We start from the raw sequence: 57671 nt of genomic DNA on the forward strand, positions 1-57671 counted from the left end.
ACATAAAATTAAGGGGTAACTGGTAATTTGCCGCGCAATTAAATTAGAGTCAGACACACTGCCAATTCTAATTGCTAAATCAACCCCCTCTTCTAGCAAATCAATTGTTTTGTCTGAAAGCACTAGATCAATACTTAAATCAGGATAACGGCTCAGTAACTCAGGCATTAACGGCGCAAGGTTTGATTCACCAAACGAAACCGGCGCACTCACCCTAAGCTTGCCGCTAGCAAGCGCTGTTTGACCCGATAAGTTATCGAGCATTTCGCTGTAGCTTTCAATTACAGGCACTACGCTTGCGTAATAACTTTGCCCCGCTTCGGTAATCGAAATTCTGCGCGTGGAGCGGTTAAATAATCTAACTCCTAAGTCTTGCTCTACAATGCCCACGTACTTACTAACCAGTGCCTTTGAGAGCCCTAGTCTATCGCCTGCGGCTGTAAAAGAGCCTGTTTCAACAACCGCTATGATTGTTTTAATGCCAATAATAGTATCCATGATTGTCAATATAGCATTGACATTTATTCCTTACTAGCTCGGTTTTTCAAAACGGATAATAGTGAAAGAATAGCGTTATTAAAAACCACTATTCAAATTAAAAAACAGGACAACCCATGAGCAACCTAACGCTATACCGTTTTACTTTATCTGGTCATTCTCATCGTGCAGAGCTATTTACATCGCTTTTAAAGCTTGATGTAAATATGGTTGATGTTGCACTGCAAGACGGCGCACAAAAACAAACTGACTTTCTAAAAATGAATATTTTTGGACAAGTACCGGTACTTAAAAACAACGACGACATTATTAACGATTCAAACGCTATTTTAGTGTACTTAGCACAAAAATTTGATGCTAACAGAACCTGGTACCCTGAAGATGTTACTGTTCAAGCGCACATTCAGCGCTGGTTGAGTGTTGCTGCAGGACTTGTGGCTTCAGGTCCGTGTTCGGCGCGTTTAGTCACTGTATTTGGCGCAGAGCTTGATCATCAAAACGCGATAAACATTGCCCATACATTATTTAAAACAATGGATGCGTACTTGCAAAACCGCGAATACTTAGTAGGTACTCAGCCAACCATTGCCGACATTGCCAACTTTTCGTACATAGCACACGCACCAGAGGGCGGCGTATCACTTGAGCAATACCCAAATATTTTAAGATGGTTAAGCAACATTCGCAAACTTGATGGTTTTATAGCAATGCCTGAAACAAAAGCGGGTTTGCTCGCTTAGTGTTTTAAGTTTTTAATACTATTTTTTAAGAGGCTATTAAGCCTCTTTTTTGTGTGTTTGTTTAAGTGAGATTAGAAGTTTAGTGAATAATATTTATAATTGGCAATAGGTTACGCTATTTGCTATTTGTAGAATTTCATAGGGTATATGGATTTTTCCATTAGAAAGTAAAGAAAATGTCCTCTAATAAAATAGGTATATGCTAGAGGAAGATCTGAATTGAATTTATTCGAGAAAGAATACCGAGATACTCCTATGGGAACATAAGTGACGTGAAACGCTTTTCCGATTTTATTAGAGTTCTAATTAACAAAGGGAAACTAAATCTATATAATTAGAAAGATAAAAACTTTTAAAAATACTTCTGTTCACCATTGTTCCATTTAAGTACGTCGATCATTACAACCCATTTTTTAGCCCGTTTAAGCAGACGTTATATGTTTCTCTAAGGAAGTAGATGAACTTACTCTTTATATGTAGTCAAAATAAACTAAGAAGCCCAACTGCAGAATCCATATTCTCAGATTTACCAAATGTTAATGTTCGCTCTGCAGGATTAAATAATAATGCAGAAATACCTTTAGGCGTTGACGATGTTGTTTGGGCCCATTATATTTTTGTCATGGAGCAAGCACAGATAAAGAAGCTGCGTACATATTTTAAAAAGCATTTAAAAGAACAACGTGTCATATGTTTAAGCATTCCAGATGATTATGAATATATGGAACCAGCTCTAATCAAACTATTTAAACAAAAAGTACCTCAATATATTAATGCTTAAATACATAACAAGTGACTATAAAACTATTTTAAAGCCGATAATTATTACGAGACTTCATACTGCGATAAATAATTTATAGGTATTTTCAATTTTTGATTATATTAAGTAGGTTGTAACAAGCTGGACTCCTCAGAACTTTAATTCTCAAGTTTAGTTACTGTATTTAGAGCTGCATTTCAAAACACTACAGCTCTAAATCAAGTTCATCAACGCCTTTAGCCGGTACGGCGCAGCAAATCAGCGCCAGCTCCGGCTCTATCGGGTAACTTACGTTATCTCGATAAACCACAGCGCCTGCATTTATTTTTACAGCGCAACTGCCGCAGCTGCCGTTTCGACAACCAAACTCAGGTTCTAAACCATGAGCTTCGGCTACATTAAGTATAGTGTTGTCGCCTTTATTCCAGCGCTGTTCAAAGCCCGATTTACTAAACTTAATTACAGTGTTGTCAGCCTCTTCAACGCTAACCTCGTTGCTTTTATTAGGCGCTTCACTTGTGTTAAGTACTTTGCGCTTAATACTGGAGGGTCCAAATGCTTCAGCAAATATGTTTTTGTCCTGCACACCGAGTAATAACAGCTCGTTATATACGTGCTGCATAAACGCTTGCGGTCCGCATAAAAAGAACTCGTAATCATCAAGTGGTAAATAATACCTAAACACATCCGCATTTATGCGCCCTTTTAAATCAAAGCCCTCGTCTTTTAAATTAAAGCTCTCATCTTTTAAATCAAAGCCATCGTCTTGTTTTTCATCAAGCTCAGGCTGCGATAAAAGTGAGTAGTAATCAATTGCGCCGCCACTCGTATCTGCAAGCGTTTTTAGCTCGTTATAAAACGCACGCTGCTGTTTATTTTTAGCACTATGAAAAATATGCAACGGGCGAGTATAGCGGGTTCTTAACCCTTCATGGGTAATGTGTTTAGCCATTGAGATCATCGGTGTAATACCTATTCCGCCACCAATTAATACCGCAGGTTTAGCGCTTGCTGGGTCAATAAAAAACTGCCCTTGTGGGTATTTAGCTAAAATAACGTCGCCTACTTTTACGTTATTATGAAAGTAGTTAGACACCTCGCCACTGAGCTCTTTTTTAATCGATAACCGATAAAATAGTTCATGAGGGCTCGATGACACGGTGTAGGTTCTAATAACAGGTTTACTATTACTGTTATTGCTACTATTTTTACTTGGTATTTGTACGGTTAAGTGCTGCCCAGCTTTAAACGGTAACAAGGTTGTATTGTTATGCCCTTCTAAATAAAAGGAGGTAATTACATCACTTTCTTTAATTATTTTAGTTACTTTTAAAGGGTGCCAAGTATGTTTTAGTTTTTCGGCTTGTTTGTTTTTATCAGCTTCAAGCCATGTGCCTGTCATTTTAGTGTTAGGTGAGTAAGCATCAAATTTAGCACTAAACGGGAGTAAGTTTTTAAGCCACATCCCTTTAGTGAGGGTAAATTTCCAGCCTCGGTCTGCGCCAATAAAGCCTTCAAGCTCTGGGTGCCCGTCCCATAAAATTTCAACGCTGCCGGTAAGCATTAATACATTACCTGTGTCAAAATCAGGAAATAACAAACCTGCTTTTGGGTTTAATAAAAAGTTACCCAAGGTATTAAAAAAATTGTTACCTGCGTAATCAGGAATCGTTAATGTGTTGCCTTCGCGCTTTATAAAGCCCGGCAACCCACCACGGTGAGAAACATCAACACCTTCAATTTTTGGGTTGTTTTTAGCGGTTATAAAACTCGATACAAAAAATGTATCGGTGGTGTCAATTAACACACCAGTTGCGTTATCAAGTGTATTAAATTCAACTTTTTGCAGTGCATTACTTTTAAGTAAAGGGTCTGTGTTGAACACTAAGTCGCGCGTTTGAATATACTGCGGGCAATTTCCAAAGGATTGATCAACACTAAAACTCACCTGATAATCACTAATTACCTCACCTACGCGCACATTTAAACGGTTACGTCTACGCGTGCTTAGCTCAATGCCTAATAAACCAATTGGCGAGCCGGCAATATTTAACGTGTTATGTAAGGGGTCGTTTTTATCAACCGCGTGGGTCATTAATAACGACGAGGGTGTGGGTGAGCTTAAAAAGCCTGACTGCCCTGAAACAATAGATACCCACGGATTAGCGTTTTCATCAACACTGCCTGCAACCACAAATGGTAACTGCTCAAAAAAGGCTTGATGCTGCTCTGGCATAAATGAGCGCACAGCACGTTTGCCAAATGTTGCCATTATTTCTCGTTTACCGAGTTTGTCTTGTATTGCCAGCTCGCCTTCATGAAAAGGTGAAGCATCTATTGAGTTTGTGTTTATCATTTTGCTCGTAATTCGTGTGCATATTTCATGGGTTAAATTTAACGCAATACACAATGAATGATAATGGGTGTTTTATTGACTGATAATGCACAAAACAATGACAATACTTGCACCCTCTTAGTGCCAGACGCGCACCAACATATAACAAAATAGGTTTTATCTTCACTCTAAAAACACATTAAATACTATTTAAACAATAACTTAAAAAACTGGCTGTATTTTTGCAAACATTCTATTAACAAGCCCGTTTTACTTACGGCAAAAATTTAGGTTGTGAGCACAATAGCTATTAGCAACCATCGGCAAAGAAGCCCGCACACAGTTATGCATAATGCGTATTTGTGGCGGGCTTTTTTGTTATTTGTATTTAAACCGTCACTTTAAGGAATGCCCTATGCAAACCTCGCAAAAAATACTCATTATTGGTAATGGTATGGTCGGACACCACTTTGTTGAGCAAATGCGCCAAAGCGATGCCAACGCAGACATTACTGTACTTTGCGGAGAAGCAAATCTTGCATACGATCGCGTGTACTTATCAAGTGTATTTGATGGCAAAACCGCCGCCGATTTAGCACTTACCACTCACGACAACTACAAACAGCTTAATATTAATGTGCATACTAGCCAGTGGGTTGAAGGCATTGATAGAACAGCAAAAATAGTGACCACATTAACAGGTGAGCAATACCCGTACGACAAACTTATATTGGCAACAGGTTCATTTCCGTTTGTGCCGCCTATAAAAGGTAACGACCAACTTCATTGTTTGGTGTATCGCACATTAGAAGATTTAGAACAAATAAAAGCCAGTGCGGCTGTAAGTAAAAGCGGTGTTGTTATTGGCGGTGGTTTGTTGGGGCTTGAAGCTGCAAATGCCATTAAGCAACTGGGGCTTGATACCCACGTAGTTGAATTTGCACCACAACTTATGGCTGTTCAACTCGACGGGCAAGGCGGTACGCTACTAAAAAATAAAATAGAAAAACTTGGCGTAACGGTACATACATCAAAGGCAACCAGCGAAATAGTAAAAGGCGAAACGAGTCGCTTTAGATTAAATTTTTCGGACGAAACATTTTTAGAAACAGACCTAATTTTATTCTCTGCCGGTATTCGCCCGTATGATCAGCTAGCTAAAATTGCTAATTTAGAGCTTGGTGAACGCGGCGGTATTATTATTAATAACCAATGCCAAACGTCAGATCCTGATATTTTAGCCATTGGTGAATGTGCCCTGTGGGACAAAAAACTATTTGGTTTAGTTGCACCGGGTTACAACATGGCGCGCGTTGCAGCGAGCCAGTTAAGTGGTGGCGAGCTTGAGTTTTTAGGTGCTGATATGAGCACAAAGCTTAAGTTGTTAGGCGTAGAAGTAGGCTCAATTGGCGACGCTCACGCAAAGACGCCAGACTGTAAAGAACTTATATATCAAGATGCTATTCGCGGCTGTTATAAAAAAATAATACTAAGTGAAAAAGGCGATAAATTACTGGGCGCTGTACTTGTTGGCGATACCAGCGATTACGATACTTTATTACAGTACATGCTTAACGACATGGACTTACCAGAAAACCCTGAGTGTTTAATTTTACCAGACAGCGGCGGCGCGCCGTCGTTATCGGGCAGTGCCCTACCCGACACCGCCACTATTTGTTCGTGTCACAATGTGAGTAAAGGCGACATTGTAGGTGCAATTGATGGCGGCTCGTGCGATTTAGCCTCAGTAAAATCATGCACTAAAGCAGCTAGCGGCTGTGGCGGTTGTGCTGCGTTATTAAAATCTGTTGTTGATAACGAATTAGCAAGTCGTGGTGTTGAAGTAAACAACCATGTATGTGAGCACTTTGCGTATTCACGCCAAGAACTACTGCACATAGTAAAAGTAGAAAGCATTAAAAGCTTTGATGACTTACTAACTAAACACGGTAGCGGTCATGGCTGTGAAATATGTAAACCTGCCATTGCCTCTATTTTAGCTTCAACATGGAACGACTTCATTTTAGAGCCCGCTCATGTTGGCTTACAAGACACTAACGATACGTACCTAGCAAATATGCAAAAAGATGGCTCGTACTCTGTGGTACCGCGTATTGCGGGTGGCGAAATAACGCCCGACAAACTCATTGTAATTGGACAAGTAGCAAAAGATTTTAACCTGTACTGCAAAGTCACTGGCGGTCAGCGTATTGATTTATTTGGTGCACGCTTAGAAGAGCTTCCTGTTATTTGGGAGCGACTTATAGAAGCCGGATTTGAGACCGGTCATGCCTATGGTAAGTCACTCAGAACCGTTAAATCGTGTGTAGGTAGTACGTGGTGTCGTTATGGTGTGCAAGACAGCGTTGGACACGCAATTGAAATTGAAAACCGCTACAAAGGGTTACGTGCACCGCATAAATTTAAAATGGCGGTATCGGGTTGTACCCGCGAATGCGCCGAAGCACAAAGTAAAGATATTGGCATTATAGCCACCGAAAACGGCTGGAACTTATACGTGTGTGGTAATGGCGGTATGCGCCCTCGCCATGCTGATTTATTTGCGACCGATTTAGACACACCAACACTGATTAAATACATTGACCGCGTAATTATGTTTTACATTAAAACGGCTGACAAATTACAGCGTACATCGGTATGGATGGAAAATCTTGAAGGCGGTTTAGACTACCTTAAAAGCGTAGTTATTGACGACAGCTTAGGTATTTGCGACGAGTTAGAAGCGCAAATGGAATTAATTACACAAACCTATGCGTGTGAGTGGAAAAAAGCAATTGAAAACCCAGATGCTGCCAAACGATTCCGCCAGTTTGTTAATAGCCCCGAAACCGACGACAACATTCTATTTGTGCAAGAGCGTAACCAAATTCGCCCTGCTACAGAAGCCGAAAAACGTGAGCAACGTAATACACAAAACCGTATTCCAGTAATGGAAGTTGAAGAGGAGCAAGATGATGTCTTGGCATAATATTGGAACAATCGACAACCTAGTGGCTAATAGCGGCGTATGTGCATTAGTTAATAATCAGCAAGTGGCTATTTTTTACATTCCACAAAATCCAACGGCTGTGTTTGCTATTAGTAACTACGACCCAATTGGCAAAGCTAATGTATTATCACGTGGCATTATTGGCTCAATCGACAATAAATTAGTTGTCGCATCGCCTTTATATAAGCAACACTTTTGCCTAGAAACAGGCGAATGTTTAGAAGCAGAAGCAATACACTTACCGGTTTTTAATGCAAAAATTGAAGATGGAAGTGTATTTATAAGCTCTGAACCAAAAGTTACAACAGCTGTGGCTTAGGGGAAAATAGTATGAGTGTATTGTCTTATTTTTCGGGTATTGAAAACGTGTGGCTAAATAAGCTTGTTGCTAAGTTAACGAGCTCAAATAGTCGCAGTGCTAAAAGCGGCAATGTTTATATAATTGGTGCGGGTCCAGGAGACGCTGAGCTAATTACGGTAAAAGCGCAGCGATTAATTAATACCGCCGATGTTGTTTTATACGATTGGTTAGTAAGCGATGATTTATTAAAAACGCTTCCTAAAAAAGCACAGCGAGTATTTGTAGGTAAACGTGCTGGTAAGCATTCGATGACCCAAGCTAACATTTGCGAACTACTGGTTAAATACGCACAACAAGGCTTAAACGTAGTGCGTTTAAAAGGCGGCGATCCGAGTATATTTGCACGTATTAACGAAGAAGCCGATGCGCTAACTAAGCATAATATTAATTTTGCGATTGTTCCGGGTGTAACAACGGCTTGTGCTACTTCTGCTTATACAGGTATTCCGCTAACAGCACGCGATGTAGCGCGTAGTGTTACATTTTTAACGGCGCAGTTTGCCGATCCTAACAAGCAACCTCATTGGCAAAATTACGCGTTTATGCCAGGAAACAACAACCCTACTTTAGTGGTTTATATGGGGCTTTCGCGCTTACAATCGCTAAGCAACGGTTTGCAATCAGTGTGCTGGCCAAGTAATACACCCATTGCACTAATAGAAAATGCCACTACCACTAAGCAAAAAGTAATTACCAGTACGCTTGAGCATGTTGTAAATGAACATGCTAAACACAACCTTCAAGGCCCTACCCTAATTATGATTGGCGAAGTAATAAATCATAAAATGGCTATCAGCCCAGAGTTACTAAACAGTATTAATGTTAACGCATGATAGATAATGAATAATGCACTTTTCGCGCTTACTACCTCCCCAGGAGTAGGCGCTTTTTTTGTTTTTAATTTGGGTTCAAGTTGTGTGCAATAACATGTTTAAATGCACCAAATAAGTTAAAAGTAATGGCAATTTAAATTATAGAAATACAGTGATAAACAAAAATTATACTTTAAGCAATTGTATTAGCTTGATTTTAAATTCAATGATGAAATTTATTAATGATTGGAACAGTGGTTGCACTTTAAAAACAAAAAAGTGTGGAATAATACCAATGGCGACAAGCAATCCTCTCACAAAACAGTTTTTATTAGCGGCTAAATATCAAGAAATACATGCCCTAAAGCAATTACAAAACAGTTGTGCCTCGCTTACTAAATTAGGCGATTTTGTACACCAGTTACAAAAAGAGCGCGCGATGAGTAATATATTTTTGGCCTCAAATCGCGAGCGATTCAAAAGCCAATTACAAGAGCAGATCCCTTTAAGCAACAGCGCACAAACTGATTTTTATGATTCACTTAAGCAAACATTTATAAACGACAACGCCGATACTGGCCATACTCGGTTATTTAATTTAATTACGTATAGCTTGCAAGCACTCGACGCATTACCCGTCTTGCGAAACCAAATAGCACAACAAAATATTAGTGCAGTGCATGCTACTCAGTCATTCACTCAGTTAATTGCTAGTTTACTCAATATTATTTTAGAGGCAGCCGATGGCGCAAGCGATCCCAAAATAACGCGCTTATTAGTCGCATTTTTTAATTTTATGCAAGGTAAAGAATACGCAGGACAAGAGCGAGCATGTGGTGCTCAAGCATTTGCAGCGAGTAAATTTACCACAGAGCAAAAACAACAACTCGCGCATTTTGTACAAGAGCAAAACCACAGTTTTGACTTTTTTAATGAATACGCCGATGCGCACCTTTTAAAATGTTTTGACACACTAACAACACATCAGGTTAATAATCAGGTAGAGCAACTGAGAAGTTTACTGCAAAAGCTCGATGATGAGAACGCTCAACCGCTCTCACAACTGAGCGAAGTATGGTACGAGGTAACCACTACGCGCATAGATATAATGCATAAAATTGAACAAAATATAGCAGATCAGTTAATTGATACCGCAGCAATGCAAATAGCCTGTGCTCAACGTAGCTTAAATACAAATAAACAGGTACTTAACAATATGGCAGAGCAACACATAGCCCCTACTTTTGGGCAATTAGCTATTAAGCAACCAGAGCCAGAAGTAAGCCAAAACATTGCGGCCGATAAGCTCAATAGTAATAAAAGTATGTACGATTTAATTATCGAGCAAAGCCAACATATTAAACAAATAAACCAAGCGTTACTTGATGCCAAAAAAGTTATTAGTGAGCAAAAAGTTATTCATCAAGCCAAGTACATACTTATTGAGCAATTAAAACTCACTGAAGAGCAAGCCCATAAACAGCTACAAAAACAAGCGATGGATACGCATAAAACCTTATTTAGCGTAGCGCAAAAAATTATACAAATGAGCGATTAAATATGCTCTTTTTATTAGGGCGTGTTGGTGTTTAGTAAGAACACTACCCTACATAATACTTATTTGTCCAGTTACAGACTCCACGCCCAGACTGAATTTTACCTTATTTAAATATAGATTTATAACCTACTAACTATAATAAGGTAAGGCTCTAATTTGGCGTTAATTTTTAAAGTATAATTATTCAACACATTCAAAATAATCAACTACAATAAGTTAATCATTTGTTGCATCTCATTTTAATGAGGCATATTTATTTAATACTGTTGTAGGAGTTTGAATGCCCAATGTAGAGAGTTATATAGAAGGTGTATCATTAATAGATGAGCAGCAATTAACTACCTCTCTTGATAATGACATTCAAACAAGCTTAGAATGCATTGCTGAGCTTGTTTTAAACATTTTTGATACTACCGCACTCTCTATTGTTGCTAACCTGCCTCAACGTATCATTGAGCTATATAAATTCGGTTCAAAAATAACAGTAGCTAAAGAACAACTACCTAATGACGTTTTTAGTGAATCGATTATCGAGTCTAATCCTAAAATATTCAGAGTTATATCGCCTATCATTTTGCCCTCAGGCCTTAAGTTTGGATGGTTTATATTTGACCGAGCAAGTGATTCACTACTTACAGAAAAAGAGCAATCAATCTTAAATAGTTTACAAAAAAACTTTGTAAACCAGTTAATCCAACGTAAAAAACAATTAGAAAAAATAAACAGTTCTAAGTTTCACTCAACAATTTTTGAGCAAAACAAAGAAGACGAAATTGAAAAAGATCGCCTACTCAAAAAATTACAAAAAGTGAGTGATGAACTTGATGAATTTACCAGTATTGCTTCTCACGATCTAAAGTCACCATTAAATGCTATAAAGCGTTTATTAGAGTGGATTTATGATGACTGTAAAGATTTACTCCCTCAAGAGCACCTCGAAAACTTTCAGCTTGTGCTCAGCCGGGCTAATAGAATGCAAGTACTACTAGAGGATTTACTAAGCTACTCAAGAATAAATAGCTGTGATTCAACGCGTGCAAACATATCTTTAGAAAGTATTTACCAAGATGTAGAACAAATTTTAGAAGTTCCACAGACTGTCACTGTTGATATACATGCCAACAACGAAGTACTCGATATACCGCTAATCCCTTTTAAAACTGTTTTTCAAAATCTTATTAGTAATGCAATAAAGCATAACAATAAAGAGCACCCGGTTATCGATATTTCACTTATCCCCTCTAATCAATATTACATTATTGAAATAAAAGATAATGGCCCTGGAATTGACCCTAAATATTTTTCACTCATATTTAAGTTATTTCAAACATTACAATCTCGAGATGACGTTGAAGGTAGCGGCATTGGACTCTGCATTGCCAATAAGCTCATTATTAATTACAGGGGAAAAATTGAAGTAGCCTCCGATGGAAAGCTTGGCAGTACATTCACTATTTATTGGCCAAAATTTTAACTATGAAATTATCAATTATACACGAGCATCATGTTGATGTTGCTCTTAGAAGGAACGTATGAATATTTTAATTGTTGATGATGACTTAGTTGATCGCAAATTAATTAAAAAAATGCTTATTTCAGACGACTCTCAACTTCATAACATCACTGAAGTAACATGCGTTTGCGAAGGGTTAAAAGTAATTGAAAACAACCATTTTGATATAATACTACTTGATTATAATATGCCCAAAGAAGACGGTATTGAAATGCTAATTGAAATGCGCAAAAAACCTAAACTCGGTAATACCGCAATTATTATGATCAGCTCTTCAGAAAATTCAACCTTGGCAATTGAGTGTATAGAAGCCGGTGCTCAAGACTTTTTACCTAAAGGAGATATAACAGGAAGCAGTTTAAATAAGGCTCTTATATATGCAAAAAAACGTTTTGAAGCAGAGCAACGTATGCATAACAGTTATCTTGCTGTTAAGCATATGGCTGAGAGGGATCAGCTTACTGGTTTGTCCAATCGATATCATTTTGAAGAAATACTAAAAGTAATGATAGCCAATAATAAACGTGCTAAAAACTGCGTGGCGTTACTTGCTTTAGATTTAGATAACTTCAAAAATATTAATGATACGCTTGGGCATAGTGTCGGCGACGAAATTTTAATACAAACCGTGCACAGAATTAATAGTTGCCTAAGACAAAACGAAGGATTTGCTCGATTAGGTGGTGATGAATTTGCAGTTATAATAGGTGGGATTTGCAATATTAATCAAATAGGTATGATAGCAAATAGAATTTTAGCTGAAGTGTCAAAACCCTTTTTACATGAAGGTAGAACTTTAAATTGCAGTGTTAGTATAGGAAGTGCTTTATACCCAAACGATGCGACTGAATCGCATGAACTGCTAAAATGCGCTGACATTGCAATGTATCGCTCAAAGCAAAGTGGTAAAAGTAGAATCAGCTTCTACAAAGAGCAATATCAATACGAATTTAGTCGCCGGGTAGATATTCAAAATAGTATAAAAGAGCATATAGAGGAAAAAAACTTTAGGCTTTTTTATCAACCAGTTTACTGTTCAAAAACACAAATAATGACAGGTGTTGAAGCACTGATCCGTTGGCCCGATTCAACCGTTAGTTATACTCCTGATGAGTTTATCCCTATTGCTGAAGAATGTCGCTTAATAGAACCCCTAGGAAAATGGATAATCGCGAGTGCTTTAGAGCAGTTATCTTTGTGGCAGAAAGACTACCAAACGCCGTTAACTCTATCTATCAACATTTCACCTATACAGCTACAAAGAGAGTTTTTACAAACGTATCTATTAAATACAGTCGAAAAATATAATTTAAAAACCAGTAGTATTATTCTTGAAATAACAGAAACAGCTTTTATGGAAAACAGTAAAGAAGTGATTGAGATATTAACTTCTTTATCTGACAAAGGATTTAGGATTGCTTTGGACGATTTTGGTATGGGTTACTCATCCATATCTCACCTTATTTCCTACCCTATTGATATAGTAAAATTAGACAAAAGCATGCAATCGTTAGGCGGGGAAAATAATAAGCGATTAAAAATAATCGAGAGCTTATCTTTAATGCTGAAAAAACTAGATTTTTCTGTAGTAGCTGAGGGTATCGAAACTGAAGCCCAGCATCAGCTATGTAAAAAATTGAATATAGACTACTTGCAAGGTTTTCTATTTTCAAAGCCTATGCCTGCAAACGAAATTAACTTGCTACTAAATAACTATAAAAAACAATTAAGTTAGTAAATGTAACAGTAATATATCGACGACACACAGGCTCAGAAAGCAATAAAAGTTTAGAGTTTTTTAGACCTAATAATCAGCTGTGTTTGTCCAAGTGTTGGCCGATGACAGCCAAGACTTTTTCTTTTAATTCTGCTGCCTGAAAGCTTCCTTTTACAAGGTAACCTTTTACAAAATCGTGTGACATTATAATCTTTTTTTCTTCTTCTCTTTCAGATGAGCTAAACATCATAACAACACACGAGCTTATCTCTATCATCTTTCTTAGTTTAGAAAATTCTTCTAAAAATTGAATACCATTGACTTTTGGCATATTGATGTCCAAAAATATGAGTATTGGAGGAAATCCATCCGGATACTTTATTCTATTAGATTCATAATTTTCTAGAAATTCTAATGCTTCTTGACCATCTTTCTTTTCAAAAATCGTCAGCTCTAATTTAGCCTCTTTAATTAGTCTTTTAAGAATGTACCGGTCAACTTCATTGTCATCGACAATTAATATAGGAGGTTTTATTTTTGTCATGTTAGCTTATCCATTGGTATTATTATTTTAAACGTCGTACCTTCATCAGAGCTTTGCAGTGATACTTCACCATTTAAATACTCAATATGTTTTTTAACCAGCGCCATCCCTAAACCAGAACCCGTACTTGTCTCTGCATGAAATCGCTTAAACATATCAAACACTTCACTTTGATGCTTTTGTGGTATTCCCAATCCGTTATCTGTAACAGTAATAAAAAACGTCTCTTGTTCATTAAAAATATCACAGCGAACATAAGGTGAGTCTTTGTTTCTATCGTAATACTTCAACCCGTTTGAAATTAAGTTTTCAATAATTTGGGCAAAACGTGCTTTTTCTGATTTTATAGGTACTGATAAGTTAATTGTTGTTTCTAGCGTACAAGGATTATCTTTCATGAGCCAAGACAGTCGTTCTTTCATATCAATAATTAACTGATTAAAGTCAATTACATCTCTATCTTCACTACCAATTTCAGCTTTCGCTAACAATAAAATATCAACAACAAGTGTTTCTAATTTTTCCATTTGCTGATAGATAACCAATGCATTTCGGCTTGCCTCCTCTGTGTCTCCCTCTTTTATATCTTCAATAACAAAATGCGCTAGGGATTTAGCCCCTGACAGCGGTGATTTTAGGTCATGGGAAGCCCGATAAGCAAACTGGGCAAGTTCATCATTTGCTTGCTGCAGGGACGCCGTTTGGCTGTTTATAATCTGTTTAAGTTCAATACTGTTTTCAATATTTAAAAGATCATTTTTAACCCGCTGCCTGGCCGCAATAACGAGTGCTTTTAATTCACCCGACGTTTTTATATCAAGTTCATCGTCTAGATTAATATTGCTTTCGGGCTTACTTGATAAAAGTAGAGTTAGATTTCGAATTGAGCTGGATATAGTTCGGGAAAGATAACTTATAAAAAGAATATTAAAAAAAGATATAATTATAACAAGTGGAATTAACGTCATTAGTATAAACGATACTGTTTTTCTAATTGGTTCCTCAAACAGCTCAGTGTTTTTATTAAAGCCACTTAGCGAAGTATTAAGATTTAGTAAAAAAGCGTCTCTACTAAGCTCCCCCTTTTTATACTGTGCAACCGATAATAAGGCTTTATTAGCAATTTCAATATCGTTTTCACAGATTGTTAATGTATGCTCTGTATTAATAACTTTCATAACAGCATAATTTAACGGATTTATTTGTTCAACACACTCAATTGGCTGTTGCCTAATTAACAATATATCCGACTCAATAGTATTTATATCAATGGGGATATTGTTTTCTATTTTTTTAACTGATTTGGTAAGTTGATGAACATATTTTAAATGAAGAAAGTTAAGTTGGTGAAACTTAGCCCCTTTAGCTATTTCAAAGGCAGAATAAACAGTAATGCTTATCTCTGCTGCAGTTAATATTACAATAAGCATCAGTTTTCTTGAAATATTCATATACGACACCTATTTTAGCTACTAACCCAACAATTTTTAAATAACACTATAATAATTATAGTATTTATAACTTTAGGTATAGCAGACTTTATCTTTTTTACTAGGTGATCTATAAATAACAATTTATGATTAGCTTTGTTCGCTTTTTATAGCAAGCTTCTTTGTTAGCTTTTCTTGCCACTCTACAGCAAGCTCTGGCAAAGCTAATGCTTCTAAAAGTATGTCTTCGTAACCTACGTATTTTTTATCAAAAAATGCCTGAAACAGTTTTTTAACTGATATGTCGTGCGAGGCTTTCTTCTCGATAACAACACTATCACCCGTTTTTGCAACGCCTTGCTCTAGTACTCTAAAATACACACCAGTGCAGTAATGCTGCGTAAACAGTTTAAGGCTGTTTGTATTATTAAGCGCGATAGCTAATTTAAAACAGGGTACACGAGGCTGGCTTACTTCAAGCAGTGCAGTACCAATTCGAATATGGTCACCTATGTGTATATTCGCTTCATCTAGGTCAGAAATCGTGAAGTTTTCGCCAAAGGCACCTACTGCCAAATTATCATTCTCGAGGGTTTGTTTCCAATACTCATAATGATTGTGCGAAAAAGCATATACCGCTTTATCTACCCCGCCGTGATTAACTAAATCAGCTTGCTCGTCACCTATAATGTTTAGCTTTTCAATCACTACAGGTTCGTTAGTTGGGGTTTTAAATATTCCTGTTTTCACCTCTTTACCATTATGAATAAGAGTTTTAATTTTGGAAATATTAGTCGAGATGATTTTCATTGCGATACCAACGGATGAGGAAGTAAAAATTAATTATGCAGGTTTTAAAATTATTATAAATAAATTTAAGCAAAAAAATGACCGCTTAAGACTAAGCAGTCATTTCACAATATACAGTTTTTATTATTCTGCTTGTTTTAAAAAATACGTTTCGGCCAGTCCGTTATGTATTCCAGCTAAGTCTATTTGTATTTCATCGATAAAGTCATGCAACAGACCGTTTTTAAGTACTCGTACGTCTTTACTTTCTAACTCAACAATTGCATCATCAATTGATTTAATGATTTCTGTTGAGTTTGGCAAAGGTAAAACCAATGCTTTTAATTCATTCATACAAAATAAAATAGATCGTGGGAATACTTTGCTGTGCATTACAAATTCTATTACATCTGCACGCTGTACTCTAACGCCCATTTCTTGGCGATACATTTGATAAGCACTTAATGAGCGCAATAAACTGATCCACTGAATATTATCAAACGGTTTTACTTCTTCTTCGCTGGTGATTAACGTAGCAGAGCGAATATCTAAAATTCGCGATGTCATATCTGCGCGCTCTATAATCGAACCAAAACGGATAAAAACATAGCCCTGATCATGATTAATTGTGGCATCTAACGCCCCAAATATTTGATGGGCTGAATCTATAATCTTTTTTAAATACTCAAAACGCCCACGCTTTGTTATCCCTTCTTTTTGATTGTCTTTTACATAATAATACAGAGAGTTTATTTCTTCCCATACGTCTCGCGGTATTACATCACGAATTGTACGCGCGCTTTCTCTGGCAGAAGTGATAGAGTTTAAAATTGACGAGCTATTATCACTACCAACAAGTAAATACCTTAATGCTTTTTGCTCAGAAAAATCAGTATGGTTTTCTGAATACGCTTTGCGTACACCAATAATATCAATTAATGGCTCCCAGCCGGTACATACGCCTTTGGGTAAGTCCATCATCAGTAAATTGTTAACGTTGATTAAACGAGCTACATTTTCCGCACGTTCAATGTATCGAGATACCCAATATAAAGTTTCGCCTACTCTTGATAACATATTATTTAGCCTCTTCGTCAACAATCCAAGTATCTTTACTGCCACCACCTTGTGATGAATTAACCACCAAAGAGCCTTTAACCATAGCAACACGCGTTAATCCACCAGTGGTAACTTGCGTATCTTTACCTGATGATAAAATAAACGGTCTTAAATCGGTATGTCGGCCATCTGGTTTATTGCCATCAAATGTTGGTACTGTTGATAAATCTAATGTTGGTTGAGCTACCCAGTTTCGTGGGTCCGCTTTAATTTGAGCAATACACGCTTCTTGTTCTTTTTTGGTTGATTTAGGGCCAATTAATAGCCCGTAGCCACCAGACTCATTTGCTGGTTTAACAACAAGCTTATCAATGTTTTTAATAACATGGTCGCATTCTTTCGGGTCCAAACATTTGAACGTTGGGACATTAGCAAGTTTAGCTTCCTCGCCTAAGTAGTACTTAATCATCTCAGGTACATAGGCGTAAACTACTTTGTCATCAGCAACGCCTGCACCTGGTGCATTAACCAAAGCGACATTACCTTTAGACCAAGCGCGCATTAAACCTGGAACGCCCAGTTGAGAGTCAGGTAAAAAGACTTCTGGGTCTAAAAATAAATCATCAATACGGCGATAAATAACATCAACTCGTTGTAGCCCTGTGATTGTTCTCATGTATACACAATCATCTTTTTCAACAACTAAGTCCCGTCCTTCTACCAGTTCGCAACCCATTTCTTGGGCAAGATAACAATGTTCAAAATAAGCGGAGTTAAATACCCCTGGCGTAAGTACCACAACTTCTGGTTTATCTTGTGGACGAGGCGACATTGCCGCTAGCATATCAAATAATTGTGAGGGGTAATCATCAACAGGTAAAATCGACACTTGCTCAAATAATTCAGGGAATACACGCTTCATTACAGAGCGATTTTCAAGCATATAAGATACACCAGAAGGAACACGCAGGTTATCCTCAAGCACATACATAGTACCACTACCATCGCGTACTAAATCTGAGCCACAAATATGCGCCCATATCTTATTTGGCGGGTTTATACCCACGCATTGCTGACGAAAGTTAACTGATTTTTCTAGCAACCCTTTTGGAAAAACACCATCTTTTATTATTTTTTGGTCGTGGTATAAATCATCTATAAAAAGGTTAAGCGCTTCAACACGTTGCTTTAAACCAACCTCTACGCTTTGCCATTCTTTTTTACCAATAGTTCGCGGAATAATATCAAATGGCCAGGCTCTATCAATCATATTACCTTCGTTGTAAACCGTGAAGGTAATACCCATTTCTTTAATTGCTAAATCAGCAACCGCTCTGGCCTTTACTAATTCTTCTGCTGATAAATTAGCAAAAAATTGTGCTAATTGTTTACCATGCGATCTAACGTTTCCTTGTGCATCAATTAATTCATCAAAGAAACCATTTGTTTGGTACGCTTTCCAATCAATTTTCATACACTCTTTCACCTTATCCATCATAATATATGACGTAGTTAAACTGCCTATTCCATTCGAATCATATCAACCGCTACATCCAGCAATTGACTACCGCCACCAAATACCACTCCTTTTAAAGGAGTTACGTCAGAAAAGTCTCGCCCTACGGCTAGAGTAATATGCTGATCGCGTGGTAAAACATTATTTGTAGGATCAAAATCAACCCAACCAAAGTTTGGCACAAATACCGCAAACCATGCATGAGTTGCATCAGCACCTTCTAGCTTTTCTTCGCCTTCTGGCGGCATGGTTTCTATGTACCCACTAACGTATCGACCCGCTAATCCCACACTGCGTATGCATGCAAGCGCAAAGTGTGCAAAGTCTTGGCAAACGCCCCTTTTTTGTGCAAAAACAGTACTTAGAGGCGTACTAATCGTTGTAAAACCAGGATCATAATGAAATTCATGAAAAATTCGTGCCATTAAATCTTTGCATGCAGAAATTATATTTTTGTGTGCATCAAACGAAATCAATGCGTATTCCTTAATCCCTATATCTATTGGAATAAGCTGTGAAGGTAGTACAAATTCAGACGTTTTTAATAATTCCGCTGTATTTGGTTTAACCAATAAATCACGTACTTTTCGCCAAGCAATATCAACGCTCTCTAAATTGCTATTAGCGCCGACTAACAGTTCTACCTCGCTGATCATCGTAACTTTAAGTTTTTTATGCTGTATTGCTATTTCAAACGCTGTTACTTGATTATTAAAATAATCAGTAAATGTTTGTAAGTAAGTCGGTGTAGGTTCTATTTCTACACGACTACTGTGGCATATTTGCCCACGATTTGTTTTTGGCGTTAATCGCGCTTGGTTTTGACACAAACTCACAAAGTCAGAATAGTTGTAAGTAGTTGAATGCTTAATTTTATATTTCACGATTGAGCTTGCTCAATATTAGTCCAGTTCAATTTATTTGCCGTTTGGGTATGAGAAAAATACTGTAGTAATAATACATCACAAAATGTATCTAAGTTCATACGCGTATTATGGTTAAATTCGATTAACTGGTTACGTTGTCCATTTTCACTTTTTTGTAGGTAATCTTTTTCGGTTACATAACAACTTGTTTTAGATAGTAAAATTGCTTTTTCGTGTGCCGCAATTACACCTTGTCTACGCTTTGTGGGTAAATGCTTACACAACTTATTAATTTCCTCTAACTGAAATAATAAAGAACGTGGGTATTCTGCATCTAAAAGTAATAACTCAAGCCCTGTACCAATGGTTTGATACATTCTGTATCGGCGCTTATGGGTAACTAAACTAACTTGGCAGCTAAGCACAGCCTCAAGTAAGCCTAGCTCTTCGGGCTCGTCTAACTCTTTGGTTAATAAAGCAGTACTTAGTGATGTAATTTGTAAGCTACGCTCTACTCGTCTACCCATTTCGAGTAAAAACCAGCCGTTACTATTTGGCATACAATCTGTGATTGAGCCATTAAAAGCCATAATAGAGCCTATAACTCTATCTAGGCTGCTTTGCATTGCACGCGTTGGAATATTAATATTTACATTTTTAAATATCTTAATTTGCTCACTAATATCATCAATTATTCGGCGACTATCATGGGACAGTAATTCTTGAATTTGCACCGACGCATTCGCAATATATTTTAATGTATTAATAATACTGCCAGCGCATTGCTCGTCTGCAAGCAGTTGAAAAGCGGTTTCTTTCGACAGATTTACATCAATGCCATCTAGTTTTAAATCAGGTTCTACATATGGATAAACAATATATTGCGACTTAATAGCATTTGAAAGCCGTGCAACTATACTTTTTCGTATTGAATCTGGGTAAACAGAAAACTCGGTGTACTTGTCTATAAAAATACGCAAAATACGGATGGTGTTTTCGCAGCGCTCTAAGTATCGACCTAACCAAAAAAGATGCTCAGCCGTGCGGCTCGAAATAACCCCTTCGAGTAGCGTTACATCCATTCTTTTTCTAATGGGTACCGGTGGATTATGCTCGCCTAAATCAACTCTATCGGCTGTATTTATCCATGTATCTTTGATCCAACCAGATACTCTTGGGTTGTTACTTTTTTCGTTTGAAAAGCACAGTGCTGAAGGAAGTACTTCTACACCATTTTCTGTGGTTAATGCATAACACCTAAACACCACTGGCTTGGAGATTAATTGCCCGTCATGCCAAAATGGTGCACTGCTAAAAGAAGGCTTTTCTTGGAAAAAGTAATTATCGGGTTCTTTGCTAATAAGTAGCTTTATTTCTTGCTCGTCCAACACTCCATCTAACTTGAGTGTAGGGTCTATAGCTGATAGTAGTTCGAGGTTATTCCAATCAACGGCTTGCGCTTCTTTTACATTTAAGTAATTTGGCTCACCCAACAACAGCGGCTGTTTTAAAATCTGCTGCGATAACTTTTCTAAGTTGCACTTTATTGAAGGTGACGAGAGCACACCACTACCAAACGGGTTCAAAACCTTAACCGACCCTTGTCGTACCGATTGTAATAAGCCCGGAATACCATGAAGTGAATATTCAGTTTGCTCTAAAGAATCAATACAACGATCAGAAACCCAGCGTAAAATGACATTAATCTTACCCAAACCTTGTAACGATTTTAAACAAACGTCACCACCACGCACGGTTAAGTCAGCGCTTTGTACTAATGTATAACCAAAGTAGGTAGATAGAAATGCATGCTCGTTGTAGTTAGGGTCATCAATTCCTTGGGTTAAAATTACAATTCGTGGGTCATCCATATAGTGGGTATATTCATTAATACCCTCTTGGAATAGATTTAGAAATTCTTTAATTTGCTGAACATTACATTCTGCAAATTCTTCAGCCATTACACGCCTTGCAATAATACGGCTTTTAATTAATAGCCCTAAGCCTAACGGGCACTGACAATGATCGCTTAATACTTTAAATTCGCCTGTAGGCGTGCGGTAAACATCTAATGCAGTAAAAAAAAGTGTTAATTCGTTACTAGGTAAACTAAAACCTTCGCGTAAGTAATTAGGGTCTTGAAAAAGCTGCTTTGCAGGAATGTGACCATCAACTAAAAGAGTTTGATCACCGTAAATATCTTGCTGAATTTTATTTAATAAAAGGGTTCTTTGTTTTATTCCCTCTTCAAGCAACGTCCAATCAGCTTTTGATAACATAAACGGCAACGGGTCGAAGTGCCATTGCTTATTGCTTTCATTTTTAATATTGCCATTTTGTAGTAATTGGCTAATTTCTGTAGCGCGGCTACTAACATCATCTGCTGTTAGGCTAGCTAAACGCTTAAATAAAGTATCCCAATGTTCTGGGTTTAAACCACTGTGGTTTGCTAATTCATCATGTCCATGTGATTTATCAAGGTATAAAGACAACCACTCAGGCAATTCCGGCATCGCGTTATTGTTAATATACAAGCTGAAAGTGCTCCAATTTATAGTAAATAGCCGTGTTCATAATGATGCTTTAAAAATATTTAGTCATTCCACTTTAAATAATTTCAAAGTGGAATGACACAACTATCAATTATTATTTAAAGTTAGGCTGCCTGCGTAAATCCAAGGTATTTGGATAATCAGGGTTACTACTTTCTTCATCAGGTACTACGTATTCACTTGCGCTTTGCGCCGACTGAAAACTATGCGTAACCGCCGATGGGCTCCAGCTTGGTTCTGCTGATGCAAGTAAAGACGGTGTATGCCCATGCTCCCAAAATCTTGCGACTCTGCGCCCTTCTGCTTCAAATGCATTAACCGGTAGCGTTTCAGGATTACGCCCACCGGCATGGCTCACATGATATACAAAGCCTCCAACTGAACGTCCTTCCCACGTATCGATTAAATCAAAAACTAATGGTGCATGTACGCCAATAGTTGGGTGAAGCGCTGTAGGTGGTTGCCAAGCTCGGTATCGTATACCCGCGACCATTTCATCCTTTGCTTTACCTTTAACCGATTTAAGCGGCACTCTTCGACCATTACACGTTACAACATAGCGGTCGCTCATTGTTCCTTGTACTTTTATCTGTACTCTTTCTAATGACGAATCTACATAGCGCGCCGTACCCGACGCACTTGCCTCTTCGCCTAGTACATGCCAAGGCTCGATTGCGGTTCTAAGCTCAAGTGTAACGTTATCAAGTTCTCGCGTACCACACACCGGAAATCTAAATTCAAAAAATGGATTTAACCAACTTAACTGAAATTGAAAGCCTGCCTGTTGTAAATCGCGGCTTACTTCAGCTAAATCGTTTTCTACATATTGTGGCAATAAAAACTTATCGTGTAACTCTGTACCCCAACGTATTAATGGCTTGTGGTAAGGTTTTTTCCAAAACCAAGCAAGTAAAGTACGCAACAGCAGCATTTGCACTAAGCTCATTTGTGAATGCGGAGGCATTTCAAAGCCTCTAAATTCTACAATCCCTAAACGACCTGTGGCTGAGTCGGGTGAATAAAGCTTATCTATACAAAACTCTGCTCTGTGCGTATTACCCGTTAAATCCACTAATAAATTACGAAGTAGCCTATCAACTAACCAAGGTTCAGGCACCTCACCTTCGGGCATATGCGAAAAGGCAATTTCTAGCTCGTATAAAACTTCATCACGGGCTTCATCCACTCGCGGTGCTTGGCTTGTAGGACCAATAAAAAGCCCCGAAAATAAATACGATAAACCAGGATGGTGCTGCCAATAGGTAATAAAACTTCTTAAAATATCGGGTCTGCGTAAAAATGGGCTTTGCTCAGGTGTTTCACCACCCAGCGTTACGTGGTTACCACCACCAGTACCAGTATGACGACCATCTGCCATAAACTTATCGGTACCTAATCGGCATTCTTTTGCTAAACCATATAGCGTTGTAGTTCGACTGACTAATTGATCCCACGATGTTGAAGGATGAATATTTACTTCAATAACACCTGGATCTGGCGTTACAGCGTATTTTTCTACGCGACTATCTTTAGGTGGGCTATAGCCTTCAATAACAAGCGGCATTTTAAGTGTTTTAGCCACACCTTCTATACTACTGATTAAACCCATGTAATGTTCAAAATGACTTGTTGGTGGCATAAATATGTATAAACGCCCCTCTCTCACTTCCATTACAAGGGCGGTTTTAACCATTTCTTTGCCAATAAAGCCTTTTTTAAGCTTTTTAGCTTTGCCAAAGTTTTCAGGAATATCAAACGGGTCGCGGTCAATAATATTGCCGCTCCATTCAAGGCTATCTAAAGGCAAGCGATACCCCATTGGGGATTCACCAGGTAATAAGAAACAATTGCCTCGTTTAAATTCCCACGTACACGACTGCCAGCAGTTTTTGCTATCGTTCCATTTTAAAGGGAGAACATAACCAACTGGCTTTTCTATCCCTTTATCCATTTTAGCTAAAAAGCCTTTTCGGCTCATTGCATGGAGAAGCTCCGGCTGATCTGGCTTTATTTCGGTAGGTAATGAGGCTTCTTGCCACATGTGATATAAAATATCTTCATAAGCTGTAGTAAGTGCCTTGGTTTCAAGACCAAGTGAGTCACATAGTTTATCAGCAAACTTTTTAGTATCGGTATGATCAAATTTATAGTCTTTATTAGGATCGGCTAATAGTGCGGCATCTTGCCATAAAGGCTCGCCGTCTTTGCGCCAATAGCACGCATATTGCCAACGTGGTAATGGCTCACCCGGATACCATTTACCTTGTCCGTAATGAGTAAAGCCACCTTTTGTGTATACTTTATTCATTTCTACAAATAAATTTTGAGCTAATATTCTTTTTTCTTTGCCATCGGCATCAGTATTCCACTGAGGATGTTCCATATCGTCAATAGAAATAAACGTAGGCTCGCCACCCATGGTTAAATGTATATTTTCTTCATTATAAACATTGTCAACGTGCTGACCTAAGCGATTAATTGCCGCCCACTGCGCCTCAGAATATGGCTTAGTTACACGTGGGTCTTCGTGTACACGCGTTACTTTATTATAAAAGCTAAACTCCGATTTACAGTCATCTATACCGCCTGTAACCGGCGCCGCCGAGCTTGGCTCTGGCGTACATGCCAATGGAATATGCCCTTCACCGGCAAATAAACCCGAGGTAGGATCAAGCCCTATCCACCCTGCACCAGGAATATACACTTCGGTCCATGCATGCAAATCGGTAAAGTCTTCTTCTGGACCACTTGGACCATCTAATGATTTTTGATCTGATGTTAGCTGTACTAAGTAGCCCGATACAAATCGAGATGCCAACCCTAAATGACGAAACAGTTGTACTAACAACCAAGCAGAATCACGACACGAACCTGTTTTTTTACTTATTGTTTCGTTCGGTGTTTGTACGCCAGGTTCTAAACGAATGCCATAACCAACTAACTCATAAATAGCTTGATTAACAGCGACTAAAAAATCAACGCTTCTAAGCGGCTCTTTAGGGTTTAAAGATTCAATTAACTCTTTAAATTTTGGACTGGCTTTGCGTTTTTTTAAATAAGGAGCGAGCTCTGACTTTGAAATAGCATCGTAAACAAATGGGAAGTTTTCGGCATAATCTTCTAAAAAGAAATCAAAAGGATTAATAACCGTTAATTCGGCGACCAAATCGACCGTAAAACTAAATTCGGTGGTTGGTTTGTTAAAAACCACCCTTGCTTGGTAATTACCAAAAGGGTCTTGTTGCCAATTTATATAATGATCTTCTGGTACTATTTTTAAAGAATAGCTTTTAATTTTAGTACGGCTATGTGGCGCGGGACGTAAGCGGAATATATGCGGTCCCATATTAACTGACCGGTCGTATTTATACTGAGTATGGTGCGAAATCCCAACTGTAATTGTCATCTATTAATTCCCCTTTAATAATATATGGCCACAATATAACGCTAAAAATATTGCTTGACCTAACTCGCTTGTGCAATTTTTATACCAAAAAACTTACTAAAGTAGTACTGTTCATCCACTCGCGGCTATTGCACAAAGCAACGTTATGCATAAAGGTTTTGACCTAATTAATAGGAAAAACACACCAATTCAATAAATAGTAAACTTAGTGTGATTTAGACCATCGATTTTAGATTATTAATGGTGCAGAAAACGCACCAAAATAGAGCTTCAAAATAACTTACAATTAAATCCTGTTAATTTAAAATATTGAAATAAAACAAATATATTTAGATTTTTTAAAATACTCACTGCGTTATTTATACCGCTAAACTGATATAATTAAAAGGATTTATTTAGAGTTTAAAAATCATTCAAAGTAATTATTAAATAGTAAGAAATAGTTCACGATAAAGCTGCTGTTAAAGTAAGTAACGGTGCTATACTAGATCGATTTTTAACCGCTTACGTTACAGCAAAACTAACAATCTCTATGAGATAAAACAAGCAACTTTTAATACATAGATGCTTACTTTAAAGATTAGCTTTGCAGTGGTGTGTTTTCATTTCAGACAAAACAGAACTCGTCCAATTTGAAAGACCAGCACATCTCACTAACCTGTTAATTTTTCATTATCATCAAAGCTAAAGGTAATGCAGCACTAGGGCGTGTTGTTCTTTGGTGGTTGAATTTGCAGCAGTATGTTTGGTATTTAAGCAAGGCAGAGTCTATGATGTGTGGTTGTTCCCCATACATAGGCGATAACGCAGCATAAATGCCAAACATGCGCTGCCCCTGGGTTCTTTCTAGGGACGATTGACTCTTTGTTGCTCGGTTTTTACTTAGCCCACTAGGTTACAAACCTCGCGCCGCGATTAAATCGCCCCTATATTGAACAAATTTCAATCCCAAAAATCAACACGCCCTAGCGTATTTAAGATTTTTTAAATCAACCCAATCTACCTAATAGGATATTCTCTTATGCAAAAGCTAACAGATGTCGGTGAAAACTTAGTTAATGGTATAGCATCTCGTTATAACCTCAGTCACGATGCAGTAATACACATGTTAGTTAGCGTTAATAACGGCGGTTGCTCAATGGCACAGTTTAATTGCCCAGAGCTTGGTGGTTCTGGTCAATGGATGCGCGGCGGAATGACAATGGTTGGCGACATGTTTAACAACGGCTTAAAATCAACCGTTGATAACTTGTGCAACGAACTTGCTAATATATTGAGCAATAACCAAATATTTCCGGTTATTCCTGCAGGAACGCCTGGTAGCAATCAGTGGTGGCCAGGTAATCTAGGCAGCCCGTTTAGCAGTGGTGCACAAAATAATATTCGTTACGCTATATTCCCTAATCGCTTAGCCGTTGAATTAAATGGGCAAGTGAGCGTATACGACACTTTAGATCATAATATTGGTGGTGTAAGCCAACAGCAAGGCAATAATACCTCTCTTACATTTAACAGTCAGTGGGGGACGATTAATGTAAATACCCTGCCATTACTTTCAGGGCAAGCGCCAACGACTCCAGAACCACAAAAAGACTTTACACAGCAAGTAACGCAGCCCAATTTTGCATCATTAACGCCTAGCCAAATTGAAGCACCTGTTAATAATACAACGGGGCAATACTCGGTAGACGAAACACTTCAAATTATTGAAAAGTTAGCACAACTACGCGATTCAAATGCGTTGAGTGATGATGAATTTAATATTAAAAAGTCTGAACTTTTAAAAAGGATTTAACCACTATCCTCCAATAGCATAACGCTCAATAAAAGTGGTTTATACGGTCTCTTTTTTATTCGGTAACATATGAAAACATTTAAATGTAATTGCACAGAACAACTTATTTTATTTTTTGAAAGCAGCCATTGTTTGGCTTGTGGCAGAACCGTTGGTATAGATGATGAGTTCGATCAAGTTGAACCCTATGAAATTGATGAACAATCGGGTCTATTTTACAAAGCAGAAGCGCCTGACGTTTTTTATAAAAAATGTGATAACAATGCTCAGTACCACGTTTGTAATGGTATGGTTAATTTAGATACATTTATACCCGTTGCCGATAAAGACGAAGTGCTGTGTTTTTCATGCCGCTTTAATGAAACGGTGCCCGATTTAAGCATTATCGGGCATATTCCATTGTGGAAAAAAATGGAAACGGCGAAGCGTCGCGCTTTATATACTCTAAAATCGTTATCGCTCCCCTTAAATACTATTATTCAAGAACCTGAAAGCGGATTAAGCTTCGACTTCATAACTGACCGTAACGTGAGCGATCACTTTGTAAGCCCAATTATAGGTCAAGACGTTGTATTTACAGGACACGACTGTGGCCATATCACTATAAATCTAGCCGAGGCAGACGACGTAGCACGCTCTCAAGCTAAAATAGCGATGGGTGAGCGTTACCGTACTTTACTTGGTCATTTTCGCCATGAACTTGGTCATTATTATTTTGATCAACTAATCGCAAATTCACCAAAAAAACATGCTTTATGTAAGCAATATTTTGGTGATGATGAATTAGATTATCAACAAGCGCTCGATACTCATTACAAACAAGGCGCTCCTGCTAACTGGCATGAAACCTTTATTAGTGAATACGCTACCATGCACCCTTATGAAGACTGGGCAGAAACATGGGCGCATTACATGCACATTATCGATACGCTTGAAACGGCTAAAAACTTCTCAATTACCGGCTCTACAACTGGCAATGAATTTGAGCTAGACGAAGCAGACGAGCTTCGATTGCCACAAAGTGCTTATTACTTTAATTCACAAACATCGATTGATGCTATTTTAGATACTTGGATGGAATTTTCGATCATTCTAAATTCGCTAAATCGCAGCATGGGACTTGCCGATGCCTACCCATTTGTATTAACTCAAGCAGTGCGAACTAAGTTATCTTTCATCCATCATGCTATCCATAACAAGCTCAATTTAATACCTGATTTGAGCATTGGAAAAGTGTAATAAAGTAAGCTCAGTCCAAAAACATTTTAATAGAGCCATTTATTCTTGCTATGACTTTTCATGCGTAGGTAAGTGGCTTTTTTATTATGCGCAAAGCCGTAAAAATAAGAGTCTAAAAATAGTATATCCTCCTACTTTCTCGCTAAATCTCTATTAGCTTGTCATCGCGAGGTTATTCTTGAGTCGACTTATGATTTTTTCTTGGTAAGTACTAACTGTAGAAAACTTTTGTATTGATACAAATAAGCCAGTTAGTTTTTCATTTGATATATCAGAGATATTAACCCCTTTATATAAAATAGGCGCATTATTTTGTCTGGTTAAATTATTCGACAGTAAAATGTTCAATTTTACTGTACGTGCTAACTCTTCTTGATGCAGAAAAAATTCTCTTAAATGTGTGCTAACAATATTGGCTGGTTTTGATCTGTCTATCATTAAAATTTCGTCAATTAGTCGGTTTAACCTGCTGCGAGACTCTATTGCTTCGTCGAGAATATCTAACCAATTAAGTTCGCTATTTGATAGTAAAGCTAAAAAATATACCGTACGTGCTTTATTGTAATTAATAAAACCAGGCCACATAACATCTTCGCTAGATACTTTAAGTGCTTTATCAAACTGCTCAGCGGCAGATTTAAGATACATACTTACTTCTTCAAGTATTGATGGTTCTATAGTGTTAATATTTTTTTGAGCCAATTCTAAACCATCAATAGACAAAATATCTACAGAGTTCATATTTAGCGACTCTCGCAGCAAATGCATGCCTTTTTTGTTGTAATACAAACCTAGGTAATTGTGGTAAATGGTTTTTGTAACTGGATTACGAAGAATTGGACCTCTGACATGAAGTAAGTCTGCATGAATATTAAAATTATCATCAGCCACAAAACTTTGGTAAGACACAACAGCTTTAAATAGCTTTATCGTTTCCGTTATTTGAATTGAATTACCTTTACTCACCGAGTGCAATATTTCACAGCGCCTATCAACTTCTGACAAAATTGTATCCATACGCTTTTTATAAAGCACTTTGTTAGTTTCTGATGCATTAAAAACAGCTGGAAATAAAACAATTAGGTCAATTATATATTGCAGGGTATCGGCAAAAAGAACGGCGGTTTCTGACTCTTTTTTTAGTTTATGCTCAATAGAGTCAAAAATTTCTTTCTCTAGTGTATTTTCATCTTGGGACTTAAACTGGTTAATCAACTCTGGAAGTGAGGTTACGTAATTTTCATTATCTAAAATGTTACCTTCCATTTTGCTAATATTATTTACACTATCAATTGATGTATATGTTCTAACAGTAATAAATAAAGCTAATACGGCTATACAAAAGCTTACTGTTGATATGGTAAAGCTTAGTAAATCTTTACCTTCTTTTAAATCATATACCCATACAGCAAGAAAAGCTGAAAGTAGAACAAGTAATAATATTGTAAAATATAACATTTTTGATGTGCGCATATGTCTTCCAGACTTGGGTCGAGCTAACAATCTAATATTGCTGATTTATAACACGAAAAACGCAGACTTCACACGCAAACTGAGAGTTACATAAGTTATTTATTATCGAGCTATAAAGCCTTTACTGAACGTAAATAATTAAATATCTGTATCACTCTTCCCACTTGCCCAGCGCTTGTTTGTCACTTTGTTTAAACTCAACCCAATTTGATGAGTCTTTAAAGTGCTCTTTTTTCCAAAACGTGGCGTGGTTTTTTAAATAATCCATTATAAATTGTGCGCCTTCGAACGCGGCTTGGCGATGGCGGCTGGTCACGCCTACAAATACAATTTGCTCGCCAAGTGCTAAGTAACCAACGCGATGAATAATGCATATTCTCGCCAGTTGCCAGCGAGTTTGTGCTTGCTCTGCAATAGATTGAAGCAGTTGCTCGGTCATACCAGGGTAGTGTTCAAGCTCAAGTGCAATAACGTTATCGCCACTGCTGAACTCTCTTACCAAACCTGTAAAGGTGACAACAGCACCATCGCTTTTATTATTACTACAAAGCGTATTGTGCTCGTTACCTACATTAAAATCATCGGTTTGTACTTGAATATGTATGCTCATTAGCCACCTGTAACCGGCGGGAAAAAGGCAAGCTCATCCCCTGCTTTCACTATTTCGTCGCTTGATGACATAGTTTGGTTAAGCGCTGCAAGTAGCTCACGCTCCTCCAGCCACGGTTGCCAATGCGGGTATTGGCTAACTAATCTTAATTTAAGCTCTGAAATAGTAAGCGGCTGCGTAATCTCAAGGCTTAATTTACTGCACTTTAATCGCTCTTTTAGTTGCCCAAAAAACAATAACTCTACTTTTTGGGCGCTAGATATAGCATCGTTTGGATTAATCTCGCTGCCAACTGCCATTTTTGCCCCCAGCTTTTTGAGTAACGCGCATGCCGCTAATTTCCATTAGTGGGTCGGCTGCTTTACACATATCAAACAAAGTAAGGCTAGCCACAGATACCGCTGTTAACGCTTCCATTTCTACGCCAGTTTTACCGGCAAGTTTGCAGTAGCTGGTTATTTTAATTTGGCTGTTTGCTTCATCAAGTTCAAAATCAACAGCTACTTTAGTAAGTGCAAGCGGATGACAAAGCGGGATTAAATCAGCACACTTTTTAGCGCCTTGAATACCCGCAATACGGGCCACGCCTAACACATCGCCCTTTTTGTTTTGATTAAGCATTACTTGTTCAAAGGCAAGCTTGCTCATGCTAATAAATGCTTCAGCTGAGGCATCGCGCAGGGTTACGTCTTTGAGCGATACATCAACCATATTAGCTTGGCCGTTTTCGTCAACGTGGCTTAACATACTATTGCTCACGCGATTCACACTTTTTACCAATGGTAATATGCGGTACAAAGTTACACGGTTTATGCATTGAGTTAAGTTGATCTTTTATAATGCCTGTCCACGCTGTTTTACATGCGCCTGTAGAGCCTGGCATACAAAAAATAACGGTGTTGTTAGCAAGTCCCGCAAGTGCACGAGATTGAATAGTTGAGTTACCAATTTCACCGTACGATATATGTCTAAATAGCTCACCAAAGCCGTCTACGCTTTTATCAAACAGCGGCGCAAATGCCTCAGGTGTTGAATCACGTTCGGTAAATCCTGTACCACCAGTCACTAAAATAGCGTGAATGGTGTCGTCGGCTATCCACTGCGATGCAATAGCGCGCATTTGGTACACATCATCTTTTACAATTTCTTTATCCGCTAAGTGATGACCCGCCTCAGTTAGCGCTTTAATTAAGTAATGACCAGAAGTATCGGTAATCGCATCGCGCGTGTCGCTTACGGTAAGTACGGCAATGTTTAAAGGTATTTGTGACTCGCTTGTGTGGCTCATAATGTTCTTCTCAATTGGTTAATGCTTAGGTCAAAATGCTCATTTACAGCTTTAAATTGCGCCGGTGTATTGGTGTTTATTAATGCATGCGCTTTATTACATAAAAGCGTTTGCACACCAATGCTTTGGGTAAACTGTTTTATTGATTTATGACTGTTTGCGTTTGTGAGTATGTGTTTTAAATGATTTTTTACACTGCTTGTATTACGAATATACAGCGGTAGCGGTTCATTTTCAAAGTGCCAAGCATGTATTTGTGACTGATTTAATTGATTGCTCACACTTTGTACGTTATTTGACTGGGAAGCCAGCACTATTGTGCTTAACAAACTACTCGTAAGTAGAGGCATATCTACCGCAGTAATAAGTAAGTCGTGCTCAGTGGCTATTAATGTTGAGTAAATACCGCCAAGGGGTCCACTATTTGGGTATATATCTTTAACGTACTTTTCTGAGGGATAATCACTCGGTGAATAATGGCTCGATGACTTGAGCGGATTTATAATATTGCGGCTTATTAGTATGTTTTTAGCACCTGCGTCTTTTAATAAATCACACGCATTGTGCAATAACGTTTTATTTTTTAAAACTAAATCGGCTTTGTCTGTGCCCATTCTTGATGACTTACCACCAGCAAGCACAACGCCTGTAAAGTCTCGCTTAACTTTCATATTAGATTTTATATCAGCTTCTATATGGGTATTCACATCAGCTTCCATATTAGCCGCCCAACATGGCTAAGTGAGTTGTCGCACCTGTTAAGCGCTTATCTAGCTCATGGCTTATTTCTTTATTGCCCATAGCAGCTCGAATAGCCTTTACTGTCGCTGCAGTATCATCCTCGTTGAGTAGCTCGCGTAAATCTATACCTTGCTCGGCAAACAAGCATAAGTGTAATTTACCCAGCGCCGACACCCTTAAGCGATTACAACTTTTACAAAAATCTTTACTGTACGGCATTATTAAACCAATACGACCATCGTAATCAGGATGACAAAATTCCTCGGCGGGTCCATTTAATTTCCCCCTAACGACTTGTAGCCAATCTTGGTCGAGTAATTGTGCTTTAACCGTTTGCCCACTTAAATGATTTTCTTCAAAAAAGGTTGCGCCGTCACCGGTTTCCATTAATTCTATAAAGCGCACCGTAACTTTGTGGTGTTTTACCCATGCTAAAAAATCCTTCAATTGGTTTTTATTAAACTGCTTGGCAAGCACTGCATTTATTTTTATATCTTTTATGCCCAGCTCTACCGCGCGTTCAATCCCTTTTAAAATAAGGTTAAGTTTGTCGTGCCCTGTTATGAGTTTAAACATACTCGGATTTAAACTATCAATACTGACATTAAGTGCATCTAGCCCTGCTTCTGCAAATTCATCAATTTTCTTTAATAAATTAAACCCGTTGGTAGTAATGGCTACTTTTTCTATGCCAGGCGTATTTTTACAGAGTTTTATAATATCGGTTACGTCGTTTCGCAAGCACGGTTCGCCACCTGTAATACGCACTTTTTTAGTACCTAGTTCTGCAAACGCATTTACAAGCATGCTAATTTCGTTTTTATTTAAAAAATTACGCGGCGTATCGCACTGATACCCGTTTGGTAAACAATAACTACAACTAAAATTACATACATCGGTTATTGAAAGGCGCAAATAGTTAAACTGCCGACCAAATTGATCATTAAGCATATGCTTCCTTTTTTCTTTACATTACAACCGCAACATTAATGCTGCTAGAACCTGCTTTGTAATGTTGTTTTATTAATTGGCTTAATTGTGTTTTACACGAACCACAGTTCGTCCCACATTTAAGTTCAGACCCCAATTGCTCGACGGTGTTTGCACCGTTTTTAATGGCGTTTATAATCGGCTGCTCTCTTACTTTAAAGCAGCTACACACTTGCATGCCTTGGGTAAATTCTTCATCGGGGGTTGCATAAAGCAAAGACTGTAATTGGGTAAAAGTCAGTAATGGCTCTGCAAATAAATGGTTTATCCACTCAAGTGATATTTCTTTTTGCTCATTAGAAATAACACCAACAAACGCTAATTGATCGTTTTGAATACACTGCACATGCATGGCTTTTGCCGTATTCATAGCCGACCACTGCCCTTGTAAACCGGTTAAGGTTTGGCAGAAATACAGTAAATCACTTTGTGCCTCATTAAGCGCCAATTGGTAATTAAAGCAATTACTTGCATTAACTTTGAGCCAAAAATCACTGTTTATAACAAGTTCGTTTTTAGTAAACAGCTGCATATATTGCTCAAACGGTGCTTTAACTATATTAACGGCGCCATGTTTACACTCAGCCTGACCAGATAGAGGGTCAACTACCGATTGATACAACTCACTTACTGTAGCGGATGACGCAAATTGCTTGTTCCAATGAATAGGCATAAAGCATTCGCCTTTTCGCACGGCATCGGTTACTTTTGCATGCGCGGTAACCTGCCCTGTTTGGGCAATTGCACTAATTAAATCGTTTTGTTTAATTGCTAATTTTTTTGCATCAAGCGGATTAATTTCAATATACGGGCGTGTAATATGCGATGAAAGCGCAGTACTTTTACCGGTGCGGCTCATGGTATGCCATTGGTCGCGTATACGCCCTGAGTTCATAACAAAGGGATATTTACTTGATGTTTGTTGCACCGGTAATTGCGGCGTTATAGGTATAAAGCGTGCTTTTTTATCAGCGGTGCTAAATTGATTATCTGTAAAAACTTGACCATTTTTATAAGTCTGATTTTTAACAACCGGCCACATAATGGGTTTTAAGTTATCGTACTGGCTTTTTGTGAGCCCAACTAAACCAGAAAGGTTTAACAATCGGCTGCCATTATTTTCAAAGTCGGTTAACTGTGCCCATTCTTCAAAAATGCCACTTGGGTCTATAAAATCAAATCCTTCAAAGCCCATTTTTTTAGCGACTTCGCACATAATTTGCCAATCATTTTTAGCTCCCGAATAAGGCGCTACTAACGGGCGCTGTCTTGATATTCTGCGCTCTGAGTTGGTTACTGTGCCGTTTTTTTCGCCCCATCCGGTTGATGGAAAGGCAACATCGGCGAATTTTAACGTATCACTTTTTGCAATACAGTCAGATACAACCACCAGCTCGCAGGTCTCTAATGCCTTTTTAATAGCGGCGTTATTAGGCAAGCTCACCATTGGGTTTGTTGCCATTATCCACACTGCTTTTATTTTGCCTGCGGCTATTTCATCAAACATATCAATGGCATTGCTGCCTGCTTTTTTAGCAATAGTTGGCGAGAGCCAAAAGCGTTGCACAAGTGATTGATGCGCTTCGTTTTCAATATCTAAATGCGCCGCTAACTGATTAGCCAAACCACCTACTTCGCGCCCGCCCATCGCATTGGGTTGCCCAGTAATCGAAAACGGACCGCTACCTGGCTTAAGTAATTTACCTGAGGCTAAATGCGCATTAATAATGGCGTTGCATTTATCTACACCCGAGCTTGATTGGTTTATCCCCATTGAGTAAAAGCTAATCGCACTTGGGCTTTTAGCAAATAGCGCATAAAACTCAGTGACTTGCTCAATTGCTATATCGCAAAAGTCGCTAACTGCCTCGCAGCTCCATTTTGTTGCCTCTTGCAGTGCGCTTTCAAAGCCGTTTGTATGATGAGCAATAAATTGCGTATCGAGGTGGTTATGCTCATTTAAATAATTAAGCAAACCGTTATAAAGCGCGGCGTCACTGCCTGGTTTTATATTTAAAAATGTGTCGGCAAGCTCAGCGGTGTCGGTTTTACGCGGATCAATAACCACCACTTTCATATTTGGGTTAAGCTGCTTTGCACGTTCCATTCGCTGATACAAAACCGGATGAGTCCACGCGGCATTAGAGCCAATTAAAATAAGCAGCTCAGTTTGCTCTAAATCCTCGTAAGTACACGGCACTACGTCTTCACCAAAAGCGCGTTTATAACCTGCCACAGCAGATGACATACACAGGCGCGAATTTGTATCAATATTGCCTGAGCCTATGTAGCCTTTCATTAATTTATTCGCGATGTAGTAATCTTCAGTAAGTAATTGCCCCGACACATAAAAAGCCACAGCATCGGGTCCGTGCTTTTGTATTATATCGTTAAATTTATTGGCAACATGGTCGGTGGCTTCATCCCACGTAACGGCTTGGTTATTAATGAGAGGCGTCGTTAAGCGATTATCACTGCCTGTCGTGTCGAGCAAATGCGTGCCTTTTACACATAAGCGACCAAAGTTTGCGGGATGCTCTCGCATGCCTTCAAGCTTGGTTGGCACATTATTAAAAATTGAAATATCAACACCACACCCTACACCACAGTAAGCACATGTTGTTTGTTTTAAACTGGTTTTATTTATAGTTGGTGACGTGTTTGCGGTTGTCATGCTACTGCTCTCTTTTAGTGTGCTTTAATTAGTACGTTTTAATTTATGCAGGTTGCTTTACAGACTCATTAAGGGTAACTACGTTAATGGTGTTACTAGCTTTTGCGAGTGCGCTGTTTATTACGTTTTGAACGAGTTTTTCACACCCTCCACAACCTGTACTGGCTTTGGTGCTTTGCTGCACACTTGCCAAATCTATGCAGCCTTTAGCGACTGTTTGTTCAATGGTGTGTTTAGTTACTTTATGACAAGCGCAAATAATAGCGTCATCAGGCAAGTCATCGGCGCTTAGCTCTGCTATGTCGCCAGCAAGGGGCATAATGAGCGCTTCGGGGGCGGTGGTAAGTTCAATGTCGTTTAAATGATATTGCAGTAAATTATCGTAATCGCTGGTATCGCCAACAAGTACGGCGCCAATCAGCTTATTACTTTGTGAATTAGTGACTACTTTTTTATAAATACCATTGGGTTGATCTTCAAAATAATAGCTTATTGCGCCTTCGCTTCTTGCATGCGCATCGCCAATAGAGCCTACTTCAACACCCATTAATTTAAGCTTGGTGCTCATATCGGCACCGCTAAATTCATCGGCTTTATTGTCTAAGCCAGTACTTTGCAAAGTACCTTGCTGTGTATCTTGTAAAATATGCCCAACTGCTATTTTAGCCATAGAGTAACCGGGTGCCACTAAGCCAAAAATAAAATTATTCCACAATGCACATTCACCAATCGCGTATATGTTTTTGTCACTCGTTTGGCAGTGGTTATTAATTACAATACCGCCGCGCTCACCTATCTCTAAATTAAACTCGCGGGCTAAATTATCATAAGGGCGAATACCCGCAGAAAATACAATCATGTCGGTTTCAAGGGTTTTACCGCCTTTAAAACACATTTTATAACGGCAACTTTCACCTTCTACTATTTTCTCGGTTGCTACCGATGTATGCACAGTAACGCCTAAATCTGTAATTTTGTTTTTTAGTAACCGACCGCCCCCCGCATCAACTTGTACGCCCATAAGTTGCGGTGCAAATTCTATTACGTGAGTCTGTAAACCTAGTTGCTTTAATGCGTTTGCAGCCTCAAGCCCCAGTAAACCGCCACCAATTACCACGCCTACTTTACTACCGTGGGCTGAGTTTTTTATTGCGTGTAAATCATTAATGGTGCGATAAACAAGGCAATGCTCACGATCTTTACCCGGTATAGGAGGTACAAATGGAAATGAACCTGTAGCAAGCACAAGCTTGTCGTATTCAAACAACTCCCCTTTAGCGGTTGTTACTGTTTGCGCATCACGATTTATATCAACCACTTTAGAATGAGTATGAAAGCACACTTGCCAATCGTCATAGGTTTTACTGCATGTAAGTGCGAGGTCGTCTGCGGTTTTACCTTTAAAAAAGGAAGATAGTTGCACTCGGTCATACGCTAAACGGTCTTCACCGCTCAGTACCGTAATTTCAAATTGTTCATCAGCTTGATTTTGAGAAACTAGCTGCTGCACAAAATGATGCCCCACCATTCCGTTTCCTACCACTACAACACGCTGCTTGCTTAGCATTTACCCACCTCAAAGTGATATCTACTTTAGTAATTGACTAAAATTGAAATCGAATTATTTGTTATAAGATTGTTATAGCAATATGCAAGCCAAATATATAAGCATTTAATATCAGTAAGTTGCCTACTTTGGTGCAGAGGTGGAAAGCGTAAATCCCCACAAGATGGTGCAATTGCACCATCTTGTGTCGCTATAAATTACAAGAGGATATTAGAAGATAGTGAGGGTTAAAATTTAGCACTCATCCATACCCATAATTTTTGAGTATCGACTTTATTAGCAGCAGTATCCCCCGCTGAGTAATCGGCGTATTTAACACCGACAGAATAGGTTTTATTAATAGGTTTAACGTATTGTACGTTTACCTCACTGCCTAAATCGTCAACCCCATTTGATTGCTCATTAGCATCAAAACTGTGATAAGCCACCAGCCATTTTCCGTCAAACGCTTTACCGTTTAAACTAATATAAGTGTCGTCCAAGCCTTGTGATGGTGTATTTAAAAACGTATCGGCCCAACCATTAAATTTATGTAAAGTAGCAAGCGGTATTGCAAACCCATACTCGCCATTATCAGAGCCAAGTGACTCTATGCCGACTTTTAATGTTACTGTTTTTATACCCAACCCATTTAAATCAACAGCGCCTTCAAGTGCATAGTAATCGGCATCAAAATCGTTCACGCTTGTTGAGGCAGACTGCGTTGCATATTCCGCTTTGTAATAAAATTTTATGTCGTTTAGAGTTTTATTACCGTTAAAAGAAACGCCATAAGTGTCTAAACTGTCGTCTTGTAGTGCATCGTCACTTAATAAGTAACTGTATAAAACCACTTTACCGTAGTCTGTTTTAAAGCTTGCATTAATTAGATGATCGGACGACTCAATGTCTTTATCGTCAGCAAATATGCGGTTACGCTTATTTAAATAACTGTATTGTAAATCTATGTTATTAAATGCGTAATTAACGGTTGCTGCATCAAAGGTTTGCCTGTCTTGGCGCCAACCTACGTGCCCAACAAAACGCTGCCCATCAAGTGCTATTATTTGGCGCCCTACTTTTAGCGATAAACCATCGCGTACATATTTAACAAAGCCTTGGTCAATCTCAGTGTTTTCTGGGTCTGCAATAACAGAGTAATTAGTATTTTTACCCAGCGTATTGTTGTAATCATCTACGCCCAATAGGCTGCGAATGTCTTCTACTTCAATAAGGGCTGAAAAACCATTCACCTCATCTGTTTGATACGTTAAGCGGGTTCTAAGTGTCAAGCCACTTGCATCTTTTAAAGCATTGTTTTGATCAGCGCTTTCAAAACGCAGTCTAAAATCAAGATCAGTTTGCGAAGCTTGGCTTATTGAAGGCGCAGTGAAGCAACCCAGTATAAAAATAATAGGTAAGTTGTTCTTATAGTTAAGCATTTTGGTTCTCTAAGTTTTAATTATTAATACACATACCAAAGCAATAAATAAACACAGCGAAATACATTTCCAAACCATCACTGGATCGCGTTTTAGTATTGAGCTTTTATTGGCGGTACTTTCTAAATAAGGGTTAGGTTTATTGATATCGTTTATAAACTCAGAAAAAGCTTGGTATCTGAGCTCAGGTTTAGGGGCAAGCGCCTTCATAAGGGCTTGATCTAACCAAAACGGAATATCGGCTCTGTATTTACGAATACTTGTGTAGTGCCAATGGCTATAATCTTTTGGCGCTACGTGGTTAAGTGGCAGTGGTTTGTAAGGCAATTTTGAGCACAATAACTCGTATGCAATAACGCCAAGTGAAAACAAATCACTTTTAAAATCGGCGTGCATAGTAATCAGTGTTTCGGGCGCGGTGTAGTCGGCTGTGCCTTGCGGGCAATCATCCGCAATTTGTTTAACCGACTCGTCCATAGCCGCAACACTTACTGTGCCGTAATCTATTAGCGTTACTTTTCCGTGCGCATCTATCATTACGTTATCGAGTTTTAAATCGCGATGTACCATATCGAGTCGCTGAAACGCCCTTAGTGCATGTACTATTTGTTCAATAATACTGCGTACTTGCGTTATTTCTGGGTGCGGCACGTCGTGCTTCCAATCACTCAGTGTTTGCCCGTCCATGTACTCACAAATATGATATAAAAAACGACTTTGCGATTGCGTACTCAGTACTTTCATCACGTTAAGGTGGTTTATGCGTTGTCCAACCCAGCCTTCTCTTATAAAGCCTTGAAGGTAGTGCACATCGTCTTCAAAATTAACCGAAGGTGCTTTTAAAACCACTGGCGGTATATCGGGCGCTTGTTGCACTAAATAAATATGCGAGCGACTACTGGCATGCAATTTACGAATAACCGTGTAGTCATCAATTTTTTGCCCAACATTAAGCGCTGGTGGAATTTTGCGACGAGTTAGCGAATGATAAAGCTCATCTAGTTTTTGCTCAGCAATGTTTTCTACTTTTACCAGTAAACAACTTACGTTGTCGTCACTGCCTCGCGCTAATGCAAGTTCGGTAATTGCTTTAGCTGCATTTTCTAAATTAGTGTGCTCATTAATTAATTTAGCTATATCACTACTTGGGAGCACATCGTGTACGCCATCGCAGGTTAATATATAAATATCGTCTGCTTTTAGGTCAACTTCGTATACATCTATTTCTTGATGAAGTTGTGCGCCAAGCGCACGTGTTAGCGTATCGTTTACTTTGTGATCCCGTGTTATCGCCTCTATTTTAGACCCGCGTAGGCGGGTGATACGCGTATCACCTAAGTGAAATATATAACCCGTTGCCGACTTTAAAATAAGCGCTGTAAAAGTCGTCATCCAATCAGCTTGGCGCTGACCTAAGTGATTGTAATTAACCGATTGCGAATACAGCCACTGATTTAAACTTGCTAGCACCTTCGACACTGACTTTTTAACAGCCCAACTTTCGGGGGTATTTAAATACTCATTTATAAAATGAGTAACCGAAAGTTGAGACGCTTGTTTAGCATTTTTTGCTGATGAACACCCATCGGCTAAGCAGGCAATGACGCCTTTAGACTCTTTTTCTTGCGCTTTGGTATTAAGAGCAGCAAACGCATCTTGGTTTTCTGCTTTTAACCCTTTAGCGCTGTGCCCGCCAAATGAAACGTTGAGTTCATTTTTTAACGCTTTAGCTTGGTGTGTTTCATCAAACATAGTCAATAATGCCTTAAGTCACTGAAATAAGTTCAACGGTGCCGTCTTCATTTACTTCGGTAATATGGCCATCTGGTTCTTTCATAAAAAATAGTGCAGCTAGGCCAAGTAATGCACTACCGGCAATAATGAAAAAGAAAGTTTGATAATCAACAAGTGACAATGCCGTTAAGTAAACTACCGCACCTACATTACCGTAAGCCCCTGTCATACCTGCAATTTGACCAGTTAAACGACGCTTAATTAGTGGTACTGCCGCAAATACGGCGCCTTCACCGGCTTGCACAAAGAACGAACATGCCATAGCAGCTACTACAGCAAGCCATAAAGGCCACGATGCATCAACCAAGCCCATTACAAAATAACCAACAGCAAGACCCATCGTAAGTACGATAAGTGTTATACGACGACCTAATTTATCTGAAATCCAACCACCACCTGGGCGAGATGCTAAGTTCATAAATGCATAAGCAGAGGCTAAAATACCGGCATACACCATATCAAGCGCAAACACATCCATAAAAAACAGCGGCAACATAGAAACAACCGCAAGCTCAGAACCAAAAGTTGTAAAATATAAAATATTTAAAACAGCCACTTGCTTAAACTCATAACGATGCGACTCAGGTACAGGCTCTTTAAAAATATGACCATTTACGTCAAAGGTTTTATACACTTCGTAAATATAAAGTAGGACTAAAAAAGCATACACAGCAAGTACAAAATTAGCCGAAATTAAGTTAGCACCGGTTGGCGAAAGCTTCCAAGTAAGTAATGCTAATGCGCCGTACATAGGGATTTTCATAATAAGCAGTAATACAAAGTCGCCTTTACTGGTAACTTCCATTGCGCCTACTTTTTTAGGCTTAAAGTATGTACCGCCTTTTGGCGTATCGGTTACATTTAAGTACCAAATAACACCAAATATAACGCTTAATACACCGGTTAAACCTACTGCATAACGCCAGCCATCTTCGCCGCCAAACATTAGTGCAATAATTGGCAATAACATAGCCGCAGCTGCTGAACCAAAGTTACCCCAACCGCCATAAATACCTTCAGCTATACCCAACTCGTTAGCAGGAAACCATTCACTCACCATACGAATCCCCACAACAAAGCCAGCACCAATAAAGCCTAAAGCAAAACGCGCTATTGCGGCTTGCTCAAATGTAGTTGCCATAGCAAACATAAAACATGGAATACTACAGCTAATAAGTAGTGCCGCGTAAACAATACGGGGACCAAATTTATCGGTTAGCATACCCACCACAACACGCGCTGGAATAGTTAACGCTACATTTAAAATTAGTAATGTTTTAACCTGTGCCATGGTAATACCAAGTGAACCCGCTATGGCACCTAATAAAGGAGCATGGTTAAACCATACAAAAAATGACACAAAAAAGACCATCCAACTCAGATGTAATACTTTCATTTTTCCGCTAAACGATATTAGGTTAAACCCAGAACTCGGTTGCATGTTTATTTTCCTCGTAAACGTATTATTGTTTTATTAATGCCCCACCCTTTTATACGAGTAGCAGCCCAATTTTTGTTAAATTTAAGTTAACCCGATATAGCAATTACTGAGCCACTAATTAAAAACTATAAATTTCATATGGTTACATGCAACAGCTGTTTTTATACGTTATAGTTGCACTATATGAGTGAAGGGCTCTGGGTTGTTAGAGTGCAAATAAAAAGCGTTACTACTTGCTCTTGGATTTAACAACTTGGTATTGTTCAAAAAAAGTATGAGAAGTTTGAAAATGCAAAAAACACCGCTAACTTACCAGCAGCAACTGCGCTATTCACGGCACATTATGCTCCCGCAGCTTGATATAGACGGACAAGAGCGACTATGGCAATCGCATGCTTTAATTATTGGTGTGGGTGGGCTTGGTTGTGCGGTAGGTCAATACTTAGCGGCATCTGGCGTTGGCACGCTTACCTTAGTTGATAACGATGAAATAGACGTGACCAACCTGCAAAGGCAAATACTGTATAAAGAAAGCGACATTGGTAGCTCAAAATGCAGTGCTGCTAAAAAACAGCTTAACGCGCTTAATAGTGAAATAAACATAAATACTATTGAGGCATTTTTTGATGCAAATACCTCTACAGAGCAGCTATTTAATAACATTGATATAGTAATTGATTGCTCAGATAACCTAGCAACGCGTAATGCACTTAATAGCGCCTGTTTTAAAGCTAAAGTTCCGCTAGTGTCAGGCTCTGCAATACGAATGGAAGGACAAGTCGCGTGTTTTACTATGGATGGAAACAGCCACTGTTATGGTTGTTTATCGCAATTTTTTAGTGAACAAACACAAAGCTGCTCTGAATCCGGTGTGCTCTCTCCTATTGTGGGGCTAATAGGCAGTATTCAGGCTACTGAAGCACTAAAAATGCTTGCTGGTTTGCCAAGTGGCTTAAGCGAGCACTTATTGCTGGTGGATGGTTTAAGCATGGAGTTTAATCGTTTTAAAATAGCTAAAAACAGTCAATGTGCGGTGTGCAGCATTTAGTTATTCTAGATTACTGATTGTTGTATAAAGCACATCGCCAACTTTAAAGTTGTTTTTGTCCCACACTCGTCTTGAAGCCAAGCAATACAAAGTTTGCCCATCTACATTAAGCGTTAACTGCCACTTGTTGTTAATAAGCTCAGCCTGAGTTAATACCGTCTTTAAAACATTACTGTGCGTTGTTTGCTCAGGCTTTAACGCACTAAGCGACATTTGCTCACTTTCTATAATTAGCTTGTTACTGCTATCTACAAGTGCAGGAAGCACAAAAAGCGGCTGCTCACTTTGCTGTAATTGCAGTTGATATAGCCCGTAGTCTTCATCAAATTTAACAACATCGTAATTAATTAAGCTCAGCGGTGTTTGCCTATCGTTTGCATAAATAGCTTTTGCAACGTGTGCACTTGCACCTTGGTTTATCACCTTACCTTTATCAAGCTGAATAAGGGTATCGCAGCAAAATAGCAGCTCTTTTAATGAGTGACTTACTATTATAAATTTAATATTAAACTTAACTGCAATCTCGCTAAATTTAGTGAGTGTTTTAAAACGCAATGACCAATCAAGCGCGCTAAAAGGCTCATCAAGCATTATAAATTTTTGACCAGCAAGCAAAGTGCGTGCAAATACTACACGTTGGCGTTCGCCGCCCGATAAGCTTTGTACATCACGGTTTAGTAAGTCTTGTAATTCAAGTGTTTTAACAACGTATTCTAGCGTTAAGCTTGTTTGCTTATTCCCGCAGTGTTTTTGTGTAAACGCTAAATTACCTGCCACATCTAAATGAGGAAACAACGGGCACGATTGCAACTGAAGCGTTATACCGCGTTTATCGCTTGGCAGCTCATGCACTGGTTGATTGTTTACATAAACACTTTTTGCAGGCTCTAAACCACTAATACAACGCAGTAATGTTGACTTACCCGAGCCAGAAGGCCCGTAAACACCGAGTACATTAAACGACTCAAGCTTAAGGTTTATATCTAAATCAAAATTATTGAGTGCTTTAAAAAGGCTTAACTTAATCATGTTATTGCTTAACCCCAACAATGCTTTTATTAAACTTAAATAACAGCACTAAACAGGCAAACGAAATCGCCAATAAAATAAGTGAAAGCTGATGCGCCGCCGTATAATTTAACGATTCAACATGGTCATAAAGCGCAATAGACACCACCTGTGTTTGCCCCTGAATATTACCGCCAATCATTAATACCAAACCAAACTCACCCAATGTGTGCGCAAAGCCTAAAGCAAATGCGCTACCAATACTGGGTTTTAAAAGCGGAATAATTAAATGCACAAAGCGTTTAAAAGGGCTTAACCCAAGCGCAATGGCAGCTTCGTTATAGGTTTGATTAATATGTTTAAACCCAGCCACAAGCGGCTGCATTACAAAGGGCAGTGAATAAAAAAGCGAGCCAATAACCACGCCCTGAAAACTAAACGCAAGCTGTGTACCCGTTAGCCAAAACCAAAACTGCCCAAAAGCGTGATCAGGCGAAAATAAAACAAGTAAGTAAAACCCTAACAACGTAGGCGGCAGCACTAAAGGCATTGCAATTAATGCCTCTAAAAATGGTTTAAATTTACCGTTATAGCCAGCGAGCTTGTAAGCCAGTGGAATACAAAATACAAGAAGGAGTACTGCGGTTATAAAGGCAAGTTTTATAGTTAACCACAGCGCGGTTAAATCACTTTGAAGCATTGTTGTCCTTTATTCTGTAACCTAATTCAATTAACTGCTGCTGCGTAGCCTCTGCCATTAAAAATTGCATAAGCTGCTGAGCGCTAGCACGCTTTTTAGTCGAGCTAATAATAACGCCTTGTTGAATTATATCGGGATATTGATTTGTAGGCAGCACGGTGTAATCTAAATATTTTTGATCTTGCGTGTTACTGTAAGCCGCCTTTAGTGATGAAACAGCCACCAGCCCTACTCCTACATTACCACTTTGCACAAACTGAAACGCATGCGTAATATTATTACCATACACATAATTTACTGGCTTTTTAAAATGGTTATTAGCGTAGTGCTCTGAGGCACGCCCGTATGGTGAAAAACGCGGATTAGCAATAGCTACTTTATCATTTACTTTTTCAGCTTTTGGTTGCCACAAAGCAAGTTCGCCTAACGCGTAAGTGATTAAACTGCTTTGCTCGGCATAACCTTCTTTAATAAGTGATTGCGGTCGAAAATCGTCAGCCGATAAAAACACATCAAATGGCGCGCCATGCACTATTTGCGAATATAAAACACCGCTAGAAGCAGCTGATATTTTCACGTCAACATTAGGTAATGGGGATTTTTTTAGTAGGGTTTGCAATACAGTTTTAAAATTACTCGCTACGGCTACTTGCAGCGTTTCTTTTGCGTTTACGCTGCACGAAAGCATGCATGCTATACACAAAAAATAACCCAACCATGTATTGTAAAGCTTTGACATTATAAGTATTGTTTCAAAATAAAATGATTTAAGTAAGCAATATATATGAACGATGTTTGCAATGCACCCGGTTTATTACCAATTGAAACTGCAATACAAAATATACTTGGCTCAATAACGCCTGTTAAAGACGTTGAAACCATCACTATAATGCAAAGTGTTGATCGCGTTTTAGCAAGCGATGTTAAATCAACTATAAACGTACCCGCTCATAACAACTCCGCAATGGATGGCTATGCGCTATGTATTTCAGATAAAAGCTTAACCTATACACAAGTAGGTAGCGTGTTTGCGGGTCAAGTTTTTGAAGGAACGCTTACCCCAGGGCAATGCGTAAGAATAATGACCGGCGCCGCCATTGCACCAGGCGCTAACGGCGTTGTAATGCAAGAAAACGCCTCGGTAGATGGCGATAAAATTACGTTTACTGCGCAACCAGAGCTAAATGAAAACGTACGTTTTGCTGGTGAAGATATTGCAATAGACGATGTTATTTTAAAAGCAGGCGATAAATTAAAAGCCGTTGATGTGGGGTTACTTGCATCTTTAGGAATTGCCAATATAGACGTGGTAAGAACCCTAAAAATAGCCGTGCTTTCTACAGGCGATGAGCTAATAGAACCTGGTCAGCCTCTTAAGCAAGGCGCTATTTTTGAAAGCAACCGCGCTGTTATTATTAGTGCGCTGCAACAAAAAAATATCGACGTGATCGATTTAGGAATAATCCCTGATGACAAAGACCTCATCACCAATGCATTTTTAAAAGCGAATGAACTCGCCGATGCCGTAATAAGCTCAGGCGGCGTATCGGTTGGAGAAGCCGACTTTACTAAAGAAGTGCTCAACGAAATTGGCGAAATTCACTTTTGGAAAATAGCCATGAAACCAGGCAAACCTTTTGCCTTTGGTAAACTAAGTAACAGTTACTTTTTTGGCTTGCCAGGTAACCCTGTGTCGGCTGCTGTTACGTTTAATCAGTTAGTAGAGCCTGCACTGCAAAAGCTGTCGGGTCTTGGTGAAGTAAATCCTAAAATGCGATTTAACGCGGTTACTACATCCGTTATTAAAAAGCGCCCTGGCAGAGCTGACTTTCAACGCGGTACAGCAACAATTAACGAGCAAGGTGACTTAGTGGTTGCCCCGTTTAATAAACAGGGCTCGGGTGTACTTTCGTCGCTTAGTAAAGCTAACTGCTTAATTGTAGTGCCTGCGCAAAGCGGCAATATCGAAAAAGGCGCAACAGTAAGTATTGAGTTGCTATAAAGTATTGAGGTGTTATAAAGCCTAACATGCTACAGCTAACTGTATAATTTAGCTGTAGCGCTACTCTAATTTAAAATATTTTTATGTTTAGAGTTTGGATTAAACAGTTTAACTTTTCGCTACGTCCTACAAACTCTTCTTTGCTCAACCTATTAACACACTTCAGCGCATTTTTAGTCGCAAAGTATCTATCATAACTTAGGCTTCTTTCGCATTTAACACTATACGTTGAGGGCCAAGAGCCACCGGCACCCGTTGCTATGCCAACAACGTTACATGTAGCATCTATATACTGCTCCCATGCTTTTATTTGCGCTTTAACTGCATCTACTTGGTAATCATCAGTTAGTTGCGGGTAGATCTCATCCATCATTTTACTGATTTTAGTTTTGTATCTATTGCCCTCTAAATTATAAGTATTGCCCGTGTGCATTGCACCGCCTTCTGGCCAATCATCAGTACTTTGTGCAAATGCGCCAAATGATGAAATAGCAAAAGCAAACCCAATAATAATTTTATTCATTTTAAATCCCTTTAATACCAATCTGCTTATATATGGGGTCTATTTAACGTTAAGAAAATTATGCTAGAACTAGGCAAAAATTTTTGTATCTAGTTGTTCTAAATAAAAAATTTTTAACGACGTTATAGTGCAATTTAATTCGTTAAATTGATCAAAGATTTATGCAGGTTGGTATAATAGTTAGACCAGATACCTGTAAAAAACGCCTATAAAAAATGCCGCTAAGCTTAACTGAGCGGCATTATATTATTCAATAAGCTTTTAAAGAGGCCTATTAAAAACCAAATATTTTTAAATCAAAAAACTTAGTCGCCACTGTATTTATAAATATTACAGCTAGAATGACAGGAATAAACGTTGAAAGTGAAAAGTTAACGTACTTTTCCATCAAGCTTCCCGCATAATTAGGCGAACCTAAGCTTAGCTCTTGTGTTAAGCGTGCTTTTTTCCAGCGGTACATTACAAACAAACACACCATTAAGCCGTTAAGTGGTAAAATTGTGTCGTAAAATACATCAACAATAATATCAAAAAAGCTCTTACTAACACCGCCATAACTGGTGAAAGATGTAAGGCTGTCAATCATACCAAACGACATTGTACATAAAATAGTAAGTACACCGGTTGAAAGTGTAAGGATGCCCAGTGCTTTTTTACGGCTAATACCTTTACGATCACTTAGTGTTGCAGTCGGGACTTCCACTATTGAAACAAGTGAAGTAATCGCTGCAAAAAATACTAATAAGAAGAATGAGAACGCAACAATAGACGCACCTACATAACCAATATCATTTTGCAGTGCTAATAATATTTTAGGTAGGTATACAAAAATCATTGATACGGACGAATCAGAAAGTGCTGATGGGTCTGTATTTGGGTCAAAGCTAAATATCGCTGGCAACACCATTAGCCCCGCTACAAACGCAACGAGTGAGTCAGTAATAGCGACCATTTTAGCACTGCTTACAATGTCATCTTTTTTAGAAATGTACGACGCGTAAGTCATTAATATACCCATACCCAGCGATAGCGAGAAAAACGCTTGGCTTAATGCGCCATTAAGTACACTTGCACTCATCTTAGAAAAATCAGGAATAATGTAGTATTTAACACCGGCCATTGCGTTATCAAGCGTTAATACATAAGTAACTAGAGCTAGTAGCATAACTAATAAAGCGGGCATTAAAAATTTGGCGGCTTTTTCTATGCCTTGTTTAACACCACCTAACAAAATTAAGTTAACGATAATAACCACAACAGCCATATAACCAAACACAGTGTAACTATTAATAAAAACACCAAAGTGGCCAGGATCTGCAAGTAAATCTAAATTACCGAGGCCTGTTTGCGTTAAATAACCAAAGATCCAAACCGTAATCACCATATAAAATACAGCAATCATAAATGGTGTAAGCACCGCAAAAAACCCAGCTAACTTCCATTTTTTATCGTTATTAGATAATAGTTTGTACGAACCAAGTGGATCTTTTTGAGCGTTACGACCCATTGCCATTTCAGCCATCATGACTGGTAAACAAATGAATATGACAAATAAAGCGTAAATTAATAAGAATGCGCCACCACCATTTTTAGTAGCAGAAACCGGAAAACCAACTAAATTACCAATACCAACAGCTGAACCGGCCGCTGCCATTATGAACCCAAGGCGGGAACTAAATCGTTCTCTATTTTCGCTCATGCATAAAACCTTTTTATTATTTTGTATATTTCAGCGACTCTACCAGTGTTACACAGAGATTTTCAAGCAATTACAGCTTAAAAATAAAATCGAAGTGTAAACCTGTGTAAATACGCTTTTAATTCACCAATTTTCAACGCTGTGGTAGTATTGCGTTAATCAAATTTAACAATTTTTATGAGATTCCTTATGTTGTACATGATTCACTCAACAGACGTTGAAAACAGCTTAGAGCTTAGAAAAGCAGCACGCCCGGCACATTTAGCACGCCTTAGTGAGCTTGATTCACAAAACCGTCTACTTACCGCCGGTCCATTACCGGCAGTCGATAGTGAAGATCCTCAAGAAGCAGGTTTTACCGGTTCATTAGTGGTTGCTGAATTTGAATCAATTGAAGCAGCTCGAGAGTGGGCAGCAGCAGACCCTTACGTTGCCGCTGGCATCTATGAAAATACAATTGTTAAACCTTTTAAAAAGGTATTTCCTGCTTAAAAAGTATTAAACCCTAGAGCGTGCGTTGCACTGTAATTCAGGGTTTGTTCACAGGATTTTAATTAAAATTATCAGGATAAAAACGAATTTACCGTTTTTACTTGAATTTTAGTAACTTAGTTAATTAAACTAAGTGAGTCTGGTCTAGGAGTTTTCCATTATGCGCGTATTATTAAGCCTCGGTTTTATTGCTTGTGTTAGCTTAGCTAACTTTAGTCAAGCAGCAACCGCCACCCAAGCATCTCATGCTGAGGTGGACAAAAAGAAAGCCGTAATACTCGCAAAGAAAACAATTGGCGGTAAGACATTAAAGATCACTGAAAAAACAGATTTTTATACCGTACGAATACTCAAATCTGACGGCCACGTCGTTGATTTACATATTAATAAAAAAACCGGCGAAGTGAAAAAGGATTAAAAATGCGAATTTTAGTTATAGAAGACGATTTACATTTAGCAGATAACCTACGTAATGCCTTAGAAAAAGAACGTTACAGCGTGGATTTATGCCACGATGGTGAAGCAGGTCTTTTCCACATTACAGAATACCCGCTTGATATGGCCGTAGTTGATTTAGGTTTACCTAAAATAGACGGTATTGAGCTAATTAATAAAGCACGAGCACAAGGCATTACAATCCCTATTTTAATCTTAACCGCGCGCGATCGCTGGCAAGATAAAGTAGAAGGTTTAGATGCAGGTGCCGATGACTACCTTACTAAGCCATTTCATGTTGAAGAGCTTATTGCCCGTTGTAATGCATTAATTCGTCGCAGTGCTGGTAAAGCAAATCCAGAAATGACTGCAGGTCCAATTAAAATCCATACACGTTCACAACAAGTATGGGTTGATGACAAAGAACTTAGCCTGACAGCTTACGAATATAAAGTACTTGAATACTTAATGGTAAATCCGCAAAAAGTAATTTCTAAATCAGAACTGACTGAGCACATTTACGACCAAGATTTCGACCTTGATTCAAACGTAATTGAAGTATTTGTACTACGTTTGCGTAAAAAGCTTGACCCTGAAGGCGTACTAAACCCAGTAGAAACACTACGTGGGCGTGGTTACAGGCTTAAAAGCCAGTGGTAATACCGCAAATATCGTTAAAAATAAGGCAAGGATTTATCCTTGTCTTTGTTTTGTTAGTCGCACTTCCTATCTTATTTTATTCAATTGGTAAGGCGTATTACGCTTCACTTGTTGATGCGACAGAAAAAACCCTCGAAGCACAACTCTACTCGCTAATATCTGAAGTCGATTTTACTGAGCATGGTATTATTATGCCCAGCACTATTTTAGCGCCTGAGTTAAACAGATTAAATTCTGATACCTACGCAATGATCTACCGCGATGATGACCCGGTTTGGAACTCAGAGTCGGCTGTAAATTTAAACTATGTACCTCAACAAATAGAGACCAAAGCAGGTGCTGCCGACTTTAGGCGTGTTGAATATAATAATACCGCTTATTGGCAACTTAGCCTGACTGTAATTTTAAACAACATAGATCAATCAGAACAAGCTCGCTTTATATTAGTTAAACGTAACGACGCTCTACTTCGTTTAATGGATGGCTTTAAGCAAACCCTTGTAGATTGGATGTTTATCATGGGGATTGCAATTGCAGGCCTGATGGCGATTGGTTTCATTTGGAGCGCTCGCCCACTCCAACGACTCGATAAAGAAATAAAAGCGATTGAATCAGGCGATATTCAAGAAATTAAAGGCCTCTACCCAGTAGAACTGCAAACAATAAAAGCAGATCTAAACTTGCTACTTGAGTCGCAACAACGCCAAAAAGAACGCTATAGAGCCTCATTGAGCGACCTTGCTCATGCACTCAAAACGCCGCTTGCTGTATTAAAATCAAGTCCATTGGCAAACGATGCCGATGCACAAGAACAACTCGACCGCATTAATGTGATGATCGAGCACCAATTAAAACGTGCTGCAACAGGCGCATCAGACACGTGGAAAAAACAAACCCCTGTTAAGCCAGTACTCGATTCAATACTCAGTGCTATGGCAAAAGTATATCGTGATAAAGATATTATTTTTAGCTGCACTGTAACCGAAAAAGATTATTTTTTAGGCGATCAAACAGATTTAATGGAATTACTCGGTAACTTGATTGATAACGCGTGTAAAGCGTGTCGCTCACAAGTAGAAATACAGGTCATTCAAAGCAAAACCCTGTGTATTGGAATTAGCGACGATGGTCCTGGCGTGCCAGAAGATAAGCGCGAATCTTTACTTACACGTGGTACTCGCCTCGATACTTACGAAAGCGGACACGGCGTAGGCATGGCGATTGTATCAGATTTAGTTAAGTCGTATCACGGTACGCTAACCATTACCGATGCTGATAAATTAGCCGGCGCTCAATTTATTTTAGAGTTTAATTACAATGACAAAAAGTAACTATTTATTAAAACTCACTGCCATTGTGCTATTAGCTACAAGCCAGTACAGCTTGGCAGATGAGGCATGTACTTTAGCCGCTAAAGCAACAACCGATGAAGCTAAGCGGTATATTCAATGCCTAGATACCCAAATTGATAAAGCAAAGCAAGTACAAGGCAGTTGGATACAAAAGCGCAAATATGAGCTAACTAAATCACAAGAAAGCACAGGTAATACTCAAGTACTTCCGTTATTTATGCGTAGCATTACTAATAGCGAAAAGTACCTGGAGAGCGCCTGCCAATGGCGCTATTTAATAAAACTTCCTAATGCGACAACAGCTGCAATTAGCTATAAGCTCTGTGAAATTGAGCTTATAAATCAATTTACAGAATCACTAAAACACCCATTCTAACGAAACTAATTAGTTAAGTTATTCTGTACACTCCCCGCTCCGCTTGACAATTTATTTATATCAAAACAAACTATCTACTAGTAGATTGCTAAATGGGTAATAAAAATGACTAAACCAGTAATAATTATAGGTGGCGGACTTGCCGGCTTATACTGTGCGTATAAATTACAACAACTTAATATTCAGTTCTTATTACTGGAAGCTAAATCGCTATTAGGCGGTCGAATTTTTGCCGCGCAATCACCAATAAATAACGATGTTAGTTTTGATTTGGGCCCTACGTGGATATTTCCCCACCAACCAAAAATTCAAGCTTTAGTAAAGTCACTCAACTTGAGTATATTTGAGCAATACAACAAAGGTGATGTGTTATATCAAGCACCTAATTCCAAGCAGCCTCAACAAATTGCAGGTGCTGGAGATATGCAGTTATTTAGGCTTAAGCACGGCATGAATACCTTAATAACTGCCTTATACGCGCAACTTAATCCTGATTCTGTGTTATTAGAACACAATGTCACTGAGCTTAAAAAAGGTGATAACAACTGGCAAATTACGGTTAATCACTTAGGTAATATTAAGCACTTTACTACTGAAAAACTAATTTCAGCAGTTCCTGCTCGTATGGTTACAACACACTTAACACCTGAACTATGGGCGACTCCAGCACTCATAAACCGCCTTAGTAGTGTACCTACATGGATGGCAGGACAAGCCAAATTTATAGCTACTTTTGAACATGCATTTTGGCGTGATAAAAACTTATCAGGGCAGTGCTTTAGCCGCGTAGGCCCTATGGTCGAAATTCACGACGCCAGTGCTGAAGATGGCAATTACGCCGCATTATTTGGCTTTATAGGTGTGCCCTACTTATCACGAAACCAAGTAACTCAAGAGCAATTAATTCAAGCCTGTGCCCAGCAGCTTAGCTACTTTTATGGTAAAGATGCAGAAAAGGCAACGGGGTACTTTATTAAAGACTGGGCAGACGATAAGTTTGTAGCGAATAGAGACGATCAAACTCAGCCTTCACAGCACCCAGAATTTGATTTTTCTGGCTTGGATGAGCAATTAAATAACCTAAATATTCATTTTGTAGCGAGTGAGTTTGCAAAACAAGAAGCGGGATATTTAGAAGGCGCAATAAACGCAGTGGATGACGCTATTAAATTGTTTGTTAATTAATAGTCTTGTATTTACTGTTAACGTAGCCATCAAGGGCTTTAATTTTACAGCCCTTGATGGTTATAGATGTTAGTTATTTTTAGCAACGTCTTCGCCACTGCCTAGTAGAGTGGCAACCCACTTACCTTCTGCACTGGCTTCTAGGGCTATTTTTACAATCATAGTTAATGGCACAGATAAAAGCATACCTACAGTACCTAATAACCAGCCCCAAAATATTAATGATAAAAATACTACTAGCGTTGAAAGACCTAGCCCTTTGCCCAAAAATTTAGGCTCTACAATATTACCCATTACCGTATTTATTGTTAAATAGCCTGCAGCAACCAATCCCGCAATTAACGGGCCTTGAGTAATAAGTGCAAGTAATACTGCCGGTACAGCCGCAATAATTGACCCAATATTAGGAATGTAATTGAACATAAACGCCAATACGCCCCAAAGCACAAAGTAGTCTACATCCAAAATCCATAAGTAAAACGCAGCAATAATACCCGTACCTAAACTTACTAGCGTTTTAATTGCCAAATATGAATTAATAGACTCTAAAAAGCGGTCAATTTGCTTCATTTTGCTATCAGGATCTTCAAGTGCCATGTGTATTTTTTTACTCAGCATTGGCCCTTCAAACAGCATAAAAACAACAGTTAAAATAATTAAAAACATGTTTGCCATTACGCCACCTAAACCAGTGAGCATATTGGTGGCTACATCAACCATTTTACCTGGGTCGAACATATTGATTAACTGATCTTTATTGATCAATATATTGTATTGAGATGCTAAATCTACCAGCCATACAAATTCTTCTTTGAGTTGTGTTTTATACTCAGGAAGTTGCTGCGAAAAATCATTTATTGATTGCCCTACAAGCCCGCCAAGACTCACACCTAAGCCAACTATAATAAGCACCACCAACATAACAGCAATGCCTTTAGGAATTCGGTAGCGCGCAAAAAACTTGATTAGCGGATTACAAATAATGGCAATAAACGCTGCCAAAATAAACGGAATAATAATTACACTTGCTGCTTTTATCCCCGCGAGTACGACCACTAAGGAAGCAAAAACTATTAAGCTTTTATTTACTCCAGTTAAACTTGCCAATTTATTAATCCTTTTATTAATTATATGGCCTTAGTGTAAGGCAAAAGGTAATTAAATGAAATAATGACGAAGTGATCATAAAAGCCTGTTTTACGTATAAATTTGCAAAGCTGTTTGCTAGCGAGTATGTTTTTTAATCACTTGCTACTATTTTATTGTAAGGATTAATAATGCATATATTTGTTACTGGCGCGACGGGATTAATTGGTAAGCACTTATGCCCTTTTTTACTTCATCATAATACTGTTACTGTGCTTAGTCGAAATCCAACTAAAGCTAACGTATTACTGGGACATAAAGTTAAAGTCGTAAGCAATGTTAATACAGTAGATTTTAACACCGTTGATATTGTTATTAATCTAGCTGGCGAACCGATTGTAAATAAACGCTGGAGCGACAAGCAAAAGCAAATAATACGCGACAGCCGTATTGGTATTACACAACAAATTAGCGAAGCTATTAAAGCTTGTAGCACTCCCCCGCATACTTTTATTTCTGGAAGTGCTGTAGGCTTTTATGGTCGACAAAATAGTAACACTATTGATGAAACCTGTGAAAACCCTCACGACGAATTTAGCCACCAGCTTTGTAAAGACTGGGAAAATGCAGCTTTACTTGCGCAATCAGAACAAACCAGAGTGTGCCTATTACGCACGGGTATTGTTTTGGCCAAAAAAGGTGGGGCATTAAGTAAAATGCTACCCGCTTTTAAATTATGCTTAGGTGGCCCTATTGGTGATGGCGAGCAAGGTATGTCGTGGATACACATCGACGATATGATTCAGCTAATACTTTTTATTATTAGACATCCTGAAATATCAGGTCCTGTTAACGCAACTGCACCAAACCCTGTGAGCAACGCTCAATTTAGTAAAAGCTTAGGCGAGGCGTTATCACGACCTGCATTTATCCCTATGCCAACCGTAGTGCTTAAACTATTAATGGGTGAAATGTCAGACTTACTTACAACGGGGCAATTTGTAGTTCCTAAAAAAGTACTAGCTCATAATTATCGTTTTCATCATCCAGATATTAAATCAGCTTTAGAGAGCTTGGTTTAGCTGGCGTTAATAATTCTTAAGGTAGAATGCAGAAAATTGAAAAGCAATCCTTTTAACCGAATTGACCTTTTCTTATTAATACATAATAATTATACACTTAATTGAATATATATTTCATCATTTTATAATAAAGAGAATAAATCATGTTTCATTTGCCTACTGTGATCTTCCTCTCTTTTATTCTTAACTTACTCATAAGCTTATTCTTTCTCTCAATTTATAAATATAAAAAACAAACATCTTTTTTACTATTTGGTTTAGCCTGTGCCACATTTGCGCTAGCAGAAATACTGGCATGTTTGCGCTTATACATAGACTTTCCTTTGATAACCCACTACTTGGCTAGTATTTCTATGATTATGAGCCCACTTTTAATTATTATTGGACTATATAAATATAAAAATATACAGAATATTAGTTTAATGCCTCTTTACTGCATATTTGGGTTTTCTGGTTTATTGTTATTGGCAATTTATCCTTTCGAAGCAGCAAAAATGCTAACGAGCTTAGTAATTGCCGGATTATTTATTTACACGGCGTATTTAATCAAAAGCATGAGCTTTGTTGCTAAAGCCCAGAAAAAGGCGTTGATCACCTGCTTTTTAGTGCACAGCGGTGTTATGTTTTTAAACGTAATATTTCTACTAATACCGGTACTGAGCTCGAGTATTCAGGATGTAGCAACGCCTTTACAAATTGTTCTTATTAGTCATTTACTATTAGCCACTCTAAGTGCTCTTATACTGCCATTTTTGTTATTTTCTAATAGTGAATACACGCTATCGAACCTTGCGAACACCGACTCTCTTACACAATTATTTAATCGAAGAGGCTTCTTTAATAATGCCAAAGAAACCCTTAAACAACCTAACAACAGTGATAAAAACGTATCTGTAATTATCCTAGATATCGACTTTTTCAAGCGTGTAAATGATAAGTACGGCCACGACACCGGCGATCAAGCAATTAAATGGATTGCGCAGCACATAAAAGAGCAATTTATTGATGAAGGTATTTGCGCCAGAATAGGCGGTGAAGAGTTTGCTATATTACTACCAGACTATTCTCTACGAGCAGCTAAAGAATATGCAGAACACTTACGTGAAAATATTTCTAAGCATCCATTTTATTATCAAAACTCGCATATTAACCTATCTGTAAGCGCCGGTGTGAGTAGTGCACTAAATGGTAAAATGAGTGTAAAAGACTTACTGTCGCTGGCTGATAAGCGCCTTTATCTTGCTAAAGAAACTGGCAGAGATAAAGTAGTCAGCTTTGACGAGAAAAACCTCTTAATGCAGTGCTAATTATTTTATAAGTAATTATAAAAAAGGCCCCTCTTATAAAAACGCGGTACCCCTTTGTATTTATACCGACCAGTTCCTATTAAGTTATATCAATCAGCTCAAGTGTTTATGCAGGTTACCTCTACATAAAAAAAGCCCTTCATTCGAAGGGCTTTGGTATACACACAATAGAGTTAATAAACTACTTACAAGACAGTGTAGCTTCGCCTGCCTTATT

Annotated in this window: 49 protein-coding genes (2 of these 49 only partly in view); 20 read left to right on the plus strand and 29 right to left on the minus strand. The window is 38.5% G+C overall.

Annotated elements, in window-relative coordinates; genetic code table 11:
* A protein-coding gene (locus I6E80_RS14170) for a LysR family transcriptional regulator (protein ID WP_197185812.1) crosses the window boundary here: on the minus strand, window positions 1–498 show its 5' portion. It extends 396 nt beyond the left edge of the window; 498 of the gene's 894 nt are visible here — the first part of the coding sequence; its start codon is at window positions 496–498; its stop codon lies off the left edge, out of view.
* Between the two features lie 116 nt (window positions 499–614).
* Here I6E80_RS14170 and I6E80_RS14175 point away from each other — a divergent pair, with 116 nt between their 5' ends.
* Together I6E80_RS14175 and I6E80_RS14180 are read left to right on the plus strand one after the other, a co-directional pair.
* Entirely contained in the window at window positions 615–1238 is a 624-nt protein-coding gene (locus I6E80_RS14175) for a glutathione S-transferase (RefSeq protein ID WP_197185813.1), read from the plus strand.
* A 457-nt stretch (window positions 1239–1695) separates the two neighbouring features.
* Window positions 1696–2019: a low molecular weight protein tyrosine phosphatase family protein gene (locus I6E80_RS14180; RefSeq protein WP_197185814.1), complete on the plus strand. Its 324-nt coding sequence runs from the start codon at window positions 1696–1698 to the stop codon at window positions 2017–2019.
* A gap of 184 nt (window positions 2020–2203) precedes the next feature.
* Here I6E80_RS14180 and I6E80_RS14185 read toward each other — a convergent pair whose 3' ends face one another.
* Window positions 2204–4354, minus strand: a complete 2151-nt coding sequence (locus tag I6E80_RS14185; RefSeq protein WP_197185815.1) for a pyridoxamine 5'-phosphate oxidase family protein — start codon at window positions 4352–4354, stop codon at window positions 2204–2206.
* A gap of 394 nt (window positions 4355–4748) precedes the next feature.
* Here I6E80_RS14185 and nirB point away from each other — a divergent pair, with 394 nt between their 5' ends.
* From nirB to I6E80_RS14215, 6 genes are all read left to right on the plus strand, one after another.
* A complete protein-coding gene (gene nirB, locus I6E80_RS14190; protein WP_197185816.1) occupies window positions 4749–7322 on the plus strand; it encodes a nitrite reductase large subunit NirB in 2574 nt (857 codons plus the stop codon).
* Window positions 7309–7662: a nitrite reductase small subunit NirD gene (nirD, locus tag I6E80_RS14195; protein WP_002959861.1), complete on the plus strand. Its 354-nt coding sequence runs from the start codon at window positions 7309–7311 to the stop codon at window positions 7660–7662. Before nirB ends, nirD begins: the two co-directional genes overlap by 14 nt.
* 11 nt (window positions 7663–7673) lie before the next feature.
* Window positions 7674–8537, plus strand: coding sequence for a uroporphyrinogen-III C-methyltransferase (gene cobA / locus I6E80_RS14200; protein ID WP_197185817.1), 864 nt, complete (start codon window positions 7674–7676; stop codon window positions 8535–8537).
* Between the two features lie 274 nt (window positions 8538–8811).
* Window positions 8812–10074, plus strand: coding sequence for a nitrate- and nitrite sensing domain-containing protein (locus I6E80_RS14205; protein WP_197185818.1), 1263 nt, complete (start codon window positions 8812–8814; stop codon window positions 10072–10074).
* 280 nt (window positions 10075–10354) lie between these two features.
* Entirely contained in the window at window positions 10355–11548 is a 1194-nt protein-coding gene (locus I6E80_RS14210) for an ATP-binding protein (RefSeq protein ID WP_197185819.1), read from the plus strand.
* A gap of 58 nt (window positions 11549–11606) precedes the next feature.
* A complete protein-coding gene (locus tag I6E80_RS14215; RefSeq protein WP_197185820.1) occupies window positions 11607–13322 on the plus strand; it encodes a GGDEF domain-containing response regulator in 1716 nt (571 codons plus the stop codon).
* Window positions 13323–13398: 76 nt separating this feature from the next.
* On the opposite strand, the gene I6E80_RS14220 is transcribed toward I6E80_RS14215, so the two are convergent.
* From I6E80_RS14220 to I6E80_RS14255, 8 genes are all read right to left on the minus strand, one after another.
* Window positions 13399–13848: a response regulator gene (locus I6E80_RS14220; protein WP_024597980.1), complete on the minus strand. Its 450-nt coding sequence runs from the start codon at window positions 13846–13848 to the stop codon at window positions 13399–13401.
* Complete coding sequence (locus I6E80_RS14225) at window positions 13845–15299, minus strand: ATP-binding protein (RefSeq protein ID WP_197185821.1); 1455 nt, start codon at window positions 15297–15299, stop codon at window positions 13845–13847. The genes I6E80_RS14220 and I6E80_RS14225 overlap by 4 nt, the downstream gene beginning before the upstream one ends.
* Before the next feature lie 129 nt (window positions 15300–15428).
* Window positions 15429–16088 carry an MOSC domain-containing protein gene (locus I6E80_RS14230; protein ID WP_197185822.1) on the minus strand — a complete coding sequence of 220 codons (660 nt, stop codon included), beginning with the start codon at window positions 16086–16088 and terminating at the stop codon, window positions 15429–15431.
* A gap of 123 nt (window positions 16089–16211) precedes the next feature.
* Window positions 16212–17144 (minus strand): alpha-E domain-containing protein, encoded by a 933-nt coding sequence (locus I6E80_RS14235; RefSeq protein WP_197185823.1) that lies wholly within the window; start codon window positions 17142–17144, stop codon window positions 16212–16214.
* Between the two features lies 1 nt (window position 17145).
* The gene (locus tag I6E80_RS14240; protein WP_197183420.1) at window positions 17146–18600 is read right to left on the minus strand and encodes a circularly permuted type 2 ATP-grasp protein; all 1455 of its coding nucleotides are present in this window, start codon (window positions 18598–18600) and stop codon (window positions 17146–17148) included.
* Between the two features lie 47 nt (window positions 18601–18647).
* On the minus strand, window positions 18648–19526 hold the full coding sequence (locus I6E80_RS14245; RefSeq protein ID WP_076926073.1) for a transglutaminase family protein: 879 nt from the start codon (window positions 19524–19526) through the stop codon (window positions 18648–18650).
* A complete protein-coding gene (locus tag I6E80_RS14250) occupies window positions 19523–22042 on the minus strand; it encodes a circularly permuted type 2 ATP-grasp protein (protein WP_050581850.1) in 2520 nt (839 codons plus the stop codon). The genes I6E80_RS14245 and I6E80_RS14250 overlap by 4 nt, the downstream gene beginning before the upstream one ends.
* A 112-nt stretch (window positions 22043–22154) precedes the next feature.
* Window positions 22155–25466: a DUF2126 domain-containing protein gene (locus I6E80_RS14255; RefSeq protein WP_197185824.1), complete on the minus strand. Its 3312-nt coding sequence runs from the start codon at window positions 25464–25466 to the stop codon at window positions 22155–22157.
* Between the two features lie 1021 nt (window positions 25467–26487).
* Here I6E80_RS14255 and I6E80_RS14260 point away from each other — a divergent pair.
* Together I6E80_RS14260 and I6E80_RS14265 are read left to right on the plus strand one after the other, a co-directional pair.
* Entirely contained in the window at window positions 26488–27261 is a 774-nt protein-coding gene (locus I6E80_RS14260; protein WP_076926071.1) for an SHOCT domain-containing protein, read from the plus strand.
* A gap of 69 nt (window positions 27262–27330) precedes the next feature.
* Window positions 27331–28500 carry a putative zinc-binding metallopeptidase gene (locus I6E80_RS14265; protein ID WP_197185825.1) on the plus strand — a complete coding sequence of 390 codons (1170 nt, stop codon included), beginning with the start codon at window positions 27331–27333 and terminating at the stop codon, window positions 28498–28500.
* A 153-nt stretch (window positions 28501–28653) separates the two neighbouring features.
* Here the strand turns inward: I6E80_RS14265 and I6E80_RS14270 are convergent, their stop codons facing one another.
* The 12 genes from I6E80_RS14270 to I6E80_RS14325 all read right to left on the minus strand — a co-directional run bounded on the left by I6E80_RS14270 (window position 28654) and on the right by I6E80_RS14325 (window position 42499).
* The gene (locus I6E80_RS14270; RefSeq protein WP_197185826.1) at window positions 28654–29973 is read right to left on the minus strand and encodes a hypothetical protein; all 1320 of its coding nucleotides are present in this window, start codon (window positions 29971–29973) and stop codon (window positions 28654–28656) included.
* 151 nt (window positions 29974–30124) lie between these two features.
* Complete coding sequence (gene moaE / locus I6E80_RS14275) at window positions 30125–30583, minus strand: molybdopterin synthase catalytic subunit MoaE (protein ID WP_165734894.1); 459 nt, start codon at window positions 30581–30583, stop codon at window positions 30125–30127.
* Window positions 30583–30882, minus strand: a complete 300-nt coding sequence (locus I6E80_RS14280; RefSeq protein ID WP_007585236.1) for a MoaD/ThiS family protein — start codon at window positions 30880–30882, stop codon at window positions 30583–30585. Before I6E80_RS14280 ends, moaE begins: the two co-directional genes overlap by 1 nt.
* Window positions 30860–31330: a cyclic pyranopterin monophosphate synthase MoaC gene (gene moaC / locus I6E80_RS14285; RefSeq protein ID WP_007585237.1), complete on the minus strand. Its 471-nt coding sequence runs from the start codon at window positions 31328–31330 to the stop codon at window positions 30860–30862. Before moaC ends, I6E80_RS14280 begins: the two co-directional genes overlap by 23 nt.
* Before the next feature lies 1 nt (window position 31331).
* Window positions 31332–31871, minus strand: a complete 540-nt coding sequence (gene moaB / locus I6E80_RS14290; RefSeq protein WP_008135434.1) for a molybdenum cofactor biosynthesis protein B — start codon at window positions 31869–31871, stop codon at window positions 31332–31334.
* The gene (locus I6E80_RS14295) at window positions 31868–32590 is read right to left on the minus strand and encodes a molybdenum cofactor guanylyltransferase (RefSeq protein WP_231616796.1); all 723 of its coding nucleotides are present in this window, start codon (window positions 32588–32590) and stop codon (window positions 31868–31870) included. The genes moaB and I6E80_RS14295 overlap by 4 nt, the downstream gene beginning before the upstream one ends.
* A 1-nt stretch (window position 32591) precedes the next feature.
* Window positions 32592–33563: a GTP 3',8-cyclase MoaA gene (moaA, locus tag I6E80_RS14300; protein WP_170070748.1), complete on the minus strand. Its 972-nt coding sequence runs from the start codon at window positions 33561–33563 to the stop codon at window positions 32592–32594.
* A 16-nt stretch (window positions 33564–33579) separates the two neighbouring features.
* A complete protein-coding gene (locus I6E80_RS14305; RefSeq protein ID WP_197185827.1) occupies window positions 33580–36276 on the minus strand; it encodes a nitrate reductase in 2697 nt (898 codons plus the stop codon).
* 43 nt (window positions 36277–36319) lie between these two features.
* Window positions 36320–37843: an FAD-dependent oxidoreductase gene (locus I6E80_RS14310; protein WP_197185828.1), complete on the minus strand. Its 1524-nt coding sequence runs from the start codon at window positions 37841–37843 to the stop codon at window positions 36320–36322.
* A gap of 227 nt (window positions 37844–38070) precedes the next feature.
* Window positions 38071–39264 carry an alginate export family protein gene (locus I6E80_RS14315; protein ID WP_197185829.1) on the minus strand — a complete coding sequence of 398 codons (1194 nt, stop codon included), beginning with the start codon at window positions 39262–39264 and terminating at the stop codon, window positions 38071–38073.
* 9 nt (window positions 39265–39273) lie between these two features.
* Window positions 39274–41016, minus strand: a complete 1743-nt coding sequence (locus I6E80_RS14320) for a bifunctional protein-serine/threonine kinase/phosphatase (protein ID WP_197185830.1) — start codon at window positions 41014–41016, stop codon at window positions 39274–39276.
* Between the two features lie 13 nt (window positions 41017–41029).
* Window positions 41030–42499, minus strand: a complete 1470-nt coding sequence (locus tag I6E80_RS14325) for a NarK family nitrate/nitrite MFS transporter (RefSeq protein WP_010552543.1) — start codon at window positions 42497–42499, stop codon at window positions 41030–41032.
* Window positions 42500–42788: 289 nt separating this feature from the next.
* Here I6E80_RS14325 and I6E80_RS14330 point away from each other — a divergent pair, with 289 nt between their 5' ends.
* A complete protein-coding gene (locus I6E80_RS14330) occupies window positions 42789–43547 on the plus strand; it encodes a molybdopterin-synthase adenylyltransferase MoeB (RefSeq protein ID WP_197185831.1) in 759 nt (252 codons plus the stop codon).
* Here the strand turns inward: I6E80_RS14330 and I6E80_RS14335 are convergent, their stop codons facing one another.
* The 3 genes from I6E80_RS14335 to modA are packed head-to-tail and all read right to left on the minus strand — an operon-like array spanning window position 43548 to window position 45994.
* Window positions 43548–44576 carry an ATP-binding cassette domain-containing protein gene (locus I6E80_RS14335; RefSeq protein ID WP_197185832.1) on the minus strand — a complete coding sequence of 343 codons (1029 nt, stop codon included), beginning with the start codon at window positions 44574–44576 and terminating at the stop codon, window positions 43548–43550. It lies immediately after the preceding gene.
* Between the two features lies 1 nt (window position 44577).
* Complete coding sequence (gene modB, locus I6E80_RS14340) at window positions 44578–45255, minus strand: molybdate ABC transporter permease subunit (RefSeq protein ID WP_002959821.1); 678 nt, start codon at window positions 45253–45255, stop codon at window positions 44578–44580.
* Window positions 45242–45994: a molybdate ABC transporter substrate-binding protein gene (gene modA, locus I6E80_RS14345; protein ID WP_197185833.1), complete on the minus strand. Its 753-nt coding sequence runs from the start codon at window positions 45992–45994 to the stop codon at window positions 45242–45244. The genes modB and modA overlap by 14 nt, the downstream gene beginning before the upstream one ends.
* 45 nt (window positions 45995–46039) lie before the next feature.
* Here modA and glp point away from each other — a divergent pair, with 45 nt between their 5' ends.
* Complete coding sequence (glp, locus tag I6E80_RS14350; RefSeq protein ID WP_197185834.1) at window positions 46040–47257, plus strand: gephyrin-like molybdotransferase Glp; 1218 nt, start codon at window positions 46040–46042, stop codon at window positions 47255–47257.
* A gap of 70 nt (window positions 47258–47327) precedes the next feature.
* On the opposite strand, the gene I6E80_RS14355 is transcribed toward glp, so the two are convergent.
* Both I6E80_RS14355 and I6E80_RS14360 read right to left on the minus strand, forming a co-directional pair.
* Complete coding sequence (locus tag I6E80_RS14355) at window positions 47328–47780, minus strand: hypothetical protein (protein ID WP_024599117.1); 453 nt, start codon at window positions 47778–47780, stop codon at window positions 47328–47330.
* Between the two features lie 274 nt (window positions 47781–48054).
* Window positions 48055–49479, minus strand: a complete 1425-nt coding sequence (locus tag I6E80_RS14360) for a sodium-dependent transporter (RefSeq protein ID WP_024599116.1) — start codon at window positions 49477–49479, stop codon at window positions 48055–48057.
* Window positions 49480–49668: 189 nt separating this feature from the next.
* Between I6E80_RS14360 and I6E80_RS14365 the strand changes: the two genes are divergently transcribed.
* The 6 genes from I6E80_RS14365 (at window position 49669) to I6E80_RS14390 (ending at window position 53979) form a co-directional block, all read left to right on the plus strand.
* Window positions 49669–49971 carry a YciI family protein gene (locus I6E80_RS14365; RefSeq protein WP_024599115.1) on the plus strand — a complete coding sequence of 101 codons (303 nt, stop codon included), beginning with the start codon at window positions 49669–49671 and terminating at the stop codon, window positions 49969–49971.
* Between the two features lie 160 nt (window positions 49972–50131).
* Window positions 50132–50389, plus strand: coding sequence for a PepSY domain-containing protein (locus I6E80_RS14370; RefSeq protein ID WP_024594903.1), 258 nt, complete (start codon window positions 50132–50134; stop codon window positions 50387–50389).
* 2 nt (window positions 50390–50391) lie between these two features.
* Window positions 50392–51066, plus strand: a complete 675-nt coding sequence (locus I6E80_RS14375; RefSeq protein ID WP_007375447.1) for a response regulator transcription factor — start codon at window positions 50392–50394, stop codon at window positions 51064–51066.
* Window positions 51060–52397, plus strand: coding sequence for an ATP-binding protein (locus tag I6E80_RS14380; RefSeq protein WP_076925914.1), 1338 nt, complete (start codon window positions 51060–51062; stop codon window positions 52395–52397). The genes I6E80_RS14375 and I6E80_RS14380 overlap by 7 nt, the downstream gene beginning before the upstream one ends.
* A complete protein-coding gene (locus tag I6E80_RS14385; RefSeq protein WP_024599113.1) occupies window positions 52384–52794 on the plus strand; it encodes a hypothetical protein in 411 nt (136 codons plus the stop codon). The genes I6E80_RS14380 and I6E80_RS14385 overlap by 14 nt, the downstream gene beginning before the upstream one ends.
* Window positions 52795–52899: 105 nt before the next feature.
* Window positions 52900–53979 carry an FAD-dependent oxidoreductase gene (locus I6E80_RS14390; protein ID WP_197185835.1) on the plus strand — a complete coding sequence of 360 codons (1080 nt, stop codon included), beginning with the start codon at window positions 52900–52902 and terminating at the stop codon, window positions 53977–53979.
* A 69-nt stretch (window positions 53980–54048) separates the two neighbouring features.
* Here I6E80_RS14390 and I6E80_RS14395 read toward each other — a convergent pair whose 3' ends face one another.
* Complete coding sequence (locus I6E80_RS14395; protein ID WP_170070738.1) at window positions 54049–55086, minus strand: AI-2E family transporter; 1038 nt, start codon at window positions 55084–55086, stop codon at window positions 54049–54051.
* A gap of 170 nt (window positions 55087–55256) precedes the next feature.
* Here I6E80_RS14395 and I6E80_RS14400 point away from each other — a divergent pair, with 170 nt between their 5' ends.
* Together I6E80_RS14400 and I6E80_RS14405 are read left to right on the plus strand one after the other, a co-directional pair.
* A complete protein-coding gene (locus tag I6E80_RS14400) occupies window positions 55257–56147 on the plus strand; it encodes a TIGR01777 family oxidoreductase (RefSeq protein WP_197185836.1) in 891 nt (296 codons plus the stop codon).
* A 353-nt stretch (window positions 56148–56500) separates the two neighbouring features.
* On the plus strand, window positions 56501–57454 hold the full coding sequence (locus I6E80_RS14405; protein ID WP_083707603.1) for a GGDEF domain-containing protein: 954 nt from the start codon (window positions 56501–56503) through the stop codon (window positions 57452–57454).
* Between the two features lie 181 nt (window positions 57455–57635).
* On the opposite strand, the gene I6E80_RS14410 is transcribed toward I6E80_RS14405, so the two are convergent.
* Window positions 57636–57671 carry the 3' portion of an exo 1,3/1,4-beta-D-glucan glucohydrolase gene (locus I6E80_RS14410; RefSeq protein ID WP_197185837.1) on the minus strand. 2517 nt of this gene lie beyond the right edge of the window, so 36 of the gene's 2553 nt are visible here — the last part of the coding sequence; its start codon lies beyond the right edge, outside the window; it ends in the stop codon at window positions 57636–57638.

This window comes from Pseudoalteromonas sp. NSLLW218, from assembly GCF_015864775.1.
Classification (GTDB): Bacteria; Pseudomonadota; Gammaproteobacteria; order Enterobacterales; family Alteromonadaceae; genus Pseudoalteromonas.

What these genes read in the sequence shown, in the direction of transcription:
- I6E80_RS14175 (WP_197185813.1), top strand. Translation starts at nt 615, where the DNA reads ATGAGCAACCTAACGCTATACCGTTTTACTTTATCTGGTCATTCTCAT.
- I6E80_RS14180 (WP_197185814.1), top strand. Translation starts at nt 1,696, where the DNA reads ATGAACTTACTCTTTATATGTAGTCAAAATAAACTAAGAAGCCCAACT.
- I6E80_RS14185 (WP_197185815.1), bottom strand. Translation starts at nt 4,354, where the DNA reads ATGATAAACACAAACTCAATAGATGCTTCACCTTTTCATGAAGGCGAG.
- nirB (WP_197185816.1), top strand. Translation starts at nt 4,749, where the DNA reads ATGCAAACCTCGCAAAAAATACTCATTATTGGTAATGGTATGGTCGGA.
- nirD (WP_002959861.1), top strand. Translation starts at nt 7,309, where the DNA reads ATGTCTTGGCATAATATTGGAACAATCGACAACCTAGTGGCTAATAGC.
- cobA (WP_197185817.1), top strand. Translation starts at nt 7,674, where the DNA reads ATGAGTGTATTGTCTTATTTTTCGGGTATTGAAAACGTGTGGCTAAAT.
- I6E80_RS14205 (WP_197185818.1), top strand. Translation starts at nt 8,812, where the DNA reads ATGGCGACAAGCAATCCTCTCACAAAACAGTTTTTATTAGCGGCTAAA.
- I6E80_RS14210 (WP_197185819.1), top strand. Translation starts at nt 10,355, where the DNA reads ATGCCCAATGTAGAGAGTTATATAGAAGGTGTATCATTAATAGATGAG.
- I6E80_RS14215 (WP_197185820.1), top strand. Translation starts at nt 11,607, where the DNA reads ATGAATATTTTAATTGTTGATGATGACTTAGTTGATCGCAAATTAATT.
- I6E80_RS14220 (WP_024597980.1), bottom strand. Translation starts at nt 13,848, where the DNA reads ATGACAAAAATAAAACCTCCTATATTAATTGTCGATGACAATGAAGTT.
- I6E80_RS14225 (WP_197185821.1), bottom strand. Translation starts at nt 15,299, where the DNA reads ATGAATATTTCAAGAAAACTGATGCTTATTGTAATATTAACTGCAGCA.
- I6E80_RS14230 (WP_197185822.1), bottom strand. Translation starts at nt 16,088, where the DNA reads ATGAAAATCATCTCGACTAATATTTCCAAAATTAAAACTCTTATTCAT.
- I6E80_RS14235 (WP_197185823.1), bottom strand. Translation starts at nt 17,144, where the DNA reads ATGTTATCAAGAGTAGGCGAAACTTTATATTGGGTATCTCGATACATT.
- I6E80_RS14240 (WP_197183420.1), bottom strand. Translation starts at nt 18,600, where the DNA reads ATGAAAATTGATTGGAAAGCGTACCAAACAAATGGTTTCTTTGATGAA.
- I6E80_RS14255 (WP_197185824.1), bottom strand. Translation starts at nt 25,466, where the DNA reads ATGACAATTACAGTTGGGATTTCGCACCATACTCAGTATAAATACGAC.
- I6E80_RS14260 (WP_076926071.1), top strand. Translation starts at nt 26,488, where the DNA reads ATGCAAAAGCTAACAGATGTCGGTGAAAACTTAGTTAATGGTATAGCA.
- I6E80_RS14265 (WP_197185825.1), top strand. Translation starts at nt 27,331, where the DNA reads ATGAAAACATTTAAATGTAATTGCACAGAACAACTTATTTTATTTTTT.
- I6E80_RS14270 (WP_197185826.1), bottom strand. Translation starts at nt 29,973, where the DNA reads ATGCGCACATCAAAAATGTTATATTTTACAATATTATTACTTGTTCTA.
- moaE (WP_165734894.1), bottom strand. Translation starts at nt 30,583, where the DNA reads ATGAGCATACATATTCAAGTACAAACCGATGATTTTAATGTAGGTAAC.
- I6E80_RS14280 (WP_007585236.1), bottom strand. Translation starts at nt 30,882, where the DNA reads ATGGCAGTTGGCAGCGAGATTAATCCAAACGATGCTATATCTAGCGCC.
- moaC (WP_007585237.1), bottom strand. Translation starts at nt 31,330, where the DNA reads ATGTTAAGCCACGTTGACGAAAACGGCCAAGCTAATATGGTTGATGTA.
- moaB (WP_008135434.1), bottom strand. Translation starts at nt 31,871, where the DNA reads ATGAGCCACACAAGCGAGTCACAAATACCTTTAAACATTGCCGTACTT.
- I6E80_RS14295 (WP_231616796.1), bottom strand. Translation starts at nt 32,590, where the DNA reads ATGGAAGCTGATGTGAATACCCATATAGAAGCTGATATAAAATCTAAT.
- moaA (WP_170070748.1), bottom strand. Translation starts at nt 33,563, where the DNA reads ATGCTTAATGATCAATTTGGTCGGCAGTTTAACTATTTGCGCCTTTCA.
- I6E80_RS14305 (WP_197185827.1), bottom strand. Translation starts at nt 36,276, where the DNA reads ATGACAACCGCAAACACGTCACCAACTATAAATAAAACCAGTTTAAAA.
- I6E80_RS14310 (WP_197185828.1), bottom strand. Translation starts at nt 37,843, where the DNA reads ATGCTAAGCAAGCAGCGTGTTGTAGTGGTAGGAAACGGAATGGTGGGG.
- I6E80_RS14315 (WP_197185829.1), bottom strand. Translation starts at nt 39,264, where the DNA reads ATGCTTAACTATAAGAACAACTTACCTATTATTTTTATACTGGGTTGC.
- I6E80_RS14320 (WP_197185830.1), bottom strand. Translation starts at nt 41,016, where the DNA reads ATGTTTGATGAAACACACCAAGCTAAAGCGTTAAAAAATGAACTCAAC.
- I6E80_RS14325 (WP_010552543.1), bottom strand. Translation starts at nt 42,499, where the DNA reads ATGCAACCGAGTTCTGGGTTTAACCTAATATCGTTTAGCGGAAAAATG.
- I6E80_RS14330 (WP_197185831.1), top strand. Translation starts at nt 42,789, where the DNA reads ATGCAAAAAACACCGCTAACTTACCAGCAGCAACTGCGCTATTCACGG.
- I6E80_RS14335 (WP_197185832.1), bottom strand. Translation starts at nt 44,576, where the DNA reads ATGATTAAGTTAAGCCTTTTTAAAGCACTCAATAATTTTGATTTAGAT.
- modB (WP_002959821.1), bottom strand. Translation starts at nt 45,255, where the DNA reads ATGCTTCAAAGTGATTTAACCGCGCTGTGGTTAACTATAAAACTTGCC.
- modA (WP_197185833.1), bottom strand. Translation starts at nt 45,994, where the DNA reads ATGTCAAAGCTTTACAATACATGGTTGGGTTATTTTTTGTGTATAGCA.
- glp (WP_197185834.1), top strand. Translation starts at nt 46,040, where the DNA reads ATGAACGATGTTTGCAATGCACCCGGTTTATTACCAATTGAAACTGCA.
- I6E80_RS14355 (WP_024599117.1), bottom strand. Translation starts at nt 47,780, where the DNA reads ATGAATAAAATTATTATTGGGTTTGCTTTTGCTATTTCATCATTTGGC.
- I6E80_RS14360 (WP_024599116.1), bottom strand. Translation starts at nt 49,479, where the DNA reads ATGAGCGAAAATAGAGAACGATTTAGTTCCCGCCTTGGGTTCATAATG.
- I6E80_RS14365 (WP_024599115.1), top strand. Translation starts at nt 49,669, where the DNA reads ATGTTGTACATGATTCACTCAACAGACGTTGAAAACAGCTTAGAGCTT.
- I6E80_RS14370 (WP_024594903.1), top strand. Translation starts at nt 50,132, where the DNA reads ATGCGCGTATTATTAAGCCTCGGTTTTATTGCTTGTGTTAGCTTAGCT.
- I6E80_RS14375 (WP_007375447.1), top strand. Translation starts at nt 50,392, where the DNA reads ATGCGAATTTTAGTTATAGAAGACGATTTACATTTAGCAGATAACCTA.
- I6E80_RS14385 (WP_024599113.1), top strand. Translation starts at nt 52,384, where the DNA reads ATGACAAAAAGTAACTATTTATTAAAACTCACTGCCATTGTGCTATTA.
- I6E80_RS14390 (WP_197185835.1), top strand. Translation starts at nt 52,900, where the DNA reads ATGACTAAACCAGTAATAATTATAGGTGGCGGACTTGCCGGCTTATAC.
- I6E80_RS14400 (WP_197185836.1), top strand. Translation starts at nt 55,257, where the DNA reads ATGCATATATTTGTTACTGGCGCGACGGGATTAATTGGTAAGCACTTA.
- I6E80_RS14405 (WP_083707603.1), top strand. Translation starts at nt 56,501, where the DNA reads ATGATTATGAGCCCACTTTTAATTATTATTGGACTATATAAATATAAA.